Annotated in this window: 66 protein-coding genes, 1 tRNA gene and 3 pseudogenes; 33 read left to right on the top strand and 37 right to left on the bottom strand. The window is 71.3% G+C overall.

The features are described 5' to 3' along the window. The first annotated feature begins 576 nt into the window (after positions 1–576). Together M8C13_RS18115 and M8C13_RS18110 are read left to right on the top strand one after the other, a co-directional pair. Complete coding sequence (locus M8C13_RS18115) at positions 577–771, top strand: hypothetical protein (protein ID WP_252481799.1); 195 nt, start codon at positions 577–579, stop codon at positions 769–771. A 2-nt stretch (positions 772–773) separates the two neighbouring features. Next, positions 774–1175, top strand: a complete 402-nt coding sequence (locus M8C13_RS18110) for a type II toxin-antitoxin system VapC family toxin (RefSeq protein ID WP_252481798.1) — start codon at positions 774–776, stop codon at positions 1173–1175. Between the two features lie 25 nt (positions 1176–1200). On the opposite strand, the gene M8C13_RS18105 is transcribed toward M8C13_RS18110, so the two are convergent. Next, positions 1201–2634, bottom strand: a complete 1434-nt coding sequence (locus M8C13_RS18105) for a helix-turn-helix domain-containing protein (RefSeq protein ID WP_252481797.1) — start codon at positions 2632–2634, stop codon at positions 1201–1203. A 294-nt stretch (positions 2635–2928) separates the two neighbouring features. Between M8C13_RS18105 and M8C13_RS18100 the strand changes: the two genes are divergently transcribed. Further along, positions 2929–3213, top strand: coding sequence for a hypothetical protein (locus M8C13_RS18100; protein ID WP_252481796.1), 285 nt, complete (start codon positions 2929–2931; stop codon positions 3211–3213). After that, positions 3210–3518 carry a hypothetical protein gene (locus M8C13_RS18095; protein ID WP_252481795.1) on the top strand — a complete coding sequence of 103 codons (309 nt, stop codon included), beginning with the start codon at positions 3210–3212 and terminating at the stop codon, positions 3516–3518. The genes M8C13_RS18100 and M8C13_RS18095 overlap by 4 nt, the downstream gene beginning before the upstream one ends. A gap of 290 nt (positions 3519–3808) precedes the next feature. On the opposite strand, the gene M8C13_RS18090 is transcribed toward M8C13_RS18095, so the two are convergent. Further along, positions 3809–4168 carry a GntR family transcriptional regulator gene (locus tag M8C13_RS18090; protein WP_252481794.1) on the bottom strand — a complete coding sequence of 120 codons (360 nt, stop codon included), beginning with the start codon at positions 4166–4168 and terminating at the stop codon, positions 3809–3811. A gap of 134 nt (positions 4169–4302) precedes the next feature. Between M8C13_RS18090 and M8C13_RS18085 the strand changes: the two genes are divergently transcribed. The 15 genes from M8C13_RS18085 to xerC all read left to right on the top strand — a co-directional run bounded on the left by M8C13_RS18085 (position 4303) and on the right by xerC (position 12427). Further along, on the top strand, positions 4303–4695 hold the full coding sequence (locus M8C13_RS18085) for a hypothetical protein (protein WP_252481793.1): 393 nt from the start codon (positions 4303–4305) through the stop codon (positions 4693–4695). Positions 4696–4901: 206 nt separating this feature from the next. Then, positions 4902–5132 (top strand): hypothetical protein, encoded by a 231-nt coding sequence (locus tag M8C13_RS18080; protein ID WP_252481792.1) that lies wholly within the window; start codon positions 4902–4904, stop codon positions 5130–5132. Then, a complete protein-coding gene (locus M8C13_RS18075) occupies positions 5129–5524 on the top strand; it encodes a hypothetical protein (protein ID WP_252481791.1) in 396 nt (131 codons plus the stop codon). The genes M8C13_RS18080 and M8C13_RS18075 overlap by 4 nt, the downstream gene beginning before the upstream one ends. 26 nt (positions 5525–5550) lie before the next feature. Continuing rightward, positions 5551–5817 (top strand): hypothetical protein, encoded by a 267-nt coding sequence (locus M8C13_RS18070; RefSeq protein ID WP_252481790.1) that lies wholly within the window; start codon positions 5551–5553, stop codon positions 5815–5817. Positions 5818–5820: 3 nt separating this feature from the next. Next, positions 5821–6003, top strand: a complete 183-nt coding sequence (locus M8C13_RS18065) for a hypothetical protein (RefSeq protein ID WP_252481789.1) — start codon at positions 5821–5823, stop codon at positions 6001–6003. Positions 6004–6092: 89 nt separating this feature from the next. Further along, the gene (locus tag M8C13_RS18060; protein WP_252481788.1) at positions 6093–6248 is read left to right on the top strand and encodes a hypothetical protein; all 156 of its coding nucleotides are present in this window, start codon (positions 6093–6095) and stop codon (positions 6246–6248) included. A 5-nt stretch (positions 6249–6253) separates the two neighbouring features. Then, on the top strand, positions 6254–7621 hold the full coding sequence (locus M8C13_RS18055) for an FtsK/SpoIIIE domain-containing protein (protein ID WP_252481787.1): 1368 nt from the start codon (positions 6254–6256) through the stop codon (positions 7619–7621). Beyond that, a complete protein-coding gene (locus M8C13_RS18050; protein ID WP_252481786.1) occupies positions 7618–7710 on the top strand; it encodes a zinc-ribbon domain-containing protein in 93 nt (30 codons plus the stop codon). Before M8C13_RS18055 ends, M8C13_RS18050 begins: the two co-directional genes overlap by 4 nt. A 51-nt stretch (positions 7711–7761) precedes the next feature. Further along, positions 7762–8235, top strand: a complete 474-nt coding sequence (locus tag M8C13_RS18045) for a hypothetical protein (RefSeq protein ID WP_252481785.1) — start codon at positions 7762–7764, stop codon at positions 8233–8235. Beyond that, on the top strand, positions 8232–8591 hold the full coding sequence (locus M8C13_RS18040; RefSeq protein ID WP_252481784.1) for a WhiB family transcriptional regulator: 360 nt from the start codon (positions 8232–8234) through the stop codon (positions 8589–8591). The genes M8C13_RS18045 and M8C13_RS18040 overlap by 4 nt, the downstream gene beginning before the upstream one ends. Beyond that, entirely contained in the window at positions 8591–8773 is a 183-nt protein-coding gene (locus M8C13_RS18035; protein WP_252481783.1) for a hypothetical protein, read from the top strand. Before M8C13_RS18040 ends, M8C13_RS18035 begins: the two co-directional genes overlap by 1 nt. Before the next feature lie 41 nt (positions 8774–8814). Continuing rightward, positions 8815–9612: a hypothetical protein gene (locus M8C13_RS18030; protein ID WP_252481782.1), complete on the top strand. Its 798-nt coding sequence runs from the start codon at positions 8815–8817 to the stop codon at positions 9610–9612. 94 nt (positions 9613–9706) lie between these two features. Beyond that, complete coding sequence (locus M8C13_RS18025; RefSeq protein WP_252481781.1) at positions 9707–11077, top strand: replication initiator; 1371 nt, start codon at positions 9707–9709, stop codon at positions 11075–11077. Continuing rightward, positions 11055–11234: an AlpA family transcriptional regulator gene (locus M8C13_RS18020; protein ID WP_252481780.1), complete on the top strand. Its 180-nt coding sequence runs from the start codon at positions 11055–11057 to the stop codon at positions 11232–11234. Before M8C13_RS18025 ends, M8C13_RS18020 begins: the two co-directional genes overlap by 23 nt. Further along, positions 11234–12427 carry a tyrosine recombinase XerC gene (gene xerC / locus M8C13_RS18015; protein WP_252481779.1) on the top strand — a complete coding sequence of 398 codons (1194 nt, stop codon included), beginning with the start codon at positions 11234–11236 and terminating at the stop codon, positions 12425–12427. The genes M8C13_RS18020 and xerC overlap by 1 nt, the downstream gene beginning before the upstream one ends. A gap of 77 nt (positions 12428–12504) precedes the next feature. On the opposite strand, the gene M8C13_RS18010 is transcribed toward xerC, so the two are convergent. Next, positions 12505–12577: transfer RNA gene (locus M8C13_RS18010), tRNA-Asn, on the bottom strand. 133 nt (positions 12578–12710) lie between these two features. On the opposite strand from M8C13_RS18010, the gene M8C13_RS18005 reads away from it, so the two are divergent. After that, positions 12711–13055: a hypothetical protein gene (locus tag M8C13_RS18005; protein WP_252481960.1), complete on the top strand. Its 345-nt coding sequence runs from the start codon at positions 12711–12713 to the stop codon at positions 13053–13055. Positions 13056–13112: 57 nt separating this feature from the next. Here the strand turns inward: M8C13_RS18005 and M8C13_RS18000 are convergent, their stop codons facing one another. The 3 genes from M8C13_RS18000 to dnaG all read right to left on the bottom strand — a co-directional run bounded on the left by M8C13_RS18000 (position 13113) and on the right by dnaG (position 16408). Then, the gene (locus tag M8C13_RS18000; RefSeq protein WP_252481778.1) at positions 13113–13874 is read right to left on the bottom strand and encodes a trans-aconitate 2-methyltransferase; all 762 of its coding nucleotides are present in this window, start codon (positions 13872–13874) and stop codon (positions 13113–13115) included. An 89-nt stretch (positions 13875–13963) separates the two neighbouring features. After that, positions 13964–14509 carry a hypothetical protein gene (locus M8C13_RS17995; RefSeq protein WP_252481777.1) on the bottom strand — a complete coding sequence of 182 codons (546 nt, stop codon included), beginning with the start codon at positions 14507–14509 and terminating at the stop codon, positions 13964–13966. Continuing rightward, positions 14510–16408, bottom strand: coding sequence for a DNA primase (gene dnaG / locus M8C13_RS17990; protein ID WP_252481776.1), 1899 nt, complete (start codon positions 16406–16408; stop codon positions 14510–14512). A gap of 34 nt (positions 16409–16442) precedes the next feature. On the opposite strand from dnaG, the gene M8C13_RS17985 reads away from it, so the two are divergent. Next, a complete protein-coding gene (locus M8C13_RS17985) occupies positions 16443–17369 on the top strand; it encodes a sigma-70 family RNA polymerase sigma factor (RefSeq protein ID WP_252481775.1) in 927 nt (308 codons plus the stop codon). Here the strand turns inward: M8C13_RS17985 and M8C13_RS17980 are convergent. The 9 genes from M8C13_RS17980 to M8C13_RS17940 form a co-directional block, all read right to left on the bottom strand. Further along, positions 17350–17949: a carboxymuconolactone decarboxylase family protein gene (locus M8C13_RS17980; protein ID WP_252481774.1), complete on the bottom strand. Its 600-nt coding sequence runs from the start codon at positions 17947–17949 to the stop codon at positions 17350–17352. The genes M8C13_RS17985 and M8C13_RS17980 overlap by 20 nt on opposite strands. 73 nt (positions 17950–18022) lie before the next feature. Next, entirely contained in the window at positions 18023–18232 is a 210-nt protein-coding gene (locus M8C13_RS17975; protein ID WP_252481773.1) for a hypothetical protein, read from the bottom strand. Positions 18233–18290: 58 nt separating this feature from the next. Further along, positions 18291–19559 (bottom strand): deoxyguanosinetriphosphate triphosphohydrolase, encoded by a 1269-nt coding sequence (locus M8C13_RS17970; protein WP_252481772.1) that lies wholly within the window; start codon positions 19557–19559, stop codon positions 18291–18293. Then, positions 19546–20226, bottom strand: coding sequence for a YdcF family protein (locus M8C13_RS17965; protein ID WP_252481771.1), 681 nt, complete (start codon positions 20224–20226; stop codon positions 19546–19548). The genes M8C13_RS17970 and M8C13_RS17965 overlap by 14 nt, the downstream gene beginning before the upstream one ends. 170 nt (positions 20227–20396) lie before the next feature. Next, a complete protein-coding gene (locus tag M8C13_RS17960) occupies positions 20397–21002 on the bottom strand; it encodes a DNA-binding response regulator (protein ID WP_252481770.1) in 606 nt (201 codons plus the stop codon). Continuing rightward, a complete protein-coding gene (locus tag M8C13_RS17955; protein ID WP_252481769.1) occupies positions 20999–22081 on the bottom strand; it encodes a sensor histidine kinase in 1083 nt (360 codons plus the stop codon). The genes M8C13_RS17960 and M8C13_RS17955 overlap by 4 nt, the downstream gene beginning before the upstream one ends. 20 nt (positions 22082–22101) lie before the next feature. Then, positions 22102–22839, bottom strand: coding sequence for an ABC transporter permease (locus M8C13_RS17950; protein WP_252481768.1), 738 nt, complete (start codon positions 22837–22839; stop codon positions 22102–22104). Beyond that, positions 22836–23768 (bottom strand): ABC transporter ATP-binding protein, encoded by a 933-nt coding sequence (locus M8C13_RS17945; RefSeq protein ID WP_252481767.1) that lies wholly within the window; start codon positions 23766–23768, stop codon positions 22836–22838. Before M8C13_RS17945 ends, M8C13_RS17950 begins: the two co-directional genes overlap by 4 nt. 68 nt (positions 23769–23836) lie before the next feature. Continuing rightward, a complete protein-coding gene (locus M8C13_RS17940) occupies positions 23837–24304 on the bottom strand; it encodes a MarR family winged helix-turn-helix transcriptional regulator (RefSeq protein ID WP_252481766.1) in 468 nt (155 codons plus the stop codon). Positions 24305–24345: 41 nt separating this feature from the next. Here M8C13_RS17940 and M8C13_RS17935 point away from each other — a divergent pair, with 41 nt between their 5' ends. The 3 genes and pseudogenes from M8C13_RS17935 to M8C13_RS17925 all read left to right on the top strand — a co-directional run. After that, positions 24346–25074 (top strand): peptidase E, encoded by a 729-nt coding sequence (locus tag M8C13_RS17935; RefSeq protein ID WP_252481765.1) that lies wholly within the window; start codon positions 24346–24348, stop codon positions 25072–25074. Between the two features lie 129 nt (positions 25075–25203). Beyond that, complete coding sequence (locus M8C13_RS17930; protein WP_252481764.1) at positions 25204–26103, top strand: hypothetical protein; 900 nt, start codon at positions 25204–25206, stop codon at positions 26101–26103. 229 nt (positions 26104–26332) lie between these two features. Further along, positions 26333–26620: pseudogene (locus M8C13_RS17925) on the top strand (siderophore-interacting protein); the annotation flags it as partial. Between the two features lie 219 nt (positions 26621–26839). Here M8C13_RS17925 and M8C13_RS17920 read toward each other — a convergent pair. The 3 genes from M8C13_RS17920 to M8C13_RS17910 form a co-directional block, all read right to left on the bottom strand. After that, entirely contained in the window at positions 26840–28246 is a 1407-nt protein-coding gene (locus M8C13_RS17920) for a glycine--tRNA ligase (protein ID WP_256509275.1), read from the bottom strand. Positions 28247–28393: 147 nt separating this feature from the next. Further along, on the bottom strand, positions 28394–29833 hold the full coding sequence (locus M8C13_RS17915) for an FAD-binding protein (RefSeq protein ID WP_252481762.1): 1440 nt from the start codon (positions 29831–29833) through the stop codon (positions 28394–28396). A 318-nt stretch (positions 29834–30151) separates the two neighbouring features. Continuing rightward, positions 30152–30385: a hypothetical protein gene (locus M8C13_RS17910; RefSeq protein WP_252481761.1), complete on the bottom strand. Its 234-nt coding sequence runs from the start codon at positions 30383–30385 to the stop codon at positions 30152–30154. A gap of 192 nt (positions 30386–30577) precedes the next feature. On the opposite strand from M8C13_RS17910, the gene M8C13_RS17905 reads away from it, so the two are divergent. Further along, positions 30578–30913 carry a hypothetical protein gene (locus tag M8C13_RS17905; protein ID WP_252481760.1) on the top strand — a complete coding sequence of 112 codons (336 nt, stop codon included), beginning with the start codon at positions 30578–30580 and terminating at the stop codon, positions 30911–30913. 340 nt (positions 30914–31253) lie between these two features. Here M8C13_RS17905 and M8C13_RS17900 read toward each other — a convergent pair whose 3' ends face one another. Next, positions 31254–31637 carry an antibiotic biosynthesis monooxygenase family protein gene (locus M8C13_RS17900; protein ID WP_252481759.1) on the bottom strand — a complete coding sequence of 128 codons (384 nt, stop codon included), beginning with the start codon at positions 31635–31637 and terminating at the stop codon, positions 31254–31256. Positions 31638–31696: 59 nt separating this feature from the next. Here M8C13_RS17900 and M8C13_RS17895 point away from each other — a divergent pair, with 59 nt between their 5' ends. The 3 genes from M8C13_RS17895 to M8C13_RS17885 all read left to right on the top strand — a co-directional run bounded on the left by M8C13_RS17895 (position 31697) and on the right by M8C13_RS17885 (position 32868). Next, positions 31697–31969, top strand: a complete 273-nt coding sequence (locus tag M8C13_RS17895; RefSeq protein ID WP_252481758.1) for a DUF6703 family protein — start codon at positions 31697–31699, stop codon at positions 31967–31969. A gap of 141 nt (positions 31970–32110) precedes the next feature. Continuing rightward, the gene (locus M8C13_RS17890) at positions 32111–32455 is read left to right on the top strand and encodes a metalloregulator ArsR/SmtB family transcription factor (protein ID WP_246493137.1); all 345 of its coding nucleotides are present in this window, start codon (positions 32111–32113) and stop codon (positions 32453–32455) included. Continuing rightward, positions 32452–32868: a Fur family transcriptional regulator gene (locus M8C13_RS17885; protein ID WP_252481757.1), complete on the top strand. Its 417-nt coding sequence runs from the start codon at positions 32452–32454 to the stop codon at positions 32866–32868. Before M8C13_RS17890 ends, M8C13_RS17885 begins: the two co-directional genes overlap by 4 nt. Before the next feature lie 121 nt (positions 32869–32989). Here M8C13_RS17885 and M8C13_RS17880 read toward each other — a convergent pair whose 3' ends face one another. Genes M8C13_RS17880 through M8C13_RS17870 form a run of 3 tightly spaced genes read right to left on the bottom strand, consistent with a single transcriptional unit; the run spans position 32990 to position 36350 of the window. Next, positions 32990–34519: an alpha/beta fold hydrolase gene (locus M8C13_RS17880; RefSeq protein ID WP_252481756.1), complete on the bottom strand. Its 1530-nt coding sequence runs from the start codon at positions 34517–34519 to the stop codon at positions 32990–32992. Between the two features lie 17 nt (positions 34520–34536). Beyond that, positions 34537–35322, bottom strand: coding sequence for a TIGR03943 family protein (locus M8C13_RS17875; RefSeq protein WP_252481755.1), 786 nt, complete (start codon positions 35320–35322; stop codon positions 34537–34539). Then, the gene (locus M8C13_RS17870; RefSeq protein ID WP_374213088.1) at positions 35322–36350 is read right to left on the bottom strand and encodes a permease; all 1029 of its coding nucleotides are present in this window, start codon (positions 36348–36350) and stop codon (positions 35322–35324) included. The genes M8C13_RS17875 and M8C13_RS17870 overlap by 1 nt, the downstream gene beginning before the upstream one ends. 165 nt (positions 36351–36515) lie before the next feature. On the opposite strand from M8C13_RS17870, the pseudogene mtnA reads away from it, so the two are divergent. The 4 genes and pseudogenes from mtnA to mtnC all read left to right on the top strand — a co-directional run. Continuing rightward, positions 36516–37496: pseudogene (gene mtnA, locus M8C13_RS17865) on the top strand (S-methyl-5-thioribose-1-phosphate isomerase); the annotation flags it as partial. A gap of 404 nt (positions 37497–37900) precedes the next feature. Further along, positions 37901–38518, top strand: coding sequence for a methylthioribulose 1-phosphate dehydratase (gene mtnB / locus M8C13_RS17860; RefSeq protein WP_252481753.1), 618 nt, complete (start codon positions 37901–37903; stop codon positions 38516–38518). Then, on the top strand, positions 38515–39093 hold the full coding sequence (locus tag M8C13_RS17855) for an acireductone dioxygenase (protein WP_252481752.1): 579 nt from the start codon (positions 38515–38517) through the stop codon (positions 39091–39093). Before mtnB ends, M8C13_RS17855 begins: the two co-directional genes overlap by 4 nt. Next, positions 39090–39782, top strand: a complete 693-nt coding sequence (gene mtnC / locus M8C13_RS17850; protein ID WP_252481751.1) for an acireductone synthase — start codon at positions 39090–39092, stop codon at positions 39780–39782. Before M8C13_RS17855 ends, mtnC begins: the two co-directional genes overlap by 4 nt. Before the next feature lie 43 nt (positions 39783–39825). On the opposite strand, the gene M8C13_RS17845 is transcribed toward mtnC, so the two are convergent. Genes M8C13_RS17845 through M8C13_RS17815 form a run of 7 tightly spaced genes read right to left on the bottom strand, consistent with a single transcriptional unit; the run spans position 39826 to position 44975 of the window. Continuing rightward, on the bottom strand, positions 39826–40248 hold the full coding sequence (locus M8C13_RS17845; RefSeq protein ID WP_308202814.1) for a YbjN domain-containing protein: 423 nt from the start codon (positions 40246–40248) through the stop codon (positions 39826–39828). Then, entirely contained in the window at positions 40245–41102 is an 858-nt protein-coding gene (locus M8C13_RS17840; RefSeq protein ID WP_252481750.1) for an isoprenyl transferase, read from the bottom strand. The genes M8C13_RS17845 and M8C13_RS17840 overlap by 4 nt, the downstream gene beginning before the upstream one ends. A 29-nt stretch (positions 41103–41131) precedes the next feature. Next, positions 41132–41893 (bottom strand): DNA repair protein RecO, encoded by a 762-nt coding sequence (gene recO / locus M8C13_RS17835; RefSeq protein ID WP_252481749.1) that lies wholly within the window; start codon positions 41891–41893, stop codon positions 41132–41134. 31 nt (positions 41894–41924) lie between these two features. Further along, positions 41925–42833: a GTPase Era gene (era, locus tag M8C13_RS17830; protein ID WP_252481748.1), complete on the bottom strand. Its 909-nt coding sequence runs from the start codon at positions 42831–42833 to the stop codon at positions 41925–41927. After that, positions 42817–43245: a hypothetical protein gene (locus tag M8C13_RS17825; RefSeq protein ID WP_252481747.1), complete on the bottom strand. Its 429-nt coding sequence runs from the start codon at positions 43243–43245 to the stop codon at positions 42817–42819. Before M8C13_RS17825 ends, era begins: the two co-directional genes overlap by 17 nt. Positions 43246–43266: 21 nt before the next feature. After that, a complete protein-coding gene (locus M8C13_RS17820) occupies positions 43267–43605 on the bottom strand; it encodes a (2Fe-2S) ferredoxin domain-containing protein (protein WP_252481746.1) in 339 nt (112 codons plus the stop codon). A gap of 11 nt (positions 43606–43616) precedes the next feature. Beyond that, complete coding sequence (locus M8C13_RS17815; protein ID WP_252481745.1) at positions 43617–44975, bottom strand: MFS transporter; 1359 nt, start codon at positions 44973–44975, stop codon at positions 43617–43619. On the opposite strand from M8C13_RS17815, the gene M8C13_RS17810 reads away from it, so the two are divergent. Beyond that, positions 44974–45948, top strand: a complete 975-nt coding sequence (locus M8C13_RS17810) for a GlxA family transcriptional regulator (protein WP_252481744.1) — start codon at positions 44974–44976, stop codon at positions 45946–45948. The genes M8C13_RS17815 and M8C13_RS17810 overlap by 2 nt on opposite strands. A 51-nt stretch (positions 45949–45999) precedes the next feature. Here M8C13_RS17810 and M8C13_RS17805 read toward each other — a convergent pair whose 3' ends face one another. The 8 genes and pseudogenes from M8C13_RS17805 to hrcA all read right to left on the bottom strand — a co-directional run bounded on the left by M8C13_RS17805 (position 46000) and on the right by hrcA (position 53523). Beyond that, positions 46000–46347, bottom strand: coding sequence for a cytidine deaminase (locus tag M8C13_RS17805; RefSeq protein ID WP_252481743.1), 348 nt, complete (start codon positions 46345–46347; stop codon positions 46000–46002). Next, on the bottom strand, positions 46340–47671 hold the full coding sequence (locus M8C13_RS17800; RefSeq protein ID WP_252481742.1) for a hemolysin family protein: 1332 nt from the start codon (positions 47669–47671) through the stop codon (positions 46340–46342). Before M8C13_RS17800 ends, M8C13_RS17805 begins: the two co-directional genes overlap by 8 nt. A 112-nt stretch (positions 47672–47783) precedes the next feature. Continuing rightward, positions 47784–48299 (bottom strand): annotated as a pseudogene (gene ybeY, locus M8C13_RS17795) (rRNA maturation RNase YbeY); the annotation flags it as partial. Next, positions 48296–49333, bottom strand: coding sequence for a PhoH family protein (locus M8C13_RS17790; protein ID WP_252481741.1), 1038 nt, complete (start codon positions 49331–49333; stop codon positions 48296–48298). The gene M8C13_RS17790 and the pseudogene ybeY, both read right to left, overlap by 4 nt. A 106-nt stretch (positions 49334–49439) precedes the next feature. Further along, a complete protein-coding gene (locus M8C13_RS17785) occupies positions 49440–50066 on the bottom strand; it encodes a TetR/AcrR family transcriptional regulator (protein WP_252481740.1) in 627 nt (208 codons plus the stop codon). A 452-nt stretch (positions 50067–50518) separates the two neighbouring features. Beyond that, complete coding sequence (locus M8C13_RS17780) at positions 50519–51286, bottom strand: 16S rRNA (uracil(1498)-N(3))-methyltransferase (RefSeq protein ID WP_252481948.1); 768 nt, start codon at positions 51284–51286, stop codon at positions 50519–50521. Beyond that, positions 51286–52452, bottom strand: coding sequence for a molecular chaperone DnaJ (dnaJ, locus tag M8C13_RS17775; protein ID WP_252481739.1), 1167 nt, complete (start codon positions 52450–52452; stop codon positions 51286–51288). The genes M8C13_RS17780 and dnaJ overlap by 1 nt, the downstream gene beginning before the upstream one ends. Positions 52453–52488: 36 nt before the next feature. Next, on the bottom strand, positions 52489–53523 hold the full coding sequence (hrcA, locus tag M8C13_RS17770; protein ID WP_252481738.1) for a heat-inducible transcriptional repressor HrcA: 1035 nt from the start codon (positions 53521–53523) through the stop codon (positions 52489–52491). Between the last annotated feature and the right edge of the window lie 61 nt (positions 53524–53584).

The raw sequence follows: 53584 nt of genomic DNA, 5'->3' as shown, positions 1-53584 counted from the left end.
CAGCCACCCGGCGCTCGTACCCCCTCGCCACCCTCGGGCACCGGGTTCTTCCCCTCCCCCAAGGAAGGGGGCTCGCGTCCTCCCGTCGACCTGGCTCGCCCCAACCACGCGGGTCAAGGGGGCACCCCGGATTAGATGGGCGCCAGGCTGGAACGGCCCCCTTGATGCGTGTGGTTGCCCTCGGGGAGGTCGACGGGAGGACGCGAACCCCGGACCACCCACCTCACCGCGGCTTCGGCGGCTCCCCGTCCTCCTGGAGACCTGCCCGTCCGGCGAGGACATCTCGTGTTCTGCGGTTCCTGTGGGGCCGTGCGGGGCCGTTCCCGTGGGTGCGGCGGCCTGCACTCCGTTACCTCGGCGGAGCGCCCGCGGGCCGGAGGTCCGCTTGGGCGCTCCGCACAACTCCGCGGAGTGCCGGCCGCCGTGCCCTCGTGTGACAGCACGGCCCCGCGCGGCCCCGCAGGGGCCGCCTTGAACAAGAAAAGAAACTCTGAACGCGACGGCACCGAGGACCCGTGTCGTGGTCCGGTGAGGCCGTTGGTGGCAGACTGAGCGGTGAGGACGGAGGTGGTGAGGATGGCCAGTGCTGAGTTCGCCTCGCATGAGGGTCTGGAAGGACCTGCCCTGCTTGAGGCACTGTTCAGGGAGAAGGACGTCCAGCCGATCCGTTCCGTCGACGACCTGGCGTGTGAGGGCATCTTCGAGACGGATGCGGAACTGGCCGAGTTCCTGACCTGGGTCCGGGCCGAGCGGAACGCGAACCTCGCCTGATCATGGACGCGGTTGTTCTCGATACTGATGTCGCATCGTTGATCTTCAAGCGTGAGCTGTCGGCCGCGACCGCCGTGGGGCTTGCTGGCTACCGGCCGTGCATCACGTTCGTGACTTTGGCCGAACTGACCAAGTGGGTCGAGCTGCGGTCGTGGGGGCCACGGCGACGTGATCAGCTGGCGCACTGGCTGAAGCCGATGGTGGTCCTTCCCGGTACCCCGCTGGTCGCGCGGAAGTGGGGCGAGATCTCGGCTGCCGCGGTGAAGCGCGGTCGGCCTCGGCCACAGAACGACACCTGGACCGCGGCGGCCTGCCTGGCCTACGAGGTGCCGTTGGCGACGCTGAACATCAAGGACTTCGCCGACTTCGTCGACCACGAAGGGCTTGAGCTGGTCGGCCGCTGAAGACCGCGACCGACCAGCAGCCGGTTCAGGCCCGGGAACTCATCGCTGGCATGAGCGCCCCGGAGACGTCCAGGAACTCCCGGACGGATGGTGATCCGCTGTGGTCCCGCATCCGCACGCGCAGGTCGGTGACCGCCTCGACGGATCGGGATGACTTCACCGTGGCGGCCAGCTTCGCGGCTGCCAGACCAGCAGACGCGGCGGCGGTCAGATCGTGATCGTCCAGAGCGGCACGGGCAAGTGCGGCTTGGGCGAGCGATCCGCGGCGAGCACGGTTCTGCCGTTCCGCCTCGGCGACGGACAGGCGGGCGAACTGGGCAGCTTCGTTGGGTCGCTTGAGGTCGCGGAACGCGTGCGCGTACTCGCCGTTGAGGTAGGCGACATCGATGAAGCGCGCCCACTCGGGTTCGTTCTCCGGGTCGATGCTCTCGAACGCCTTCTCCGACAGGTGCACGTTGAGTGCGGCGGACTTCCCGTCACCCATGGCCGCCTCGGCTCGGGCCTGGAGGGCGTAGAGGTCGGCAAGGCAGGCTGGCGAGTACCCGTTCTGCAACCCGGCGCGGCCAGCTCGGGCTAGCTGCACCCCCTGGTCTGGATGGCCGGTCAGTGTGGCCTGGTCGGAGAGACCGGCCAGCACGTGGGCGCCCAACTCTGTGTTCTTGGCGGCTTGGGCAAGTCGAAGCGACTGGATGAGATACCGCTGTGCGATGGCGTGTTCGCCGTTGTCGAAGGCCATCCAGCCCAGCAAGTAGAGCTGTTCTGCTGCGGCCTCGAACAGGGCGCGTCCGGCCTCGGTGTCCGGGTCGTTCGACCGGAGCAGCGGGACAACGTGCTCGGTCAGGTAGGCGGCGAGTTGGGCTCGGGCGTGGCCCCCGCCACGCATGACGTCCAGCTCCTGGAAGACGCCGAAGGTCCTGCGGATCGCGTCAACCTGCTCGGTGCTGATCGTGCCGGTACCGGTCCGGCTGCGGGCCGCATCGATCTCGTCCAACGTGGCCAGCAGCCAGTCACGGCTAGGTGCTACTGATGCCGCGACGGCGAACGCAGCGCTGGTGAGAAAACGCCTTCGCTCCATGTCGTGCCTCCCTAGCTCGGCTACCACGTCCACGGTAGTAGGCAGAGAGGCGGCATAGGTAAGTCCAAGCTGCGCAAGAGTTTTCTGTTGATCATCAACGGCGTCTTCGGCGACGTCGCCACTCGTCGGACCTCGGAACCAGCGCAACCGCGCAGGCATGTGCAGTGCGTCACACCATCGTTCAAGCCGCTCAAGGTCGGTCTCCGGCTGGGCACTGCGCTCGATCACGCTCAGGTGTCCCTGAGTCAGCCCCAGCCATCCGGCAACTATCGCCTGGGTCAGCACTGGCTGGTGCGCCCGCCGATACGCGTGGATGAGTTGACCAATATGCCGCGCGTGGGCCGCGTCCTGGATAGCTGGCTGGTTCCAGAACTCGGCGGGCATTGTGGGCGCGGTGCCACGCTGGATCGTGGCCGAAGTACACGGACTGCACTGCGTTCCCCGGTGATCTCGCGCAAGCAGAGCGGAACAGGTCCGGCAGCGCTTGCGAACGGTGCTCACCTGGCCCCCCGATGTCTCCCCCGTATGGCCTGATCACACCTAGTGTAGCCGCTCCATTACCGGCTGATCTGCGGGTATTGGCGGCACCAATATCCGCATCGCAAGTTGATATTGGTTGGTCGCCTTTTCGCCGTCACCGTGGTTGTTGGTGGGACCGCTGTCGATCAGGAGGACGGGATGGGGATCTACGTACTGGTGCAACCGGAGGAGGACGCTTCGGCCAGCATGGTTGAACACGCGACTGGACATCCGTCACTGGTCGCCGATGACGGCTACTCCCGCATCGCGATTCAGGTCGCTGGTCGTTCAGACGGCCTCGAACTGGCGGCCAACTTCGCCCGCCAGCTGGCTGTTGCAGCAGCGGCGTTCGCGGAGCGCTGCGACTCCCTGTCTGAGCGTGCTCTTCCGGCTGGACCGCGGCACGCAATGCGCGAAGCTTCGGATCGAGGTGACCAGCGGTGACCGGAAGCGACTTCGGCATTGGTCCGGTCCAGCCGATCCGCGTAGTTCGACTGACATCGAGCGCACAGCTATCTGCTTGGGGTGACACCGATTCCGGGCACATCATGGTCGAGATCGGCACCACTGAGGGACCGGTGCTGTTCTGCCTGACGTTGCTGGGGCTCGCCCGTTTCCGGGATGTGGTGGCCGGGCCAGAGCAAGAGCTGACTCCGGCCTCCGCCAAAGCGGTCGAGCCGACGGCAGACCAGCCCACCGGAACAGGCGAGAACTCGGCCGGCGGGGCGTGGACCCGCGAGCAGCGATAGCCACCTAGGAGGTGCGGAATGTTCGAAGTCATCTGCGCCGTGATCATCGGCGCGGCAGGCGGCATCGTGGTCGCGTGGGCCTGGGCCGCACTGTGGGACCGCCTATGAAGACCTCAGCTACGCCCGAGTTCGACCGGATTCGCGTGGTCCGCGAGAGGGGAGCCTGAGAGTTATGCAGGACAAGATGGTGCTCACCCCCGCAGAGTGGCGTGAGCTGCGCTCGCTCGCGGCGGGCCTGTCCACTCAGCTCGCAGACCTGAACAGCCGGTTGACCGAGGTAGAGCGTCAGCTCACTTCTCGTCGGACAGTCGGTCCTCGACGGCGGCGACCCTCGCACTGAGGTCCTCAACCGCCACCTTCAGCGAGCGAAACAACTCCAGAACTTCAGGACCGGACGGATCGTCGGCAACGTCAGCAGCGCCATCCAGAACGAAGGCTCCCTGCCCCTGACGAACGACGATCCGTCCTTCCTCTGTCAGCACCCCAAGGGCCTGACGGGCGGTGTTCACCGCGATGTCGTACTTGGTCATGAGCTGACTCAGCGACGGAAGCTGATCACCGGCCTTAAGCACTCCGGCCGTGATCTTCTGGCGCAGATCATCAGCAACCTGACGGTAGGCAGGCCGGGGGTCTGACCGGTCGATCGACATGCGCAAACTCTATCGCTAAAGCAGCAATAGCAGAAAGTCACCCGTTCGGACTTGACACTGTCGCAACTCTATCAGATACAGTGGGACTACCTGATAGACCCGCTGCCCTGCGGGGCTGAAACCAAGGAGCCGACATGGCGCTTCAGGACCTGCCTGTGAACTTCGGCGGTCACCGCCTGATGATCACCGAGTCCCCCACCGTGAAGCTGAAGGAGCTGGACAACGGCGTCATGACCCCCGTGGTCGACCGCCGGACCGGGATCGAGCAGTACACCGTGGTTCTCTTCGCCAAGCCGCGCCCGGCCGAGGGCCGCCGCACCGCCAAGGGCGAAGAGATCAAGGTCAACCTTCCCGGCGACCCCGGCCCCGGGTTCGAGGAAGGCTCCTATGTGGAACTGGTCAACGCGGTGGTCAACACCTACGAGATGCGCAACGAGAATGGCGTGATCACTGCCTCGGGCCTGTGGTTCAAGGCCGATGGCCTCAAGCCGGTCGTGCGGACCGAATCGGTCCCCACCGCAGCCTGATCCACCCCCGTCACACATCACCTGCTGATTCCTGCTTTCTAAGCCGAGTACGTGGGCTGCCTGTTCTTTGTGAATTACATAGTGAGTCGAGCCATGCCTAAATCCGGTGCAATTCGCACACCGGAAATGTAGGTGATCCCCGGTTTCGCGCCCATGCCTAACCGGGGTTCGCCTAGGTTTCCGCACCCCAGAAAGGGAGCACGATCATGACCGGAATCTCGTGGCCCGCATCCGAGTCTGAACGATACGTCACCGCACTGGCATACACGTTCGGCGTCCTGTCGGCGGGCATGTCGATACTGGCCCACGACTGGCCGCATGTCTCCGATCCCATCATCAGAAAGCGGTTCGAGGACAACCTGGCCAAGTACAACACGATCGCGTCCATGTCACCGGGTGAGCTTCGGGAATGGGTAGCAGAACGAGCGGCGTCATGACTGAGGTCGATCTGTTCGGCAATCCCGTTGCCCCGCAACAGAAATCGGCACCTGAGTCCCGGGTCGCGGTCAACGATCTCGGGGCGGTGGTGGCGGTGCTGTCACGCGCGATCAGCGATCGGGGATACGCCGTCGTCGGCCGCAACCGCCGCGTTCACCGCATGGTCGGGCAGATCACCACCCGGCCCGCCACCCGGTGGGAGGCCGACACCGTAACCCAGCTGCTGGCCCGGGGCCTGGTCGGCCTCGGCACCGATCGGCCGCTGAGCTGCGGTGCGGTCACCAGCCAGGGCGCGCCCGTGCTCGTGCCCTCGGCCACCCGGCGGCGGCTGGCCAGCTGGGAGGCCACGCTGCGCCGAAACCCCGCAATCAGCACCCGCTATCCCGCATAACCCACAACCAGGAATGGTGACCATCAATGCAAGTTGCCGCAATCAACGCTCGCGCCCGACAGCGCTACGGCGAGTTCGTCCAGGCACTCGATTTCGCGTTCGAGCAGCTGATCGAACTGAAGAAGATGATTGACAAGATGCGCCCCCGGGTCCGAACGCAGGGCGCATGGCGTAACGCGACCCCGGATGAACTGAAGGGCATGTACAAGAAGGCGTGCGCGGAACTGGAGGAACTGAAGGCACACGCCATGACATACGAATCCGAACTGATCTCCCGCGACTGGAGAGTATAGCCGATGTCCCATCAGCTTGACGTCCGCCTCGCCAACGTGGACAAGGCCATGAAACAGCTCCGTACCGCGATCACCGGGATTCCGGTGCGCCGGGCGCAGTTCAAGAAGTTTCACGACGCGTTCGCCCGGTCGGTGGCCACCTTGACGGTGTCCACCTCCTACGCCCGAAACCAGCTCCCCCGATAGCGAACCAGTTTTCCCCTACGGCGGCCGACCATCACTGAATTTCCGTGGTGGTCGGCCGCTTTCCATCCCCATCCAGAGAGGTGTTCGTCATGTTCAGTGAGCGGACGGCCGTGTCGGCCGGTTGCTGGCTGCTGTTCGCGGTGCTGTCCGCATCGCTGCTTGCCCCCACCCTCGCCCCGCTGCTGGGCCTGGGCTTCCTGCTGCTGCTCTGCGCGGGGGCCTCCCGCGCCCGGAAGGTCAGGTGATCTGGATGACCCGCAAGACCGACAAGACCAAACGCACCACCGGCGCGGAGTTCAAGGCCGCCCTGTGGCTGGCCCGCCACCCCGGCGCACTCGCGGCACCGGGTGCGGTTGCGGCCTCCTGCGCCCACTTCGGCTACACCCCCACCGGGATCGCCGCGGCCTCGGTGGGCGTGGGCCTGGCGGGGTGGTACCGGGCGCACCCCGGTTCCTTCGACGCCTACGCCGCTCCGGTGCTGCGGGCCTGGCGGCGGCGCTGGCTCGGTGAGTTCGTCGGCCGCCGCTGGCGGGACCTGATGGACGCCTGCGGGCTGTACAAGGAGCACCGCCGCACCGGCGCCACCCTCTACCCCCGGGTGGTACGCCTGCGCTGCTACAGCCCCTCCATTGACACCGCCTACGTGCGGCTGGTCAAGGGCCAGGCCGTCAGTGACTTCACGGCCAAGCTGGAGCATCTGGCCGAGTCGCTGAAGGTGGTGCGGGTCGCCCTGGAGCACGTCAAGCCGGGCTTGCTGGCGCTGATCATCCAGCGCAACGAGCCCTTCACCTACCCGATCCCGGCCCCGGACATGCCCCGGGACTCCTCCGAGGTCGACCCGCGGGCGCTGTATGTCGGTGAGGACGAGTTCGGGGAGGACTTCTACCAGCAGGTCGACGGCACGCACTCCCTCAACGGCGGTGCGACCGGCGCGGGCAAGAACAGCATCGCCGCAGCGAAGCTGCGCTCCATGGCCCCGATGATCCGGGACGGCCTGGTCCGCCTGTGGGTCTGCGATCCCAAGCAACTGGAGTTCGCGTGGCTGCGCATGCTGGTCGGCCCTGGCCGCTACGCCGACAACCCTGAGGACTGCGCCGAACTGCTGGAAGCCTTCGTCCAGGACATGAAGAAGACCCAGGCCCGGATGCAACGCGCCAAGGTGCGCAAGGTGCCGATCTCCAAGGAGTTCCCGCTCAACTACCTCATCGTCGATGAGATCGGCACCCTGATGGCCTACGACCCGGCACGCGCCCGGGAGATCACCGGCTACCTGGCGCAGATCACCTCCATGGGCCGCGCCACCCACCACTCCGTGGACGCCTACGTCCAGGAACCGTCCAAGGACGTCGTAGAGATCCGGGACCTGTTCCCCAACCGGACCTGTCTGCGCGTGACCTCGGCGACCCACCCGGACATGCTGCTGGGCTCGGACGCTCGTGCCCGCGGAGCGATCGCCGACCAGATCCCGGCCGTGCCCGAAACAGCCGGTATCGGCTTCTACATCCACGAGCGCACCCGCACCCCGATCCGGGTCCGCTTCGCCTACACCAGCGATGCCGAACTGGACGAGCTCGTGGACTTCATCCGCTCGGGCACCCAACTGCGGGCGGTGTCATGAACTCCACCGGCCTGTGCCCCTACTGCGGCAACCCGCTGCCCGACGGCGCGGCGATCTGCCCCAGCTGCACCGCGCGCCTGAACCCGTAACACCTCAGGCACCCACCCCATCCCGCATGCCCTTCTCCTGGGAGGTTTCCCATGTCTGTCACCACATCCAGCCCCAACGTCAGCCTGGACCGGCTGCTACGGCAAGTCCGGTCCTTGCTGCGCACCCACCGGCTTCCCCGGCCCACCCACCTGTTCCTGTCCACCCGGTCCCGCTCGGCCTCGCTGGCCTTCGCCACCGGCACCCCCGCGGCTCGCCTGGAGGCGGTGCTGCTGTGGTCGCTGCACCTGGAAGGGATCACCATCAGCTGGGGGCACCAGATCGCCGGAGAGCTGACGGTGTCGGCCTCGGGCCGGACCTCCTCCGGCATCACCGTCCAGGCCGGTACCACGGCAGGTGTGGCCGAGGTCGGTGGTCGGCTGCGCAACCGCACCGTGGCCGAGGTCGCCGGCACTTTTCGGCTGGCGGTCGGGACTACCGACACCCTCACCTGTGAGGAGCTGGCCAGGGTGGTCACCGCAGCTCGCACCGCCACCGGCCGTGCGCTGGAAGGGGCGGCGGCATGAACACCGACGCCCCGCCCAGCGGCTACCACTTCGGCTACAAGACCCTCATGCTCGCCCTGTTCCCCGGCGGGCGCCCGCCGCAGTGGCGTGACCAGGCGGCCTGTCGCGGGACCGATCCGGAGACCTTCACCTTGGTCCAGCACATGGGCAGGGCCAAGGAGCTGTGCTCGATCTGTCCGGTGCTGGCGGCCTGCCGTGCCGATCAGCTGGCCTGGGAACAGGGCCGCGCCCCCTCCCGTGACCGGCCCATCGGCGTGGTCGGCGGGATGACCGGACCGGAACGGCGGGCCGTGCACTACCCGCCCGCGCCCTCACCGGCCGCCCCGGCGGTCCTGAGCGGGATGGGGGTGGCGTGATGCGCCCGCTGCTGGTGCTGCCGCTGAGCCTGCGCGCTCTGGGCTGGCTGGCCCTGGCCCTGCTGGTCCTCATCGCCTCGGTCGCGGGGATGTACTTCGCCTTCGGCCCGACCACTGCCGTGGTGATGGGGCTGCTGGTCTCCTTCGTCCTCTACGCGGTCGCCAAGGCCGTCCGATGCTGACTCGCACCGTCCACACCGGACCGCCCGGGAGGTGAATCCCTTTGTCTGCCAACGAAATCGACCCCTCGGGCATTACCCGGCGGGTCCGGCGGCTGCAAGACCAGCTGGCCGAGTCCCGCCAGCTGCACGGGCTCAGCAGTGACCCGCTGCTCAACGCGGTCAAGGTCGAGCGGCTTCGGGTGTCCATCACCCGCTGCATGTGGTTCTTCCTCACCCTCGGGCTGGGGTTCACCACCGTTGGGGTGCATGACTTCCTGGCCGGAGCGCTCACCATGGCAGACCCGCTGTGGTGGGGCGCGTGGCTGGCCGAACCCGGCCTCGCGGGCATCCTGATCACGCTGTTGCGCTGGGAGGCCGAGATGCTGGCCCGTGGGGTCGCGGTGGCTGCCAAGGCGGTCTCCCGGCTCAAGCGGCTCTTGCTGACCGCGACGTTGGTCATGAACGTGTGGTCAGTGCTGTTCCCGGCCAAGGGCACGGTCAACCACGGGATGTTGGTGCTGCACATCGTCATCCCGGCCGTGGTCTACCTGGTCGCCGAAGTCATGCCGGTCATCCAGCAGACCTGTGCCACGGCCCGGTCCTTGGTCTCTCCCAGCCCATCGCAGGCTCCGGAGGCCGAGACGACCACGCAACCGCCCGCCGCGCGGGACCAGCTCGTCCCGGCGCTGCGGCTGCCGCAGCACATGATGGATGCGCTTTCGGCCAAGCAGGCCGAGGCCGAAGCCGCGGGGCGGGCCTTGACGGCCCAGGACATCCAGGATGGCCTACGGGTCTCCGAGGACTACGCCGCCCGCATCCTCTCCGTGCTCACCCCGGCCGGTCATCCGGCCGCAGCCTGATCCATCCATCCGTCCCGCAGGGCTCGACACCGGTTGTCGTGCCCTTCGTGGGAGAGCCGGTGTCGTGCTCTGCCCTGTCCTAGGGAGCACCGCCGTGCACCAGGCACCAACCCTTGACGAACGCATTACCGCCCGCGTCCGGGCCACCGACTGGCAGCAGTGGCGCAGCAAGGTCATCTCCACCGGCGGCTGTGCCCACCCGATCCACCTCTCCGGCCGCTGGAACGTCACCCACAACACCACCGGCGCGACCCTCGCCGAACGCTCCGGGCACATCCTCATCCCCTGCGGCACCCGCCGTGCCGCGCTGTGCCAGCCCTGCGCGGACCGCTACGCCGCCGACGCCTTCCACCTGGTGCGCGCCGGGCTCACCGGAGATACCAGCAAGGACATCCCGGCCACGGTCACCGAGCGCCCCCGGGTGTTCGCGACCCTGACCGCCCCCTCCTTCGGCGCGGTCCACACCGCCCGCCCGGCGCGCTCGGGCAAGACCCTCCGCTGTTCCTGCGGCGGGTTCCACCACCCCGATGACCCCCGCCTCGGCACGGCGGTCGACCCGGCCGCCTACGACTACGAGGCGGCGGTGCTGTGGAACAACCACGCCGGGAAGCTGTGGCACCGCTTCACCATCGCGTTGCGGCGCAAGCTCGCCACGAATGCCGGCATCCCGGTCTCCCGCTTCGGTGAGCACGCCCGGCTCTCCTACGCCAAGGTCGCCGAGTACCAGCGGCGCGGCCTGGTCCACTTCCACGCGGTCATCCGCCTGGACGGCCCCAACGGGCCAACCGACCCGGCCCCGGCGTGGGCCAGCGCCGACCTGCTCACCACCGCGATCCACGCGGCGGCGGCCTCGGTCCGGGTCGAGACCTGCCGTCCCTGCGGGCGGGTGCTCCCGCTGGTCTGGGGCGCACAGCTGGACACCCGCACGATCCAGGCGGCCTCGGCCGGTGACTTCGAGGACGGCGACGGGCTGATCAGCGAAGCCCGGCTCGCCGGATACATCGCCAAGTACGCCACCAAGTCCACCGGTGCCACCGACACCGTAGACCGGCAGATCCACTCCGAACTGGCCATTGCCAACCTGACCGGCATCTCCCCGCACCACCGGCGGATGATCGAAACCGCCTGGGAGCTGGGCGGCCACCAGGTCTACGACGGGCTGAACCTGCGGCGCTGGGCACACATGCTCGGCTTCCGCGGCCACTTCCTCACCAAGTCCCGCCGGTACTCCACGACGTTCAAGGAGATCCGCGGCACTCAGCGGCACTACCGCCGCACCGAGGCCCTGACCCAGCTCGGCGTCACCGAGGACCAGGTGACCGTGGTCAATCACTGGAACTTCCTCGCGGTCGGCCACCGGACCGACGCCGAACGCGAACTCGCGGCAGGAATCGCCGAACGGATCAAGACCAACCGCCAGACGCACAGGAAGGAGCAGGGCCATGGGCAAGCTGTGGAGCGTTGAGGACCTCTCCGAGTTCCTGGGCATCCCGGTCAATACCCTCTACCAGTGGCGCACCAAGAAGTACGGGCCGCCCGGACGCCGTATCGGCAAGTACGTGAAGTACGACCCGGACGAAGTCCGCGCCTGGTTCCACGCCCAGCCTAAGGCGGTGGCGTAATGGCGCGCCCGTCGCTGGAGCCTGGCACGTTCGGCCAGATCAGGGTGTACAAGGTCGGTGCGCGTCGCTTCCGTGCGCGGACCCTCTACCGCGACTTCGACGGCGCGACGCGTGATGTCGAACGCACCGCCGAGAGCAAGACCGCGGCTGAGATCAAGCTGAAGGCGGCGCTGCGTGACCGGCGCGCAGTGACTGCCGCTGGCGAGATCACGGCTGACAGCCTGGTGACCGAACTCGGCGAGGCGTACCTCGCGGAGATGGAACGGGCAGTGGAGAAGGGTAAGCGGTCGCCCCGAACCCTCGATGAGTACCGGTCGCGGTACAAGCGCCACATCAAGCCGGGTATGGGGCTACTGCGGATCAGGGAGTGCGGCGTTCCTCGCCTGGACAAGCTGGTCCAGGCCGTAGAGGACAAGCACGGCAGTGCGGCCGCAAAGATCACACGGACTGTCCTGAGTGGAATGTTCGGCCTGGCCGTGCGTCACGGCGCGCTCAGCGCCAACCCGGTCCGGGACGTCGGCCGGATCGAGAGCGAGACGGAGCCGCCTCGGGCGCTGACCCTGGTTCAGGCGGTGGACGTCCGGGCCAAGATCCACGCTCATCCGAAGGCACAGGACTGGGACCTTGTCGACTTCACAGACCTCATGCTCGCCACCGGCTTGCGCATCGGGGAGGCGTCCGCGATCACCTGGGAGGCACTGAACCTGGAAGCCCGGACGGTTGAAGTGCGCGGGACGGTGATCCGGGTCAAGGGTGTGGGGCTGATCATCAAGTGGAAGCCCAAGACCAGAAGCGGCTACCGGACGCTGGAGCTGCCGGAGTGGATGGTGGCGACCCTCAAGCGTCGGAAGGAGCACGCGATGCCGAACGAGTGGGGCGTGGTCTTCACCTCGCCGCTGGGCGGGCTGCGTGACCCGTCCAACACCCAAGCCGATCTGCGGGTGCTCTTCGCCGACGCCGGGTATCCGTGGGTGACCAGTCACGTGTACCGGAAGACGGTAGCGACCATGATGGACGCGGCGGGGATCTCGGCGCGGCAGATTGCTGATCAGCTGGGGCACGCCAAGGTGTCCATGACCCAGGATCGCTACTTGGGGCGCGGCGTGGCCAAGACCGGTGCCGCTGGCGTCCTGGAACCGCTGGGCGCTCCGCCGATCGTGGCATCCACAGAGCCGATGGGGTGGGAAAACTAGTCCCCGGCGAACCTGGGGGTTAACTGGGGATCGTCCCTGGAAAGCAAACAACCCCAGGTCGATGACCTGGGGTGAAGCTCCTCCGGTTGGACTCGAACCAACAACCCTGCGATTAACAGTCGCATGCTCTGCCAGTTGAGCTACGGAGGACTGGCATGTGTCCGGCGGTGCCTGACGGGTAATACCTTAGCGCACTCCGCGGAGCGGTTTTCACCACCCCCCTCACTGGGGATCTTCGCTCCGTGACCACGGGTGTTCACGCAGGTCAAGACGAGGAGGAGCCATGATCAGGTTCGCGCTCGGGGTCGCCGTGGGGTATGTGCTTGGTACTCGCGCGGGACGGGAGCGGTACGAGGATCTGGTCCGGACGTACCACCGCATGGTGGAGCATCCGGCCGTGCAGGGTACTGCGGGGACCGTTCGGGCCAAGATCGACGAGAAGATGGGGTGGTCGGAGAAGAAGGCCGGGCGGCACGACCAGGGGACCGCGAAGGCGGGACAGGGCGACAAGCTGATCTCTGAGGTCGACCGTCAGCGGGCCAGTGGCGGCACGGCCAAGCCTGGCGAGCCCGCCAAGGCCGCCGGGGCGCCCAAGTCCACCGCGCCGACCTCGACCACCAGGGCCTAGGCACCGCGGTCAGGGCGTGCCCGGCGGGCAGGTGGCTCGCCGGGCGCCCTGTCGCGCTCATTTCTTGTGACCCACGGCGAAGATCCGGCGCATCGGGAACCAGGTGACGTCCTGGCCGTGCGCGGGGTAGGCGGCGCGCAGCCGCGGTGCCAGCTCGGCGGTGAACTGCTGCCAGCCGGACTCGTCCAGGGCCGCGCGGACCGGGCGGAGGGCGGTGCCGCTGATCCAGTTCAGCACCGGGTCGGCGCCGCGCAGCTCGTGCAGGTAGGTGGTCTCCCACACGTCCGCGGTGAACCCGGCCGCGGCCAGCACACCCGCGTACACCTCGGGCCGGGGCACCGCGTCCTCCGGGCGGAACGTGCCGGCCAGGGTGTCCCGCCAGGCCGGGCTTTCGGCGATGCCGCGCGGGATGGTGTGGCTGGGCTCGCCGAAGTTGCCGGGCACCTGGAAGGCGAACCAGGCGCCGCTGGGCAGGCGGTCCAGCCAGGCGGGCAGCAGGTCGAGGTGGTCAGGGACCCACTGCAGCACGGCGTTGCAGACCACCACGTCGGTGTCGCGGTCCGGCCGCCAGTCGCGCACGTCGCGCAGTTCCGCGTCGATCCCGGCCACCCTCGCCGCCTCGACCATCTCGGCGGAGGAGTCCAGCGCGGTGATCTTGGCCGCGGGCCAGCGGCTGGTCAGCACCGGGGTGAGGGTGCCGGGGCCGCAGCCCAGGTCGACCACGTGCCGGGGGTCGGTGGCGCCGACGCGGGCGAGCAGGTCGTAGAACGGGCGTTCGCGGTGGCCGGCGAAGGCCAGGTAGGTGGTCGGGTCCCACATGCGGCAACCTCCAGCTCGCTTAGCAAACCGTACGTACGTACTGTATAGCGCGAGCGGTGAGGGCGGTACCCCGTCGAAAGAGGCGCGGCCTAGAAGGCGTTGGCCTGGGCCTCGCGGATCTTGCGGGCCACGTCCGCGGCCAGCGTGGTCACCGCCGCCTCGTCGGTGCCGGGGTCGGCGCGCACCTGCAGCACCACGCCGTCGCGGCCGGGCACCTTGCGCTGCACGAACCACGCCCCGCCGCCGGGCAGCTCGTGCCGGTGGGTGGAGCGGATGGAGCCGGTGACCCTGGCGTGCACCACGTCGGGCAGCCGGTGGGCCTGCGCCAGCGGGTAGCGGCGCGGCGGCTGGTCGGTCAGCAGCACCGCCTCCCCCGCGGTGTCGTGTTCGCGCGCCTCGGTCACCGTGAGCACGTCGTTGCCCCAGACCGCCTTGCTGACCAGGTGCCAGGGGATCCGGCGCTGCCCGTCCTCCTCGGCCACCACCAGCGCGTGCGAGGTCGCGACCAGGTGGCCGCCGCCGGTGAGCTCGGCGAAGGCCAGGACGTGCTCCTCACCGGTCAGCGGCACGTCCAGGCCCTCGGGCAGCCGCACGCCGCCGGTGATCTTGTCGGTGAAGCGTCCCCACCAGCTCATCTACACGCCGCCCATCGCCTGTTCGCGGAGTCCCTTGTGGTACTGCTCCATGGCCACCAGGTCGCCGAAGAGCGCGCGGTACTCGTCGGCGTCGGTGACCGGGGAGATGCGTTGCAGCCTGGACTTGATGTCGGCGATCTGCCTGGCCACCAGGTTGGCCTGCATGTTGGCGATCAGCCCCAGCACGTAGCGGTCCTCGGCCGACCTGGTGCGCAGCGACTCCACCGCCAGCTCGGTCACCAGCGAGCGCACCACCGAGTGCTTGCACTTCTGCACGATCGCGTCCACGAACGAGGCGCCGGAGAGCCCGCAGGAGGTGCCGCCGGCGGCCAGGATCGACCGGTGCAGCTCCAGGTAGGCGGGGTGGGTGAAGGCCTCTTCGGAGATCGAGTCGTAGGCGGGGCCCGCGATGCCGGGCAGCTGGATCGCCGCCTTGAGCACCTCGCGCTGCGAGCGCAGCTGCGGGTCCTGCGGGGACGGCCTGCTCGGCCCGTCCACCTCCACCGCCAGCGCGGCCTGGTTCGGGTCCACCGGGCGGCGGCGCGGGGTCTTCTCCGGGGCGGCCTTGCCGCCGGAGATCTCCCTGATCCGGCGCAGCACCCCCGGGGTGTCGTCCCAGCCGACCCAGCCGGCCAGCTGCCGCCCGTACTCGTCGCGGAGGGACTCCTCCTTGATCTGGGCGACCAGCGGCACCGTGCGGCGCAGCGCCTCGACCCGGCCCTCGGCGGTGTCCAGGTTGTGCTCGGCGAGCAGGGTGCGGATGGCGAAGGCGAACAGCGGCTGCCGCCGGGCCACCAGGTCCCGCACGGCCACATCGCCCTTGTCCTGGCGGAGCTCGCAGGGGTCCATGCCGTCGGGGGCGATCGCGATGAAGGTCTGGGCGGCGAACTTCTGCTCGTCGTCGAAGGCCTTCAGCGCGGCCTTCTGCCCGGCCGCGTCGCCGTCGAAGGTGAAGATGACCTCGCCGCGGAAGGCGTCGTCGTCCATCAGCAGCCGCCGCAGCACCGAGATGTGGTCGGCGCCGAAGGCGGTGCCGCAGGAGGCGACCGCGGTGGGCACCTCGGCCAGGTGCATGGCCATCACGTCGGTGTAGCCCTCCACCACGACCACCTGGCGCCTGCGGGCGATCTCCCGCTTGGCCAGGTCGATGCCGAAGAGCACGTGCGACTTCTTGAAGATCGGCGTCTCGCTGGTGTTGACGTACTTGGCCTCGATCGGGTCGTCCGGGAAGATCCGGCGCGCGCCGAAACCGACCACCTCGCCGCCGAGGTCCTTCAGCGGCCAGAGCAGCCTGCGGTGGAACCGGTCGATCGGCCCCTGCCGCCCCTCCTTGGCCAGCCCGCACTTGTACAGCTCGTCCAGCTCGAAGCCGCGGCCGATGAGGTGGCGGGTCAGCTTGTCCCAGCCGGCGGGGGCGAACCCGCAGCCGAACCGGTCCGCGGCGGCCTGGTCGAACCCGCGCTCGGTGAGGAACTCGCGCGCCTTGACCGCCTCCGGGGTCTGCAGCTGCTCGACGTAGAACTGGGCGGCGGCCTTGTGCGCCTCCAGCATCCGGGTCTTGGTGCCGCGGTCGCGCTGCACGGTCGCGCCGCCGCCGGTGTAGGTGAGCCGGTAGCCGATGCTGTCGGCCAGCCGCTCCACCGCCTCCACGAAGCCGATGTGCTCGTACTGCTGGACGAACTGGATCACGTCGCCGCCGACGCCGCAGCCGAAGCAGTGGAAGGTGCCCTTGCTGGGCCGCACGTTGAACGACGCGGTCTTCTCGTCGTGGAAGGGACACAGCCCCTTCAACGTGCCGCCGCCGGCTCGGCCAAGGTTGACGTACTCGCCGACCACGATGTCGATCCGGCACCGATCACGGACCTCGGCTATGTCGCTGTCCCGGATTCGTCCTGCCACAGGGGCAAGTCTAGGAGTAGTCCAGGATGGGCGTGTGACCGTCAGCGACGAGACCCTGGCCACGGTGTTCAGCGAGCACCGGGGGCACCTCATCGGGGTCGCCTACCGCATCACCGGGACCAGGGCCGACGCCGAGGACGCGGTGCAGGACGCCTGGCTGCGGCTGGCCGGGCTGACCGCGGCCGCGCGGGCGGAGATCCGTGACCTGCGGGCCTGGCTGACCACGGTGGTGGGCCGGATCTGCCTCGATCGGCTCAAGGCGGCCAGCGCGCAGCGTGAGCGCTACGTCGGTTCCTGGCTGCCGGAGCCGGTGGTGAGCCCGCTGGCCACCCAGCCGAGTGAGGATCCGCTGGACGTCGCGGTGCGCGAGGACGGCGTGCGGATGGCGGCCATGGTGGTGCTGCACGAGCTGAGCCCCGAGCAGCGGGTGGCGTTCGTGCTGCACGACGCGTTCGGGGTGCCGTTCCCGGAGATCGCGACCGCGCTGGGGGTGACCCCGGCGGCGGCCCGGCAGCTGGCCTCCCGCGCGCGGCGCGCGGTCACCGAGGCCGACACCCCGCCGCGGGTTGAGCTGGCCGAGCAGAAGGCCGTGCTTGAGCGGTTCACCTCGGCGCTGGCCAGCGGGGACATGAACGCGCTGCTGGCGGTGCTGCACCCGGACGTGGTGGTCATCGGCGACTCCGGCGGCCAGGCGCGCACCGCGCGGCGGCCGGTGGTCGGCGCGGACAAGGTGGCCCGCTTCGCCCTCGGCCTGCTGCGGCAGTACGGGCCGGAGGCGTTGCGCACCGGGATCACCCCGGTGCTGGTCAACGGCGACCTGGGCTTCCTGGCCCAGACCGACGGCGGCGACGGGCACCGTCCGGTGGACCGCCGCGTGTCGACGCTGGCGGTCCGGGACGGACGGATCGTGGCGATCTACGACGTGGTGAACCCGGACAAGCTCACGAACGTTGCCTGGTGACGTCGGCCTCGGCCACCGGCAGCGGCACCCGGCAGGCCTCCCCGGAGGTGAAGCCCTGGTCGACGATGCCGAGCGCGTCGTTGAACCGGGCCCGCTGGTTCTCCACCGTGATCAGGTAGGTGAGCTCGACGAGTCCCTTGTCCCCCAGGCGTTCCCGGAGCTGGGCGACCTGCTCGTCGGTGACCCGCACCGGCGAGGCGGTGATCGCGTCGGCGTAGGCCAAGGCGAGTTTTTCGGTCTCGGTGAACAGCGGTGAGTCGGCGTAGGCGTGGATCTCCTTGAGCCGCTTGATGTCCAGGCCCTTGTGCCGCTGCAGCATGGTGCCGAAGTCCACGCACCAGGAGCAGCCCAGCTCGGTGGCGACCCGGTAGACGACCAGGTCGGTGAGGCTGTGCGGCAGGTGCTTGGCGGCGCGTTCGACCGCGGTCTCGGTCACCGCGGCGGCGATCATGATGCCGCGGTGGTGGGCCATGACCGCGAACGGTTCGGGCACCGCGCCGAAGCGCTTCTTCGCATAGCCGTACATGCGGCGGACCAGCCAGCTTGCCTTGTCAACGGTGAGCGCGGGAATGCGGGGCACAACGGCCTCCCTGGGTCGGTGGCGCGGACACCCCAGGGACGAGCACCCCGCTCCCACTGTGACAAACCGCTGGTCAGCGCCGTGGATCGGCCAGCTTCACGTGCTGCGCCGGAGCCGGTGGCTCGGCCGCGGCGGCGCCGCTGACCGGACCGGGCGGGCGCGGCCGCCTGGGTTCGCGCACCCCGGCGCCACCGGGGTCCTCCCGTCGCCTCGGTGGACCACCGGCCGGCACCTTGCGCCGCAACGGCCGGAACAGCACCCGCAACACCTCTCGAAGTCCCATGGCTCCGAGTAAACCAGAAATCGTCAACTTTGGTTGACGCCGTTTCGGTGGGCGCGGTTCAGCTGACCAGCCGCCGGTGCCAGCTCACCGCCTGGGCGTCGGTCAGCAGCGCGACCTGGTCGATCACCACCCGCAGCCGCTCGGCGTCGTCCTTCGCGGCCGACCAGGCCGGCCGGAACGCCGGGTCCAGGGCCTCCGGGGCGAGCCGGCACAGCGCCTCGGTGAGCTCGGTGATCACCTCCCGCTGCCGGATCTGCACGGCCAGCCGCTCCGGGTCGCTCATCACGTACCGCAGCGCGACCGCCTTGAGCAGGGCCACCTCCGCGGCCACCGGCGGCAGCACCACCAGGTCGGCGTCGTAGCGGCGCAGCGGACCGGCCCCGTGCGCCTTGCGAGTGCCGGTGACCGCGGCGGAGGCGAACCGGCCGACGAGCTCGCTGGTCAGCGCCTTCAGCGCGACCTGGTCGGCCAGGGTGCCGTCGTAGTCGTGCTGGGCCAGCGCGGCCACCGCGGGCAACCGGAGCAGCCCGTCGGCGGCGGCCTCGATCGCCTCCGCGGACTCACTGCTGAAGTGCGCGGCGGCCAGCGCGGCGATCACCCGGCGCTCGGCCGGACTGCCCAGCGCGCGCAGCGAGATCCGCCCGGCGAGCACCCCGTCCTCCACGTCGTGCACCGAGTAGGCCACGTCGTCGGCCCAGTCCATCACCTGGGCCTCCAGGCACTGCGCGTCCACCGGCGCGCCCTGCCGGAGCCAGCCGAAGACGGGCAGGTCGTCGTCGTAGACCCCGAACTTGACCGTGCCCTCCCGGCGCGGCCACGGGTACTTGGTGGCCGCGTCCAGGGCCGCCCTGGTCAGGTTGAGCCCGTACTGGCGGCCGTCCGGGCCGAGCGCCTTGGGTTCCAGGCGGGTCAGGATGCGCAGGGTCTGCGCGTTGCCCTCGAACCCGCCGCAGGGCCCGGCCAGCGCGTTGAGCGCGCGTTCGCCGTTGTGCCCGAACGGCGGGTGGCCGATGTCGTGCGCCAGCCCGGCCAGGTCGACCACGTCCGGATCGCAACCCAGCTCACCGCCGATGCCCCGGCCGATCTGGGCCACCTCCAGCGAGTGGGTCAGCCGGGTCCGCGGCACATCCCCCTCGCCCGGCCCCACCACCTGCGTCTTGCCGGCCAGGCGGCGCAGCGCCGCCGAGTGCAGCACCCTGGCCCGGTCGCGGGCGAACGGGGTGCGCGCCTCGGTCTGGGCTTCGGCGAGCGCGCCGTGCTTGTCGGGTTCGGGCAGCAGCCGCGCGGTGTCGTGCGCGGAGTAGCCGTGCGGTTCAGCCGAGACCATTGTCGACCAGGTTGGTGGAGGTGTGGGTGAGCCGGTAGAACAGCACGCCCGCGGTCTCGCGCAGGATGTAGCGCAGCTGGGTCTCCCTGGTCTGCACGATCGGCCCGCGCCGGGTCGGCGAGGCCCACGCGGTGAGCCCGGTGTCGCCTGCCATGGTGCGGGCGCGTAACGAGTGCCACGGATCGCTGACGATGACCGCGCTCTGCCAGCCGCGCTTCTCCGCCTCCCGCGCCACCGCCCGCAGACTGCCCAAGGTGTCCGCGCCCTCCTTGACCGCGACCACCTTGTCCTTGGGAATGGCCTTCTTCGCCGTGCCCGCCTTGGTCTCGTCCCCGACCAGCCAGCGCTGCCCGGCCTCGGCCTCGGTGTAGGTGTCGCCGAGCCCGCGACCGCCCACGGTCACCACGGTCTTGGCCACACCCCGCTCGTAGAGCTGCTGGGCGTGCGCGAGCCTGGCCTCCAGCACATCGGAGGGCCGCCCGCCGTACTGCGCGGCGCCGAGCACCACCGCGATGTCCGCGGCGGACCGGTCATCCTGCCGGGCGACCTGCCACACCCGGAAGGCCGTGCCGCCGACGATCAGCAAGGGCAGCAGCACGATCCCGGCCAGCACGCGCCGCAACAGCCGTGCCGTCGCTCCCCGGCCGGTCGGGGCGTGTCCTGTCATGCCCGCAATGCTGTCACGAACTCAGTCAAGATCGGCTTCCGGTGGCCACCGACTCCCGGTTTTGTCGGTGCCCGCCGGTAAAATGGAAATCGGGGGGATTCCCCGCGCGCGCGTGTTGTGCGACGGGTGGATTTCGCGGGGTGTGGCGGGGTGCGGGATACCCGGTCGGGTCAAAGCCAACCGCGGTCGTCGGCGATGCGCACGGCTTCGGCCCTGGTGCGCGCGCCGGTTTTGCCGATCGCCGAGGACAGGTGGTTGCGCACCGTGCCCTCGGACAGGTGCAGCGCCTTGGCCACGTCGGAGACGGTGCCGCCGTCCCGCGCGCAGGCCAGCACCTCCCGTTCCCGCGTGCTCAGCGGACTCGCCCCGCTGGACAGGGACTCCGCGGCCAGGCCAGGGTCGACCACGCGCAGCCCGGCGTGCACCCGCCGGACCGCGTCGACGAGCTGTTCCGGCGGCGCGTCCTTGACCACGAACCCGGCCGCGCCCGCGCTCATCGCCCTGGCCAGGTAGCCGGGCCTGCCGAAGGTGGTCAGGATCAGCACCCGGCACTCCGGCAGCGCGGCGCGGAGCTCGGCGGCCGCGGTCAGACCGTCCTTGCCGGGCATCTGCACGTCCAGCAACGCCACATCGGGCCGGTGCTCAGTGGCCGCGGCGAGCACCTCCTCACCGGAGCCGACCTGCGCGACGACCTGGATGTCGGCCTCCAGCCCGAGCAGCGCGGCCAGCGCGCCGCGGACGAGGGCCTGGTCGTCGGCGAGCAGGACCCGGATCATGCGTTCTCCTCGATCTCCGCGCGCAGCCGGAAACCACCGGCGGGCAGCGGGCCGGCGTCCAGGGTGCCGCCGACGGCGGCGAGTCGTTCCCGCAGGCCGGTGAGCCCGGTGCCCGGCCTGCCGGTCTGCACCAGCGCGCCGTCGTCCCGGATCTCCAGCCAGGACAACCCGAAACGCACCTCGCAGCGGGTGGCGCCGCTGTGCCGGAGCACGTTGGTCACGCCCTCGCGCAGCACGTAGGCCAGCACCTGCTGGTGCCGGGGCGCCACGTTGTCCACCGCGTGTGGCAGGTCGGCGGTGATCCCGGCGGCCTGCAACGCCACCCGCGCCCCGGCCAGCTCAGCCACCAGCGAAGCCTCCCGGTAGCCGGAGACGGTGGCCCTGACATCGGTGAGCGCGGCCCGGGAAAGCGCCTCCACGTCGGTCACCTCGGTGATCGCCGCCTCCTGCCGCCCGGCTTCCAGCAGCCGCCTGGCCAGTCCGGCCTTGAGAGTGATGGTGGTCAGGCTGTGCCCGAGCACGTCGTGCAGGTCGCGGGCCAGCCGGGCGCGTTCCTCGGCCACGGCCAGCAGCGCGGCCTGCTGCTGCTCGCGGTAGAGCTTGATGTTGCCGCGGATCAGCTCGGCCAGGCCGAGCACGCTGAACGTGCTCAGCAACATCGCCAGGATGATCCAGGCCAGCCAGACCGGCCCGCCGTTGAGCACCGCGTGCACCGAGACGATGCTGGGACCGATCGGCACCAGCACCGCCAGCCACACCGGCAGCAGGATCGCCGCGCTGGCCGCGGCGTAGACGAACAGGCTCAGGAACGGCACCCCGAAGGCCAGCACGATGAGCACGATCAGCACGGCCTGGCCGAGGATGAGCGCCAGCCGCTGCCACATCGGCGCCTCGAACAGCTTGGGCGGCAGCAGCAGGTAGGTGGCGCCGACGATCCCGATCCCGGCCAGTCCGGCGATCTTGAGCGCCACCGGCCGGTCCGCCTCGAACAGGTAGTAGACCGGGAACATCAGGAAGAGCAGGAAGAAACCGGCGAACAGCTCCCAGGAATGCATCCTGGGCGTGGTGTTCGTGGTCATGGCGCACACCGTAGGCGTGGTCAGCGGGCCGCGCTGAGCCGGTACCGCCTGGCCACGAACAGCCCCAGCACCAGCGTCACCCCGCCCAGCACCGCGATCGAGGTCAGACTGACCGAGCCCTGCGCGACCACCCTGATCCCGTTCTCCCGGAACCAGAAGCTGGGCAGCGCCCTGGCGATGTCGCCCACCCACGCGGGCATGATCTCCACCGGCACCATCAGCCCGCCGGCCATGGCCAGCGCCATCATCACCGCGGGCGTGACGGCCTGGGCGGACTCGGCGCTGGCCAGCTGCCCGATGGCCATGCCCAGCAGCGCGAACGGCACCGAGCCGAGCACCAGCCCGCCGATCAGCATCGCCCACTGCGCCAGGCTGAGGTCGACCTGTTTGACCAGCAACCCGACCGCGAGCACACCGAGCATCGCGGGCACCGCGACCAGCACCGCGATCAGGCCCTTGGCGAACAGGTAGCCGCTGCCGGAGAGCGGGGTCAGCCGCAACTGCCGGTGCCAGGCGATCTGCCGTTCCAGCGCGATGCGCCCACCGGTGACCAGGGCGGCGGACATGGCCGCGAAGGAGGCCATGCTGACCATGGTGGCCGCGGTGACCGGGGTGCCGTTGCCGAAGGTGGCCGCCGGGCCGCCGTAGATGCCGGAGAAGATCAGGAACATCGCGGTGGGCAACACGATGGTGAAGAACAGGAAGGCGAACTGCCGCACGATCAGCTTGACCTCGATGAGCACGTACGTCGGGTTCACTTGTCCTCCTCGCTGGTCAGCGCGAGGAAAGCGTCCTCGAGGCCGACGGTGGTGATCTCGATGTCGTGCGCGCCGGGGTAGCGGGCGAGCAGGGCCCGCAGGGTGGCGTCGGAGTCGGTGGAGGCCAGCGTGGCGTGCTCGCCGCGCAGCTCGGCGTGGGTGACGCCGGGCAGCGCGCCGAGCGTGCCGTGCGCACTCCCAGGGAGCACGGCACGCACGGTCCGGCCGGCCGCGGTGGCCCTGATCTGGGCGACGGTGCCGTCCGCGACGACCGTTCCGGCGCGCATCAGCACCACGCGGTCGGCGTAGCTCTCGGCTTCCTCCAGGTAGTGGGTGGCGAAGACGACGGTCTTGCCGGTGCTGGTCAGCTCGCGGATGTTCTGCCAGAAGTGGCGGCGGGTCTCCACGTCCATGGCGGCGGTGGGCTCGTCCAGGATCAGCAGGTCGGGGTCGCTGACCAGGGCGATGGCGAAGCGGACGCGTTGCCGCTGACCACCGGAGAGCTTCTTGCAGCGCCGCTTGGCCAGCTCGGCGACGCCCGCCTTGGCCAGGGCGGCCGCGGCGGCCTGGGGCCTGCGGTGCAGGGCGGCGACCATGCGGACGAGCTCGCCGACGGTGGCGTCGTCGATGAGCGCGCCGCCCTGCAGCATGGCGCCGATGACGCCGTTGCGGACCGCCTCGTCGGGGCGGTGGCCGAAGACGTGCACCTCGCCGGCGTCGGGGCGGGTGAGGCCGAGGACGAGGTCGATGGTGGTGGACTTGCCCGCGCCGTTGGGGCCGAGCAGGGCGAGCACCTCGCCGGGGGCCACGGTCAGGTCGACGCTATCCACGGCGCGCACCGGCCCGAAGTGTTTGCGCAGGCCACGGAGGTGGATCGCGGCGCCTGCCACGATCTCGCGCGCCGCGCCGGTCAGGGTTGCTGTGGGCATGCCCCTACGGTGCCGCCCGCGCGCGGCCGGGACGCAGGCCGCTCGTCACGGCCCCGCCATGACATTTGTCAGGGGTGGTCCTCGCGGCGGACGCGTTCGCGCACCGCGGACATGACCCGTTCCAGCACGGCCCGCTCCTCCGCGGTCATCAGGTCGATGAGGTAGTCGCGCACGGTGTCGACGTGCCCGGGAGCGATCTTGTCCAGCAGCCGCTGCCCGGCCTCGGTGAGCACCGCGACCACACCGCGCTCGTCGGTGGCACAGGACTCGCGGCGCACCAGCCCGGCCCGTTCCAGGCGGCTGACCTGGTAGGTGAGGCCGCTCTTGGACACCACCGTGCGACCGGCCAGCTCGGTCATCCGCATGCGCTGGCCGGGCGTGGCGGAGAGGGTGGTGAGCACGTCGTACTGGGCGTGGGAGAGCCCGCCGTCGGTCTGGAGCTGGTGTTCCAGCCTGCGCTCCAACAGGTGGGTGGCCTCCACGAAGGTGATCCAGGTCCGCAGCTCGGCCTCGGACAGCCAACGGGGCTCGCTCATGTTCGGACCCTAACCGGCGCGGAAAATGGCACGATCGGGCTATGCCTGCCGAACAACCGACGATCCTGGCCACCTCGGGTGGTCTGCGCCGTGGTCACCGCACCGATCTCGAGTTCGCGCCGCTGCTGACGCACGCGGTGGAGCTGGCCGGGGTGTCGGGACGGCGGCCGAAGCTGTGCCACATCGGCACCGCGCTTGGCGACCAGCGGGGTTTCAACGCGAACTTCGCCGAGGCCGGTGAGCTGGCCGGGGTCGAGGTGGTGCACCTGAACCTGTTCCCGATGCCGCCGACGGCGGACCTGCTGGACTACGTGCTCTCCTGTGACGTGGTGTGGGTGGGCGGCGGTTCGGTGGCGAACCTGCTGGCGGTGTGGCGGGTGCACGGGCTGGACTCAGTGCTGCGGGAGGCGTGGCGGCGCGGGGTGGTGCTGACCGGGGTGAGCGCGGGCTCGCTGTGCTGGCACGTGGGCGGGCCGACCGACTCCTTCGGGCCTGAGCTGCGGATCGTCACCGACGGGCTGGGTTTCCTGCCCTACGGCAACGGGGTGCACTTCGACTCCGAGGCGGCGCGACGGCCCGCGGTGCTGGGCGCGGTGGCCAGTGGGCTGATCCCGGACACCTACTGCACCGACGACGGCACGGGTCTGCTCTACCACGGCACGGAGCTGGTCGAGGTGCTCTCGGAACGGCCGCACGCCGGGGTCTACCTGGTGCAACGCGAGGACGAGGGCAAAGCGGTGGAACACGCCCTGGACGTCCGCCGCCTCTGATACCACACCCCGGCACCCCCGCTGCCCGAGAACCCCGTCAAGATCGCGACCTGTCCACAACCACGCACCTGTCCACAGCCCGCTCCGGCGCCGCTGGCCCCGCCCCCGGCGCCGGACCACGCTGGCCTCATGACCGCGACCCACGTGCCGGTCCGCCTGGACGGACTGGCCGCGATGTTCCCGCACCAGGTGGCCAAGACCACCGAGCTGTTCCGGCTCGGCCTGCCCGGCAGACTGGTGCACTCCTGGCGCGAGCCGCTGCCCGGCGTCGTCCTGCTCACCGGCACCCGCCCGACCCGCGCGGGTTTCCTGCGCGCGGCGCTGCGCTATGCCGAGCCGGACGCGCTGCTCACCGGCTACGACGCGCTGCAGCTGCACGGCATCCCGATCCCCGGCCTGGACGGCACCGTCCACCTGGTGGTGCCCTACGCCAACCGGACCCGCCCGGCCAAACCGCTGCGGATGGAACGGCTTCGGCAGCTGCCGAAGTGGACGGTGTCCCGGGGTTTCCCGGTGACCTCGGTGGCACGGGCCACCCTGGACGCCGCTCGCTGGACCCGGTGCCCGACCGAGCTGGGCACGCTGCTCAACCTGGCCTGCGCACACGGCGGCGTGACGGCCGCGGAGCTGTGGGCCGAGCTGGACGACTCACCGCAGCGCGGCCGGCCCGCGGTGCGCGCCGCCCTGGAGAAGCTGGACGTCAAGGTGGTCGACATCCGCCAGGCCCGCGCCCGCCGCGTGATCGCCCTCGGCGCGCTGCCACCGCCGACCTGGCACCGGCGCATCACCCTGGACGGCCGCCAGCTGCTGGGCATGGCCGATGCCTGGTGGGATGACTTGGCGCTGGCCTGGCGCTGGCTGGACAACCCACGCCCGGAAGGCCCGGACCCGTTGACCGCCGCGGGCGTGCACGTGGTGCGCACACCGGTGGAGCGGTTGGTGGCCGAACCCGAGCTGGTCGCCGAGGAACTCTGCGCGGCACACGCGCTGGCCCGCCTCACCTCCCGCCCCGACGTGATCGCGAGCTGAGCACGTGCCGTGCGAGTCCGCAACGCCACCCCGAACCGCCGAAAGGAGAACCGGGCCCATGCCCCCGATACCAATGTCCACAATGGACTCGACCGTCCGCGGCCCGGCGCCCGTGATCAACGCTGACGTCCGCACCGCCGCGGTGACGCGGTCGGAACTCGGCCTGGCCCGCCCCTGCCCGCACCGCGCTGATCCGGCCCGCCCGCACGGCGGATCTCCCCTCCGCACCATGCTGCGCGGGCCGCGGCCCGCGCCGACCTCCCGCGAGTACACCGTGCGCCGCTACGACCCGGCCACCGGCGAGCTCGACCTGGACATCGCCCTGCACGAGGGCGTCCTCGGCGCGGACTGGGCCCGCACGGCCCAGCCCGGCGAGCCGGTGCACGTGGCCGGTCCGCCCGGCGGCCGGATCGTGCCGCACACCTTCGACCGCTACCTGCTCGCCGGGGACCTCACCGCGCTGCCCGCGATCGTCCGCCGGCTGGAGGAGCTGCCGCGCACCGCGAAGAGCTGGGCGCCAAGGCAGCGCCCCGCGACGCCTGTCCCCAGCCCCCAGCCAGCTACCCGCGACCAGCCCACCACCGCGGCCCGGCAGGCCCCTTTCCGCACCGTGCTCCCCCACCCGGAGGACAGCCGATACTCCCGGCTCAACGCGGTGACCGCGGCCACAACGAAGCCGGGGCCGCCACAGGCAGCCCCGGCCAGTTGTTCAGCCGTTCCTCTCGCGGTGCCGGGGTCAGCAGCCCACGAGCCGCGCGGCCAGGTAGGACTCGATCTGGTCGATGGAGATCCGCTCCTGGCTCATGGTGTCGCGTTCCCGCACGGTGACCGCGTGGTCGGTGAGGGTGTCGAAGTCGACGGTCACGCAGAACGGGGTGCCGATCTCGTCCTGGCGGCGGTAGCGGCGGCCGATGGCGCCCGCGTCGTCGAAGTCGATGTTCCAGTTCCGGCGCAGCGCCGCGGCCAGGTCACGGGCCTTGGGCGAGAGGTCGGCGTTGCGGGACAGCGGCAGCACCGCGGCCTTGACCGGGGCGAGCCTGCGGTCCAGCTTGAGCACGACCCGCTTGTCCACGCCGCCCTTGGCGTTGGGCGCCTCGTCCTCGTGGTAGGCCTCCAGCAGGAAGGCCATCATCGGGCGGCCGACACCGGCGGCAGGCTCGATCACGAACGGCCGGTAGCGGGAGTTGGTGGCCTGGTCGAAGTAGGACAGGTCCACGCCCGAGTGGTTGCTGTGCGTGCTGAGGTCGAAGTCGGTGCGGTTGGCGATGCCTTCCAGCTCGCCCCACTCCTGACCGGCGAACTGGAAGCGGTACTCGATGTCCACGGTCCGCTTGGAGTAGTGCGACAGCTTCTCCTGCGGGTGCTCGTAGATCCGCAGGTTGTCCTTGGCCAGGCCCAGTTCGGTGTACCAGCGGGAGCGCTCGTCGATCCAGTACTGGTGCCATTCCTCGTCGGTGCCGGGCTCGACGAAGAACTCCATCTCCATCTGCTCGAACTCACGCGTCCGGAAGATGAAGTTGCCGGGCGTGATCTCGTTGCGGAAGGACTTGCCGATCTGGCCGATGCCGAACGGCGGCTTCCGCCGGGAGGTGGTCTGCACATTGAGGAAGTTGACGAAGATGCCCTGCGCCGTCTCCGGCCGCAGGTAGTGCAGGCCGTCCTCGGACTCCACCGGGCCGAGGTAGGTCTTGAGCATCATGTTGAACTCGCGCGGCTCGGTGTACTGGCCGCGGGTGCCGCAGTTCGGGCAGGGGACGTCGCTGATGTCGTCCTCGGTGGTGGGCTTGCCGGTGCGCTCGGCGTACTCCTCGGCGAGCTGGTCGGCCCGGAACCGCTTGTGGCAGGAGGTGCACTCGACCAGCGGGTCGTGGAAGGCGTTGACGTGCCCGGAGGCCTTCCAGACGTCACGGGGCAGGATCACCGAGGAGTCCAGGCCCACGACGTCCTCGCGGCCCTGCACCATGAACTTCCACCACTGGCGCTTGATGTTGTCCTTCAGCTCCACGCCGAGGGGTCCGTAGTCCCACGCCGACCTGGTACCGCCGTAGATCTCCCCACAGGGGTAGACGAAGCCTCGGCGCTTGCAGAGGTTGACGACGGTATCAATCCGATCGGCCGACACGGACACTCCAGAGCAGGTCATAGGCATTCAGCGGGAGGCTGCAAGGGTAGCGACCGCCCCCACCCCCGCCACAACCGCGTTCCTTCACCGGCCGGCAGAGCACGCCGCCGCCCTCGCTCAGCCGTGCCCCCGGGGGCGAGAAGTCCGCCCGTGACAGCGAAGTCCGGGTCAGCGCCCCAGCTCGGCCCGGATCGCCGCGGGCAGTCCGGTGCCCGGGTTGAGGTGCAGGTGCGGGCTGTACCTGGCGACCGTCTCGGCGAACTCCCGCCAGTGCGCGCCGAGCCGCACCGGGTGCGGCCAGGCCCCGTCCCAGCAGCCCCAGATCGGGTAGGCCACTCCCCCGTCGGCGCGGGCCTGCTCGTGCGCGGCCCGCCTGCTGCCCCGCACGGTGGCGGTCCAGGCCGGGTCGGTGCCGGGCCTGCCCCGGTCGCGGAGGGTGTCGACCAGCACGATCCGGTCGCTGTCCCCGGCCGGCACGGCGAACGCGGGCCGGGTGAAGGCGGCCCTGCGGTGCGGGAAGGCGAGCACGAACTGCGGAATGTCGGTGGCCCAGTCGGCCGCGGTGAACGCGGCGACCCTGCGGGTCAGGTAGTGCTCGGCGTGCGGGCCGGGCAGGAGCACGTCGTCCCAGAGCTTGGTGGTCTCGTCCCAGGAGAGTGAGGTGCGGAAGCTGTCGAACATCTCGGTGATCATCCGGCTGCGTTCGGGATAGGTCACCAGCTGCGTCAGGCGGTGCTCGGGTTCGGGTTCGACCGGCAGCAGCCGCGGCTCGCGGCGGTCGGTGTGCTGGTAGGCGTGCACCTGGAAGGTCGCCTCCGGCCTGCCGCCGGTGCCGGGCCGCTGGACCCACAGGTAGACCTCGTCGGCGGCCTCGCGGTCCATGAGGTCGTCCATGGCGGCGAAGGCGGTCGCGGGGTCGGCGTAGTCCAGCAGGTCCAGCTGCACGCGGGGCTGGGCCGGGGCCAGCTCGATCCAGGCCTCGGTGATCACGCCCACGGCGCCGAGTCCGGCCAGCGCGGCCTCGAACAGCTCGCGGTGCTCGGTGGCCGAGGCGAGCAGGATCTCGCCGCGGCCGGTGACCACCCGGATGCGGCGTACCCGGTCGGCCAGGGTGCCCTCGCGCCACCAGGCGGAGATGCCGCCGACGGCGAGCACACCGCCGACGGTCAGCCCGTGGTAGTCGGGCAGGCCCGAGGCCGGGCGGCGGTCCGCGGCGAAGGCGGCGGCGTCCAGCTCGGCGAGCGTGGCCCCGGCGCCGGTCTGGATGAGGCCCTCGGCGTCGACCGCGCCGACCCGGGCGAGGCCGCCGGTGAGGGTGAGCACCACGCCGTCGGTCAGGGTGTGCCCGGACAGGCAGTGGCCCGCACCGCGGACCGCGACCGGAATGCTCCGCGGACCGGTGTGCCGCAACAGTTCCGCCACGTCCTCGGCGGAGTTGGCGCGGTACACCGCGGCCGGGCGGCGGTGGTCGAGGTTGCCCGAGTCGGTGGCCACGGCCTCGCGCGCGGCCGGGTCGACGACGAGCTGGCCGGACCAGCGCGCGGCGCGCTGCGCCAGCTCGGCCAGCCAGGCAGGGGCCGCGGGCGGGTCGGATAGGACCGCCGTCACGGATTGGTCCACGCTCATGGCGTCTCGGCTTTCCGGCCGGTGGCTGCCGGCTCAGTCGGGGTGTGCCAGTGGCGACGCGGGTCCGGCCACCACGATGCGATTCTCGCGGCAGCCGCCGGCACCCGGCGGCGACGGTCGTGCCCACGGCGGCTGCCGTGAGCACGACCGCACCGATCACGAGTCGCCTGCGGGAAGGCCGCGACTTCTCCCCGTCGGCAGGCTCGGTGTCCGTGGCCGGCGCCGGGGTGGCCGCCTGCGCTTCGGTGGGGTGGGTCGGGGACGAGCCCGGCGCGGGATCCGTCCCCGACCACGTCTGGGTCAGTCCTCGCGGGCGCCGGTGGCGCGGGAGCCTCTGGCGAGGACCGGAGTGGCGAACGGCCGCGCGACAGCGATGGCGAGCGGGCCGGTGGCGAGCGCGGCGACGGTGCTGCGCGCTGGGTCGGAGCTGAGCACTGGGTCGATGCTGAGCGCCGCGGCAGTGGCTGGCACGGCGGTGGCCGTGGCGTGGCGGGCGACCGGGCGGGTCCCTGGTCTGGGCGGTCGAACGAGCATGCGGGCTCTCCCCGTGAGAATCACCCATCAGAGGTGTGGTCAGCACTGTGCCAGAGGTGTTCAGGGCTGAGGAAGGGCTTGTGAAGAAAGGAGCAAGTTCACCCTTTCAGGGCAGAGATGACCATTGGGCGAGCAATGCACAGGTGCGCATATGAGTATGCGGTGGTTCGACGATCCAGTGGGAGGCAGACCATGACCAGCACCATTGAGCACCGTCCGGCCGAAACGCACCGCCACACCCACGGCCCCGGCTGCGGGCACGACGCGGTGGTGCACGGCGACCACGTGGACTACCTGCACGACGGGCACGTGCACCGGGAACACCAGACCGCGGACGGGGTGCACTACGACGAGTGCGCCAAGTGCGAGTGCGCGAACTGCGCCGACTCCTGCGCGCTGTGCCAGTGCGCCGACTGCTCCTGCGCGACCTGCAACCACGCCCGCTGCGACTGCGCGGGGTGTTCGGACGCGTGCGCCAACTGCACCTGCGCGGACTGCACCTGCGCCACCTGCGACCACGCGGCCTGACAGCAGCCCGGCTGGTCCAGCCTCGCGACCGGTTCAGCCCTGCGGCCAAACCAGCCCCGCGGCCAAACCAGCCCCGCAGCTGACCCAGCAGCGCGACGAGGCCAGCCTCGAAGCCGGGCCAGCAGCGCGACCGGGCGGCGGCGCGGCCAGGCCAGCCTCACGACTGGACCAGTCCCGCGACTGGACCAGTCCCGCGACCGGGCCAGCCCCGCGACCGGGCCAGCCCCGCGACTGTGCCAGCCTCGCCACCCAACCAGCCCCGCGGCCGCCCCGTCGGCACCACCGGAAAGCGCTGGTGCCGACGGGGCGCGCGCGTGACCGCCGCGCGGCCCCAGGCTCGCTAGTGGCGGGGAGTGGCCGGGCCGCCTGCTTCGCCGAGGCGGACCGTGCCCGCGTCCTTGGCCACCAGGCTGTCGTGGCGGTTGGCGGTGCCGTTGGTGGCGTCCCACAACTCCTCGTAGGCGGCGGGTTCGTCCGCGAGGGCCTGGGACAGCAGTGGGATGACGTGTTCGCGGACCTCGAAGGGGGACAAGGCTTTGCGGTAGGCGGGGACCGAGTCGAACTCGGCCAGCAGGACCCAGCGGTCGGCTTCGTCGGTGGACCTGGCCAGGCGGCCGCGGCGGCAGTGCGGGCCCTTGGTGAGCAGTTCCAGGGCGTGTTTGGCCCTGGCCAGGAAGTCCTCGACCTCGGCCTCGGGCACGGCGAACCGGCAGACGAGCAGCACGGATGAGGACCCTAGATGCCGCGCGCCGGGCGCTGCCCGGCTGGGTGTAGGAAGGGACGGTGCGCGAGTCTGGGTCTCAGCCGAGCCGGGTGCCCGGTGACGGGCCGCTGAAGTCGGTGCCGCCCGTGGTGGCGTTCCTGGTGGTGGCGGCCGTGTTCGCCGCGGGGGTCGTCGTCGGTGGGTCGGTGGGGGCGGTGCTGGTCGGGGGGCTGGCGTTGTTCGTGCTGGCCATGGTGGTCAGCACCTGGTCGCGGTTGTCCGCCCCGGAGCGGGTGGTGCGGATCGTGGTGCTGGGCATCCTGGTGGGTGTGCTCTTCTCGCTGTTCCGTTAGGTCCATCGAGGTGTGTCGAACTGATCGGTAACCGAGTTGCCTAGGATGACGGGTAGCCTCGGTCGTTCACGGGCACGCAGTTGCCTGCCCCGGCGCCGGGTGGTGAGAGGAGCGCACATCGTGAACAGGGAGATCGCGCCGCTGGCCGATGACCACGTGCACTCTCCCGACCGTGCGCCGGTGCCACCCGCCCCGCAACGCTCGGGGGACGTGCTGGCCATGGCCGGTGACCTGCTGCGGGCGCTGGCCGCGCCGGTGCGGATCGCCATCGTGCTCCAGCTGCGGGCCTCGGAGCGCTGTGTGCACGAGCTGGTGGACGCGCTGGGGGTGGCCCAGCCGCTGATCAGCCAGCACCTGCGGGTGCTCAAGTCGGCCGGCGTGGTGCGCGGGGAGCGGCACGGCCGGGAGGTCGTGTACCGGCTGGTGGACGAGCACCTGTCGCACATCGTGGTCGACGCGGTCGCGCACGTGGAGGAGGGCCAGTGACAGTGAGCGAACGACCGGCCTCGGTGCCCGGACTGCGTTCGACCAAGCAGCGCGCCGCGGTCTCGAAGCTGCTGGACCAGGTGGATGAGTTCCGCTCCGCCCAGGAGATCCACGAGGAGTTGCGGCGGCGCGGCGAGGGCATCGGGCTGACCACGGTCTACCGCACCCTGCAGAGCCTGGCCGAGGTCGGCGAGCTGGACGTGCTGCGCACCGACTCCGGTGAGGCGATCTACCGGCGCTGCTCCCAGCACCACCATCACCACCTGGTGTGCCGCCGTTGCGGCCGCACCGTGGAGGTGGAGGGGCCGGATGTGGAGAAGTGGACCGAGCGGGTGGCGGCTGAGCACGGGTTCTCCGAGGTCAGCCACACCGTGGAGATCTTCGGCACCTGCGCCGACTGCACCGCGGCCTGAGCGGGAGCGCAGGGGCCAGCGCAGCCGGGCCAGCGCGACCGGACCGGGTCAGCGCGGCCGGAGAAGAAATCAGCGGCTCGGTTGTGCCGGGGCGCGAGCACCCCGGCACAACCGGCGTGAGCTACGCGGGCGGGTCGTCCTGGCAGCGGGCGCCGCGGGCCGGGAGTTCCTTGTCCACCAGGTAGTCCGCGGTCGCCTGGCGGGCGCAGACACTGTTGCTCAGGCCGCTGTGGCCCTCGCCGACGAAGGTCAGCAGCCGGGCGTTGTCCAGCGTCTTGGCCAGCACCACCGAGTCCTGGTACGGGGTGTCCGGGTCGCCGGTGGTGCCGATGACCAGGATCGGGGCCGAGCCCTTCGCCGACCAGGGACCCGCGTAGCGGCTGGCCTGCTTGGCTGACCACTGCTGACAGGCGGCGGCGTGCGAGTGGTCGTAGCCGGGGCTGCCGTAGGCGGCGACCGGGCCCAGGTGCGGGGTGAGCGCGGCGGCGACGGCCAGGCGGGCGCGCAGCTGGACCTTGCTCTTCGGGTAGACCCGGTCGGCGCATTCCACCGCGGTGTTGGCGGCGAAGAACGGGGCGTTCGTGCTGATCGGGCGGAGCAGGCGGCCAGTGCGGGACTGGGCCTCGGTCAGCTGGGCGGCCAGGGCCGGCCAGCTGGGGCGGCCGCCGTTGAGCGCGAAGATCATCCGGTAGGCCAGGCTGGCGCCGTTGGCGATGACCTTGCCGTCGGCGTCCTTGACCGGCTCGCGGTCCAGGTCGGCGACCAGCTGGTCGAAGGCCTTGCCCGGATTGCCCGTGCCGAAGGGGCACTTCTCGCTGGTGGCGCACCAGCTCAGGAAGCGCTCGAAGGCGGCCTCGGTGGCCAGGAACTGGCCGAGGTCGTAGCGGTACGGGTCGTTGGCGTAGGCCTCCGGGTCGTAGCCGCCGTCCAGGGCCAGCACCCGGAAGTTCTTCGGGAACAGGTTGGCGTAGACGGTGCCGATGTAGGTGCCGAAGGAGACGCCGTAGTAGTTGAGCTTGGCGTCACCCAGCGCGGCGCGCAGCACGTCGATGTCGCGGGCCACGTACTCGGTGCCCACGTACGGCAGCAGCGCCCCGCTGCGCGCCTGGCAGCCCGCGTTGAACTCGGCGGCGAAACGCTGGCCGCGCTCGAAGTCGCCGCGACCGCGGGTGGCGGGCATCTCGGCGAAGGCCGCGCGGGTCTGCTCGGCGTCCAGGCAGGCCAGCGCGGAGCTCTGGCCCACGCCGCGCGGGTCGAAGCCGACCACGTCGAAGCGCTCGGCCACCTCGGCGGGCAGCTCGGTCACCACCGACCTGGCGAAGCCCACGCCGGAGCCGCCCGGCCCGCCGGGGTTGACCAGCAGCGACCCGATCCGCTGGTCCGGCTTGCCAGCCGGGCGGCGGGACAGGGCGAGGGCCAGGGTGCCCTTGGCCAGGTCGCGGTAGTCCAGCGGCACCTGGGCGGTGGCGCACTGGAAGCCGTCGCCGGTGCCGCAGTCCCGCCAGTCCAGGCTGGGCACGGTCACGCCGGGCACGCCGCCGGGCAGCGCGGTGGCGGCCGTGGCGGGAGTGGCCGTGGCGGCGGGGGCGGCCACGGCGGTCAGGGTAAGCACGGCGGCGATCGCCACCGCGCGGCGCGGGTTCACCCGCATGCAGGGGTCCTCTCAGGTCAGGATTCGTACTGTTCGGCGGGGGCGGGGATCGGCTTGATCTCGCTCACGTCGAACGTCGGGGTGTAGGCGTTGGCCTCGGTGGCCGTGCCCGGCTGCACCCGGCCGGTCAGCTCCAGCCAGGAGTCGGCCGGGATCTCCTTCAGCTCCGGCACCCGGGGGCCGTCCAGCCGGACCTTCATCGGCTGGGCGTCGGCCGCGCAGCAGCCGATCACCATGCGCACCAGGTAGTTCACGCCCTTGTCCCGGTACATGAAGCCGGTCAGCCGGACGTCGCGGCCATTGAGCGTGCCCGAGTCGTCCCAGACCACCCTGGTGAGGAAGTCGGTCATCTTCATCGGGATCACCTGGCCGCCGGGCAGGGCCTCGAAGTTGGCGCTGCCGTTGCGCTTGCTGGGTTCGGTGATGGTCCGGGAGTCGTTCGGGTTCACCGAGGCCGCGCCCAGCGCGGGCGGGGCGATCAGGAAGATGGTCAGCACCGGCAGCAGCAGGAACCAGGGGCTGCGGGACTTGCCGTGCTCGTGCTCGTGGTCGTGGTCGTGACCGGGCTGGGCGGCGGCCGCCTCGGCGCAGACCGGGGCGGGCAGCGGCTTGGAGTTGTTCCGCATCCGGATGATGTCCTGGGCGATGGCGGTGAAGGCCAGGCCGAGCATGACCACCGCGGCGGCGATCAGGAACGGCAGGAACGAGGGCTTGACGTAGCGCAGGTACTGGCCGTTGAGCGCGATCTTGAGCAGCGCGCCGCCGAGCAGCACCAGCAGGACGTTCTGCGTCTCACGTCGCATCAGCGCACCTCACCGAAGACGAGCAGGAAGGCGCCGACCCCGCACAGGATCGCCACCAGGAAGGTCAGCGGCGCGAACCGCAGCACGAACTTGCGCCCGAAGGTGCCAGCCTGCAGCGCGATCAGCTTGACGTCCACCGCGGGCCCGACCACCAGGAACACCAGCCTGGGCAGCAGCGGCAGCGCGGACATGCTGGCCGCGACCAGCGCGTCGGCCTCGCTGCACAGCGCCATGACCACCGCGGCCACCGCCATCACCAGCACGCCCAGCACGATCTGGCCGGACAGCGAGCTGAAGAAGTCGCTCGCGGTCACCTTGAGCACCGCGGCGATGATGCCGCCGATCACCAGGAACCCGCCTGCCTCGACCAGGTCGTGCCGGGCGGTCTCGGCGAAGACGCCCCAGCGGGAGACCCCGGCCGGGCGCTCGTAGCGGCGCAGCGCGCGCTCGGCGATCCACTCGGTCTTGCCGAAGCGCACCCACAGCCAGCCCATCACCACCGCGGTGGCCAGCGATCCGGCGAAGCGGGCCACCACCATCAGCGGCTCGCCCTGGAAGGCGACCGCGGTGGAGCCGAGCACGATCGGGTTCACCGCGGGCGCGGCCAGCAGGAAGGTCAGCGCGACCGCGGGCCGCACGCCCTGCTGCATCAGCCGCCCGGACACCGGCACCGCGCTGCACTCGCAGCCCGGCAGCGCCAGCCCGGCCAGCCCGGCCACCGGCACCGCGACCGCCTGGTTGCCGGGCAGCAGCTTGCGCAGCCGCTCCGGTGAGACGAACGCGGCGATCGCGCCGCTGATCAGCACGCCGAGCACCAGGAACGGCATGGCCTGGATGCACACGGAGATGAACACCGTGGAGGCGGTGCGGATCCGCTCGTCGGTCAGCATGGAGGCGATCTGCCCCTGGAAGAGGATGGCCAGCAGCAGGACCACGCAGAGGACTTCCAGCGAGGTGATCCCCCGGCCCCGTGGCTTGTGCCCGGTGGGCTCGGCCGTCTCGGTCGCAGCGGTGCTCACGGGAGCCATGCTGCCATGCGACTGGGCGAATCGATAACGGTTCCCGAGAGCGGGCCGATCGGGCTAGTCCGCTGCTCCGGTCAGGGCCCAGGGGCTGGGACGGGCTCCCTGGGGTCTGGCGCGGGTGAATACCGTGGGGGGTCGAGCCTGACCACGGCGACGAAGGGGTGGCGCATGACCTACACACTCGGCTGGGACGACGGCGTGGTGGTGGCCATCGACCAGCGGGTGCTGCCGCATGACCTGCGGTGGTTGCGGCTGGCCACGGTCGAGGAGGTGATCGAGGCGATCGCCACGCTGGCCGTGCGCGGAGCGCCCGCGATCGGCCTGGCCGGGGCGTTCGGCGTGGCGCTGTCCGCGCACCTGCACACCGACCACGAGGTGGTCCGGGCCGACGCGGAGCGGCTGGCGCAGGCCAGGCCGACCGCGGTGAACCTGGCCTGGGGCGTGCGGCGGGCGCTGGAGCGGCTGCCCGAGGGCAAGCAGGCGGTGCTGGCCGAGGCGCTGGCCATGCTGGCCGAGGACGAGGCGACCAACCGGACCGCCGCCCGGCAGGCCGCGGACCTGGTGCTCTCGCTCACCCCGGACCGGCCGCTGCGGGTGCTCACGCACTGCAACACCGGCAGGCTGGCCACCGCGGCCTGGGGCACCGCGCTGGGCGCGATCAGCGACCTGGCCGGGCGCGGACGGGTCGAGGAGGTGCTGGTCGATGAGACCAGGCCGCTGTTGCAGGGCGCCCGGCTGACCGCGTGGGAGCTGGCCGAGCAGGGCATCCCGCACCGGCTGCTGGTCGACTCGGCCGCCGCCGCGGCCATGTCGCTGGGCCAGGTGGACGTGGTGCTGGTGGGCGCGGACCGGATCACCGCGCGCGGCGACGTGGCCAACAAGATCGGCACCTACGGGCTGGCGGTGTCCGCGGCCCGGCACCGGATCCCGTTCATCGTGGTCGCGCCGGAGTCGACCGTGGACGAGACGCTGGCGCACGGCTCGCAGATCGTGGTCGAGGAGCGGGCCGCCGAGGAGGTCACCGCCTTCGGTGGCACGCCGGTGGCCCCGGCCGGGGTCGCGGTGTTCAACCCGGCCTTCGACGTCACCCCGGCCGAGCTGGTCAGCGCGGTGGTCACCGAGCGGCGGGTGTGGCGGCCCAACCACGGCGCGGCGCTGGCCGGGCGGCTGGCCTCAGCCATCGGCGAGGGCCTCGACCTGTCCGGGGTCTACACCGACCCCGCCCTGTTCGGCGCGGCCGCCGGCGCGCTGGCCGAGGAGTTCCGCGGTTCCTTCGACGCGGTGCTCGGCCTGGCCTCCGGCGGGCTGCTGCTGGGCGCCGCGCTGGCCAGGCACGCCGAGGTGCCGCTGGTGCTGCCGGGCAACCCGGTGGCGCCCGGCACCAGGGTGCTGGTGGTGGACGAGGTGCTCGGCGACCGGCTCGGCGACGCAGCCGAGCTGGTCTGGGGCAGCGGCGGCACGGTGGCCGGGTTCGGCGTGCTGGTGGTGGAGCAGGGCACCGATCCGGAGAAGCTGGCCCCGCACAAGGTGATCGCGCTGGCCGAGGTGGCCTCGTGAGCGCGGGCGCGACCCTGGTCGCGGCCTCCCGGGAGCTGTACCAGCGGGGCTGGCTGCCCGGCACCGCGGGCAACATCTCGGTGCGGGTCTCGCCGGAGACCGCGCTCATCACCGCCAGCGGCCGGGACAAGGGCGCGCTGACCGAGTCCGACACCGTGCTGGTCTCGGTGGACACCTCGGCCGCGGTCTCCCCGGACGCGCCGAGGCCCTCGGCGGAGACCACCATCCACACCGCGATCTACCGGGCCACCAAGGCCGAGGCCGTGGTGCACACGCACTCCCCGTACGCCACCGCGGTGGCCACCCTCGAAGGCCACCGCAGCCAACTGTCCACAGTGGACATCCAAGGCTTCGAGCTGTTGAAGGGACTCGGGTTGCGCGATCCCAGCGCGACCACGGTGCCGGTGTTCCCCAACCACGCCGACGTGCCGAGGATCGCCGCCGAGGTGGAGCGCTACCTGATCGAGCACCCGGACGCGCCGCCGGTGGTGCTGATCGAACATCATGGCCTCACCACCTGGGGAGCGGACTACGCGCAGGCCCGCAACCGCATGGAGTGCGTGGAGTCGATCTGCCAGTTGCTGCTGCTGTTGAAAGGACGTGCGTTCTCATGACGCTCTTGCAGGTCATGCCGGAAGACGAGCCCACCACCGTCGAGCTGCGCACCAGGGACGCCGAGAAGATCCGCGCCACGCTGGCCGAGCTGGGCGTGGAGTACGAGAACTGGGCGACCAGGGAGCTGCCCGCCAAGGCCGGTCAGGACGCCGTGCTGGCCGCCTACGCCGAGGAGGTGGCCGGCCTCAAGGCCAAGGGCGGGTTCCGGCTGGTGGACGTGGCCGCGCTGCGCCCCGACCCCGAGGACGAGACCTACCCCGAGCGCGCGGCCAAGGCCCGCGGCACCTTCCTGGACGAGCACCGGCACAGTGAGAACGAGGTGCGCTTCTTCGTCGCCGGTCAGGGCTGCTTCTACCTGCACCTGAACCAGCGGGTGTACGCGGTGGTGTGCGAGGCCGGCGACCTGCTCTCGGTGCCGGCCGGGACCACGCACTGGTTCGACATGGGCCCGACCCCGGACTTCGTGGCGATCCGGTTCTTCGAGGAGGAGGACGGCTGGGTCGGCGACTTCACCGGCGACCCGATCGCGGCCAAGTTCCCGCGGCTGGACGAGCTGGTGGCGGAGCCCGCGTGAGCAAGCCGCAGGCGGTGGTCCTGGACATCGAGGGCACCACGAGTCCGCTGGCCGCCGTGCACGAACAGCTCTTCCCCTACGCCAGGGCCAGGGTGGCGGACTGGCTGGCCGAGCACCGGGGCGCCCCGGCGGCGACCGAGGTCCTCGACGGGGTGCGCGCCGAGCTGGGCGAACCCGGGGCGGACGAAGGCCGGGTGGTGGCGACGCTGGTCGGCTGGATCGACGCCGACGTCAAGGCCAAACCGCTCAAGCAGCTCCAGGGCCTGATCTGGCACAGCGGGTTCCTGGCCGGTGACCTGCGCGGACAGGTCTACCCGGACGTGCCGGTCGCGCTCAAGGCCTGGCACGGCGCGGGCATCGGGCTGCACGTCTACTCCTCCGGGTCGGTGGCCGCGCAGCGGGACTGGTTCGCCCACAGCGACCACGGCGACCTCTCCGGCTACCTCAGCGGCCACTTCGACCTGGCCACCGCCGGCCCCAAGCGCGAGGCGGAGTCCTACCGGCGGATCAGCGCGGCGCTGGGCGTGCCCGCGGCGGAGACGCTGTTCCTCTCCGACGTGGCCGCCGAGCTGGACGCGGCGGTCGAGGCGGGCTGGCAGGCGGTCGGCGTGCGGCGGCCCGGCGAGGCGCACGGCCCGGCGGGCGCACACCGCTGGATCGCCGAGTTCGGCGAGCTGGAGTTGAGCTGACCGGTGTTCCGCGCCCTGCGCGCAGGGCGCGGAACACCGCTGGTCACTCGGTCTGGCCCGCCGCTTCCAGCAGCTCGGCGCGCAGTTGGGAGGCGGTGGAGACCACCAGCATCAGCAGCGTGCTCAGCGGGGCCGCGCCCATGCCCTCGGCCGGGAAGGCGTAGCGCAGGGTGACGTCCATGCCGGTGCCGGTGCGGATCACGCCCAGCGTGCCGAACAGGCCCTGACCAGCGCGTTCGGCGGCCGAGGCGGCCAGCTTCTCGTCGTCGGGCAGGTCCCAGGCGACCACGCAGGTGAGGCTGAGCACGGTCAGGCCCTCCGACAGCTGCATGGCCTGCACCGCGCACGGCACCTCGCCGTGCCGGAAGGTCAGCGCGCCGTCGTCGTCGACGTGCACGTCGTGGAACATCTCCAGCGCTTCCCGTGCTGCGGTCAGCAGGGTCGCGGTGGTCAGCGCCTCGGTCACCGGGTGCCTCCGGTCACGGGCTCGATGCCGACGATCCCGGCCGGGCTGTCCGGCACCGGGTTGGGCAGGGCCCCACCGTAGCGGCGGTCACGCATCGCGTACTCCTCGCAGGCCCGCCACAGGTGTGTGCGGTCGAAGTCCGGCCACAGGATGTCCTGGAACACCATCTCGGCGTAGGCGGACTGCCAGGGCAGGAAGTTGCTGGTGCGCATCTCGCCGCTGGGGCGGATGAACAGGTCCACGTCCGGCATCTCCGGCTGGTACATGTGCCTGCTGAGCATCTTCTCGTCGACCTTGTCCGGGTTGATCTTCCCGGCGGCGGCCAGCCGGGCGATCTCGCGGGTGGCGTCGGCGATCTCGGCGCGGCCGCCGTAGTTCAGGCACATGGCCAAGTTGATCACGGAGTTGTCCTTGGTGCGCTCCTGCGCGACCTCCAGCTCCTTGATCACGCTGCGCCACAGCTTCGGCCTGCGGCCCGCCCAGCGGATGTTCACCCCGAGCTCGTCCAGCTCGTCGGTGCGGTCCCGGATCACGTCCCGGCTGAAGCCCATCAGGAACCGCACCTCATCCGGGGTGCGCTTCCAGTTCTCGGTGGAGAAGGTGTACAGCGAGAGCCATTTCACACCCAGCTCGATCGCGCCCTTGACCACCTCGACCACGACCGCCTCGCCCCGCTTGTGCCCCTCGGTGCGCGGCAGCCCGCGCTCCTTGGCCCAGCGGCCGTTGCCGTCCATCACCACGGCGATGTGCTGGGGCACCAGGTCGGCGGGGATCGCCGGCGGGCGCGCGCCGGAGGGATGCGGATCCGGTGGCCGGACGCTCTTGTCAGCGCGTCCACCCCGCCGTCGCAGCATCGTCGGCTTCCTCCTCATCGTGAGAACAACTAGGCCTGCGGCTCGGGCACCACTGCCGAGCGCTTGCGTTCCACCAACGGTAGCGAACGCAGCTGGCGCTCCAGATGCCACTGCAGGTGCGCGGCCACCAGGCCACTGCCCTCCCGCCGCGCGGAGTGGCTGGCCTGCTCGGCGACCGGCCAGTCACCGTGCAGCAGCGCCTCCAGCAGCCCCAGGGTCTCCTGGGTCGGCTTGGTCGAGCCCGGCGGGCGGCACCGGTGGCAGACCGCGCCACCGGCCTGCACGCTGAAGGACTGGTGCGGGCCGGGCTCCCCGCACCGGGCGCACTCGCTGAGCGCGGGCGCCCACCCGGCGTAGCCCATGGCCCTGAGCAGGAAGGCGTCCAGCACCAGCGGCGCCTCCCGACTGTTGTCAGCCAGGGCCCGCAAGGCGCCCACGACCAGCATATACAGCCGCAGCGCGGGCGCGTTCTCCTCGGCGGTGAGCCGGTCGGCGGTCTCCAGCACCGCGCAGGCGGCGGTGTAGCGCGGGTAGTCGCCGACGATCCCGGCACCGAAGGCGTCCAGGGTCTGCACCTGGGTGATCACATCCAGCGTGCGGCCGGTGTAGAGCTGCACGTCGACGTGGCAGAACGGCTCCACCCTGGCGCCGAAGCGGGAGGTCATTCGCCGCACGCCCTTGGCCACCGCGCGCACCTTGCCGTGCCGCCGGGACAGCAACGTGACGATGCGGTCCGCCTCGCCCAGCTTCTGCACCCGCAGCACCACGCCGGTGTCGCGGTAGAGACTCACCCGGTCATCGTCCCATGCCGGGACGACAGGCTCAGAACCCGAGGCGGCGCAGCTGCTTGGGGTCCCGCTGCCAGTCCTTGGCGATCTTGACGTGCAGGTCCAGGTAGACCTTGGTGCCGAGCAGGCTCTCGATGTGCTTGCGCGCGGTCGAGCCGACCTGCTTGAGCCGGGCCCCCTTGTGCCCGATCATGATCCCCTTCTGGCTGTCCCGCTCCAGGTAGACCACGGCGTGCACATCGATCATGTCGGTGCGGCCGGGGTGCGGCACCATCTCCTCCACGGTGACCGCGATGGAGTGCGGCAGCTCGTCCCGCACGCCCTCCAGGGCGGCCTCCCGGATCAGCTCGGCGACCAGGGTGGCCTCCGGCTCGTCGGTCAGCTCACCGTCGGGGTAGAGCTGCGGGCCGCGCGGCAGCCGGTCCACGAGCAGCTGGGTCAGCGTCTCGACCTGGAAGCCGTCCACCGCGGAGACCGGGATCAGGTCGGTGAACTCCATGATCTCCTGCAACGCGAGCAGCTGCTGGGCCACCACCTCCTGGCTCACCAGGTCGGTCTTGGTGATGACGCCGATCACCGGGGTGTTCTTGGAGATCTTCTTCAGCTCGGCCGCGATGAACTTGTCACCCGGGCCGACCGGCTGGTCGGCAGGCACGCACAGGCCGACCACGTCGACCTCCGACCAGGTCTCCCGGACCAGGTCGTTGAGCCGCTGGCCGAGCAGGGTGCGCGGCCGGTGCAGGCCGGGGGTGTCCACGATGACCAGCTGCGCGTCCGGCCGGTGCACCACGCCGCGGATGGTGTGCCGGGTGGTCTGCGGGCGGCTGGAGGTGATGGCGACCTTGGTGCCGACCAGTGCGTTGGTGAGGGTGGACTTGCCTGCGTTCGGCCTGCCGACGAAGCAGGCGAAGCCGGAGCGGTGGGTGTCACTGACGCTGGTCACCCGACCATTCTCGCAGCTCCCCGGTGAACCACTCCCTGGACTCCGGCCTGAGCAGGGCCTGCAGCACGAGCGCCGCGAAGACCAACGGGATCACCGCCTGCGGCAGCAGCTCGCCCATCATCAGCCCGCCGACGATGTTGAGCAGCGCGCCCGCCACCACCACCCACTCCACCCCCAGCGCGGTGAAGCGCACCCAGGGCTCGCGGTGGCCGAACCGCGTCACGCACACCAGCAGCAGCACCATCGCCAGCAGCGAGACCACCAGCAGCAGGGCCTGCACGCCCAGGTTCCCCCTTTCCCACGCGCGTTCGCTCTCCTGGGACAGCAGGACGAGCGCGAGCCCGCCGAGGGCCAGGTTCAGCACGGCCTGGATGATGATCACTACTCGCGCGACGCGCAGCTGTTTCGGCATGCCGCCTGTTGTAGGGCAGGACTACCGGGAGCCCTCCCGGACCGGCGGGCTGATCCGGTGCAGCTCCAGGGTCTCCGGCAGCGGCGCCCGGCCCGGCCCGCCGGCGGCCAGCCACTTGGCCAGGTCGCCGAGCACCGCCTCGCCGAGCACAAACCCGAGCCAGACCGGTTTGCCGCCGCCGGGTCGCTGCACCACGACCACGTTGGACTGCGCGCACACGTCGAGGCAGTCCGAGACGGTCACCCTGGCCCCGTGCTCCTCGGCGATCTCGCGCAGCCTGCGCAGCTGCTCGTCGTGGTCGAGCTCGGGGTGCTTGCGGGTGGTCCCGCAGCAGCAGTCACGGCACACGGTCAGGCGCACAGGCGTTCACGCTACGGGGCAACCGGCGCCGGGACCGAGCGCTTGGCGCGCAACGTGGTGATCATCATGGACGCCACCGCCGCGATCATGCACAGTCCGGCGGCCAGGTACCAGGAGGCGGTGTAGTTGCCCAGGTGCTCGCGCAGCAGGCCCGCGCCGGTGGCCGCGATGGCCGCGCCGACCTGGTGCGCGGCGAAGACCCAGCCGAAGACCACCGGTCCGTCCTGGCCGAAGTGCTCCCGGCAGAGCGCGACCGTGGGCGGCACGGTGGCCACCCAGTCCAGGCCGTAGAAGATGATGAAGACCAGCATGCTGGGCCCGGCGCTGGCGTCGAACAGGCTGGGCAGGACGAACAGCGACACCCCGCGCAGCAGGTAGTAGGCGCCGAGCAGCAGCCGGGAGTCGACCCGGTCGGTCAGCCAGCCGGAGAGCACGGTGCCGGCGATGTCGAAGACGCCGACCAGGGCGAGCAGTCCGGCCGCGGTGGTGGTGGGCATGCCGTGGTCGTGCGCGGCCGGGATGAAGTGCGTGCCGACCAGGCCGTTGGTGCTCATGCCGCAGATCGCGAAGCCGATGGCCAGGAACCAGAAGGCCTTGGTGCGCGCGGCGGTGGCCAGCACGGACAGGGCGCGCTTGGCCGCGCCGCCGGCCGGCCTTGGCGGCAGCTCGGGTGCGCCGGTGGCGCCGTAGGCGGTCAGGCCGAGCTCGGCCGGGTGGTCCCGCAGCAGCCCCAGCACCAGCGGCACCACCGCGAGCGCGCCCAGGGCGACCGCCAGCGCGGCCCAGCGCCAGCCGTACTGCTCCACCAGCAGCGCCTGCAACGGCAGGAACACCAGCTGACCGGCCGCGCTGCCCGCGGTGAGCACGCCGGTGACGACGCCGCGCTGCTTGACGAACCAGCGGGTGGTGATGGTGGCCACGAAGGCCAGTGCCATCGACCCGGTGCCCAGTCCGACCAGCACGCCCCACAGCAGCACCAGCTGCCAGGAGGCGGTCATGAACACGGTCAGCCCGCTGCCCGCGGCGACCAGCGCCAGCGCGCAGGCCACCACCCTGCGCACGCCGAAGCGCTCCATCAGGGCCGCGGCGAACGGGGAGGTCAGGCCGAAGAGCAGCAGGTTGATCGAGACGGCCAGCGAGAGGGTGCCCAGCGGCCAGCCGAACTCCTGTTGCAGGGGGTTGATCAGCACGCCGGGGGTGGCGCGGAAACCGGCGGCGCCGACCAGCGCGACGAAGGCCACGGCGGCGACCACCCAGGCCCGGTGCAGGCGGGGACGGGTGAGCTGAGTCTGGGTCACCGAGCCAGCCTCGGTGCGCGGGCCGCCGCGGACGAGTGGCCCGAAGGCCAACATGTGCAAGGATCGGGCCATGGACCGTCCGCACCGGGTCGCCGTGCTGACCTTCGACCACGCCGCCGGGGTCGACCTCGGCGTGCCGCCCCAGGTCTTCGGCACCGCCGCCCGCGGTGACCGAGGCGAGCCGCTCTACCAGGTGCGCGTGTGCACCCCGCACGGCGGGCCGGTGCGGGCCGCGGCCGGGTACCAGGTGCTGCCCGAGCACGGCCTGGAGGCCTTCGAGTGGGCGGACACGGTGGTGGCCACCGGCGTGCACGACGGCCCGATCGTGACCGACGGGGTGCTGCCGGCGGGCGTCGGCGAGGCGTTCCAGGCCGCGCTGGCGGCCGGGAAGCGGGTGCTGTCCATCTGCACCGGGTCCTTCGCGCTGGCCGCGGCCGGACTGCTGGACGGCCGGCCGGCGGCCACGCACTGGCGCTGGGTCAAGCGGTTCCGGCGGCTGTTCCCCGAGGTGGACCTGCGGCCGGAGGTGCTCTTCGTCGACGACGGCCAGCTGCTCACCTCGGCGGGCGTGGCCGCGGGCCTTGACCTGTGCCTGCACGTGGTGCGCCTGGACCACGGCAGCGGGGTGGCCAACCGCAGCGCCCGGCGCTGCGTGGTCGCGCCCTGGCGGGACGGCGGGCAGGCCCAGTTCATCGAGCGCCCGCTGCCGGTGGAGCCGGACTCGGGCACCACCGAGGTCCGCGAGTGGATGCTGGGCAACCTGGAACGCCCGCTGGACCTGCGCGAGCTGGCCGCGCGGGCGCGGATGAGCGTGCGCACCTTCACCCGCCGCTTCCGCGAGGAGACCGGCCTGAGCCCAGGGCAGTGGCTGGTCCGGCAGCGGGTGGAGCTGGCCAGGCGGCTGCTGGAGGAGACCGACCTGGCGGTGGACCGGATCGCCGCCCAGGCCGGTTTTGGCACCGCGGCCTCACTCCGGTCCCACCTGCGGGCCCAGCTCGGCACCGCGCCCAGCAGCTACCGGCGCACCTTCCGCCGCACCGGCTGAGCGGGTTTTTCAGCTCCCGCCGCCGGGCTGCTCGCCGCGGTCGTCCGCGGCTCAGTGCGTGGTGTGCACCTCGCCGTCGGCGCCCGCCACGTGCAGCGGGGCCTTCGGGGCCAGGTCGCGCAGGGCGGACCGGGACGCCTCGTCGGCCTCGGCCGCCGCCGTGACCACCGCCGCCGCCTCCAGGCCCTCCGCCCCGCTGGACACCGCGGCGGCGACCGCGGCCTGCAGGGCGGTCAGCTTCAGCGAGGGCAGGGCGACCGTGGTGGCGGCGTAGGTGCGGCCGTCGGTGTCGCGGACCGCGGCGCCCTCGGCGGCGCCGGTGCGGGCGCGGGAGGCGCGGGCCAGCACGACCAGCTTGCTGTCTTCCGGGTCGAGTGCGGCAGGGTCGAGCTCAGGCACGGGAGTCCTTTCCGTCGGCTTCGGCCGGGGCGGCCGGGGTGAGTGTGCTGACCGGGGACACCAGCACGGTGGTGATCCGCATCCGGCCGCGGTTGTCCTTGCCGCCCTCGGCACGCAGCCGCAGGCCCTCGATCTCGGCCTCCGCGCCCGGCAGCGGGACCCGGCCCAGCCGCTGGGCCAGCAGGCCGCCCACGGTCTCCACCTCGGAGTCGTCCAGCTCGACGCCGAAGTAGGCGCCAAGGTCCTCCACCGGCAGCCGGGAGACCACCCGGACCGCGGGGGTGCCGTCGCCGAGCACCTCGATCGGCGGGCGCTCGTCCGCGTCGTGCTCGTCGGTGATCTCGCCGACGATCTCCTCGATGATGTCCTCGATGGTGAGCAGCCCGGCGGTGCCGCCGTACTCGTCCACCGCGATGGCCAGGTGGTTGCGGGAGAGCTGCATCTCCTTGAGCAGCTCGGCCAGCCGCTTGGAGTCGGGCACGAAGCTGGCCGGGCGCATCAGCTCGCGCACCCCGACCGTGCGGTCGGCCTCGGCCGCGCCCTCCACCGAGGAGCGCACCAGGTCCTTGAGGTTCACCACGCCGACCACGTCGTCCACGCTCTCCCCGATCACCGGGATGCGGGAGAACCCGGTGCGCAGGCACAGCGCGAGGGCCTGCCGGACCGACTTGTCCTGCTCGATCCAGACGATCTCGGTGCGCGGCACCATGACCTCGCGGGCGATGGTGGCGCGCAGCTCGAACACCGAGTGGATCATCTCGCGCTCGCCCGCGGCCACCACGCCGCGTTCCTGGGCCAGGTCGACCAGCTCGCGCAGCTCGACCTCGGAGGAGAACGGGCCCTCCCGGAAACCGCGGCCGGGGGTGATCGCGTTACCGATCAGGATCAGCAGCCTGGCCAGCGGCCCGAGCACGGTGACCAGCGCGCGCACCGGCCCGGCGACCAGGACGCCGACGCCGTAGGGGTGCTGGCGGCCGATGGTGCGCGGGCCGACGCCGACCAGCACGTAGCTGGTCACCAGCATGCTCAGCATGGCCACCAGCGCGGCCAGCCAGGCGGTGTCGATCCAGAACAGGCAGGCGAAGGTGACCAGCACGGTGGCGGCCAGCTCGCAGCCCAGTCGCAGCAACAGCAGCAGGTTGATGTGCCGGGGCCGGTCGGCCACCACCAGCGCGAGCTGGCGGGCCCCTGCCCTGCCCTGCCGGACCAGCGCGTCCACCCTGGCCCTGGAGACCGTGCCCAGCGCCGCGTCGGCGGCGCCGAAGACCCCGGCGGCGAGCACCAGCAGGACCGCGATGACGACCAGCGTCACGGGGTCGGACATCGCCGTCGCCGCCTCAGCCCGCGGGGTCGGCGTCCGCGCGCCGCTCCGGCTCCGCGGCGGGCGCCCCGGTCGCCGGTTCCCCTGCCACCGGTGCCCCGGCCTCGGTGGCCGCGTCGTGCAGGCCGACCGCGCCGAGCACCTTGTCATCGGCGGCGCGCTGCTGCTCCTGCGCCCGCGCGGTGCGGAAGTCGGCGAGGATGCGGTTCTGCAGGGAGAACATCTCCCGCTCCTCCTCCGGCTCGGCGTGGTCGTAGCCGAGCAGGTGCAGCACGCCGTGCACGGTGAGCAGGTGCAGCTCGTCGGTGAGGCTGTGCCCCGCCTTGCGCGCCTGGTCCTTGGCGAAGGCCGGGCAGAGCACGATGTCGCCGAGCAGCGCGGGACCGACCCCGGCCGCGTCGGGGCGGCGGGCGGAGTCCAGCTCGTCCATCGGGAAGGCCATCACGTCGGTGGGGCCCGGCAGGTCCATCCACCGCTCGTGCAGGTCGGACATCACGTCCAGCTCGACCAGCAGCACGGACAGCTCGGCCAGCGGGCTCACGCCCATGCGGTCCAGCGCGAACCTCGCCGCGTCGACGATCGAGGTCTCCTCGACCCCGACCCCGGACTCGTTGGCGATCTCGATGCTCAACGCCTTGCCTTTCGGGTGTGGGCACGCTGCGCCGCGGCGCCGTTGTCCGCGTTGTCCTGCACGACCTGCCAGCGGTCGTAGGCGTCCACGATCTCCCCGACCAGCCGGTGCCGGACCACGTCCTGGCTGGTCAGGATCGAGAAGTGCACGTCGTCCACACCGTCGAGGATCTCCCGGACCACCTTCAGGCCGCTGCGCTGCCCGCCGGGCAGGTCGACCTGGGTGATGTCGCCGGTGACCACGATCTTGGAGCCGAAGCCGAGCCGGGTGAGGAACATCTTCATCTGCTCGGGCGTGGTGTTCTGCGCCTCGTCCAGGATGATGAAGGCGTCGTTGAGGGTGCGGCCGCGCATGTAGGCCAGCGGCGCCACCTCGATCGTGCCGGCCTGGGTCAGCCGCGGGATCGACTCCGGGTCGACCATGTCGTGCAGCGCGTCGTAGAGCGGCCGCAGGTACGGGTCGATCTTGTCGTAGAGGGTGCCCGGCAGGTAGCCCAGCCGCTCCCCCGCCTCGACCGCCGGCCTGGTCAGGATGATCCGGCTGACCTGCTTGGCCTGCAACGCCTGCACGGCCTTGGCCATGGCCAGGTAGGTCTTGCCGGTGCCCGCCGGGCCGATGCCGAAGACCACGGTGTTCGCGTCGATGGCGTCCACGTAGCGCTTCTGGTTCAGCGTCTTGGGCCGGATGGTCCGCCCGCGCCGGGAGATGATGTTGAGGCTGAGCACCTCGGCGGGGGACTCGGCGGTGCCGGCGTCGAGCATGGCCACCGTGCGCCGCACCGCGTCCTGCCCGACCGGCTGGCCCTTGCCCGCCAGGGTGACGAGCTCGGCGAAGACGCGTCCGGCGAAGGCGACGTCGGCCGGATCGCCGGTCAGCGTGAGTTCGTTGCCCCGCACGTGCACGTCGGCGGTGAGCAGCTCCTCCAGCAGACGCAGGTTCTCGTCGCGGGAGCCGAGCAGCGCCAGGACTGCGGAGTCGGGCAGGGAGATCTTCGACCCGGGCTGGGTCGCTTCACCAGGTGCGGTACCGGCCACGTGGCCTCGGGCCTGCTTTCTGCGGTGCTTGCGTTGATGGGTCTCTGTCGGGATTGATGCTAACGCCAGCCCCTGACGAACCCCACCGCAATAGGCCCTTGGCCGCTCAGGTGCTCAGGTCGCTGCCCGGGAACAGCTCCTGGATGTGGTCGTCCAGCAGCTGCGACATCAGCTCCGGCGACATCGCCTCCGGGGCGATCAGGCCGTGCAGGACCAGGCCGTCGGTGAGCGCGAGCAGCCGCAGCGCCTCGCGTTCGGGGTCGGCGCCCGGCCGCAGGATGCCCTCGGCCCTGGCCTCGCGCAGCCGGTCCAGCAGCCAGTAGGCGACCTCCTCATCGCCCTTGCGGCCCGCGGCGCGCAGCACCGGGTCGACCCTGGCGCGGCTGACGAAGGCCATCCAGACCTCGGCGGAGACCTTGCTGTCGGCGTCCAGCGGCAGCAGCGTGCGCATCAGGTTGCGCACCCGCCACGGCGCGGAGTGGTCCTGCGGCAGGCGGCCGTGCTCGTCGGCGGCGCGGGCCCGTTCGGTGAACTTCTCCGCGGCCAGGTCCATCGCGAAGTGCAGCAGCGCGTCCTGGGTCGGGAAGTAGTGCCGCAGCGCGCCTGCCGACCAGCCGGACTCCGCGGCCACCGCGCGCACCGAGGCGCGTTCCACGCCGTCGCGCTGGACGACCCGCCACACGGCCTGGGCCAGCTCCCGGCGGCGGGCCTCGTGGTCGACGAGTTTGGGCACTGTACTTTTCTAGCACAGGCGTGTTATAAAAATTCTCCAGCGCGATTCCACCGGCAGAGTGGATACGAACCTCGACACAGAGCCTGCCAAGCCACAACCCCGGACTTACCACAGGGTGGGTGATGGGGGTGGTTGCGTCGCGACGGAGCCTGGGGGTCACACCCTCGCGACGCCACCGCGCCGGACCGAGGGGGGAGGTGTCCGGCGATCCTTCGGGTGCCCGTCACCCGAGGCCAGTTTCCGGCAAGTGCTCTGAGGTGGGCCGACGAAGGCTGCCCCAGAACTTTCTTGCCCGTCGGCGACAGAGCGTAGCTCCTCTCCGGCCCCTCGCGCTACACCTCGACCGAATGGATCACGCCGCTCGGCGCGCGAAAGCTGCCGTTTGGCGATCGATCGCTGGGCCGGTCGCCATTTCCCGTGGCCGAGGTAGCAGAACTGCGCGGAAGTGGTTGCTAACGAGCACTTTCGCCACTGCCGCCACCAGCTGCCCAGCGACCGGTCAGCACACCCAGCGCACCCAGCGCGACCGCCGCGGCGGTGGAGGCGCGCAGCACGGTGTGCCCCAGCCGCACTGGGACCGCTCCCGATTCAGTGAGTCGCGCGATCTCGCTCTCCGTGATCCCGCCCTCCGGGCCGACCACGATCAGCAGCTCCCCCTCGGCAGGCAGCTCGACCTCGGCCAAGCCCACCTCGGCGGCCTCGTGCAGCACCAACGTGCGCGCGCTGTCCTTGACCAGCTGGGTGAGCTGTCCGGTGCCGAGCGGCTCGCCGACCTCGGGGACCCAGGCCCGGCGGGCCTGTTTGGCCGCCTGGAGGGCCGTGGAGCGCCACCGGGCCAGTGCCTTGGCCCCGCGCGGTCCGTCCTCCCAGCGGGCCACACAGCGGGCCGCGCGCCACGGGTGCACCGCGTCCACCCCGGCCTCGGTGGCCAGCTCGACCGCCAGCTCCCCGCGATCGCCCTTGACCAGCGCCTGCACCAGGGTGACCCGGGGGCTGGGCGCGGGTTCGAGCCGGCGCGCCAGCACCTCAAGACCGAGGAAGTCCTTGCCGACCTCGGTCACCGCGCACCGGGCCAGGCCGCCGGCGCCGTCGGAGAGCACCAGGTGCTCCCCGACGCGCATCCGGCGCACCGTGGCCGCGTGTCTGCCCTCCGGTCCGTCCAGCCGCGCTGAGTCCCCGCTAGGGAGCTCGTCGACGTGGAAGACCGCGTCGCCGTGGATCAACGCTGGCCGAAGGAGTGCCGCAGCCTGGAGAACAGGCCGCCGCCGCGCCCGTTGGCGTTGGTGGCCAGCTCGGAGGCCTCCTCGCCGCGCAGCTCGGCGAGCTGGCGCAGCAGCGCGGTCTGTTCCTCGTCCAGCTTGGTCGGCACCACGACCTCGACGTGCACGTGCAGGTCGCCGCGCCCGTCCACCCGGCCGGAGGAGCGCAGCCGGGGCATGCCCTTGCCGGGCAGCAGCAGCTCGGTGTCCGGCTGGGTGCCCGGGTCCAGCGGCAGCTCCTCCACGCCGTCCAGGGTCTGCATCGGGATGGTCGCGCCCAGTGCGGCCGCGGTCATCGGCACCCGGATCGTGCAGTGCAGCTCGGTGCCCTCGCGGGTGAAGGTGTCGTGCGGCAGCTCCTCGACCTCGACGTAGAGGTCACCGGCCGGTCCGCCGCCGGGGCCGACCTCGCCCTGGCTGGCCAGCCGGACCCGCATGCCGTCGGCCACACCCGGCGGGATCTTGACGTTGATGGTGCGCCGCGAGCGCACCCTGCCCTCGCCCGCGCACTGCTGGCAGGGGTCGGGGATGACCTCGCCGAAGCCGCGGCAGACCGGGCACGGCCGGGCGGTGACCACCTGGCCGAGGAAGGAGCGCTGCACGGACTGCACCTCGCCGCGCCCGCCACAGGTGTCGCAGCGGATCGGCGAGCTGCCCTTGGCGCAACCGGCGCCCTCGCACAGGTCGCACAGGATCGCGGTGTCCACGGTCAGCTCGCGGGTGATGCCGCTGGCGCACTCCTCCAGGGTGGCCTCCAGCCGGATCAGCGCGTCCGAGCCGGGCTGGGTCCGGCTGCGCGGGCCCCGGCTGGCCGGGCCGCCGCCGAAGAAGGCGTCCATGATGTCGCCGAGGCCGAACCCGGCGAACGGGTCGCCCATGCCGCCGCGTCCGCCACCCCCGCCGCCACCGGGCGAGAGCGGGTCACCGCCGAGGTCGACGATCTTGCGCTTCTCCGGGTCGGAGAGCACCTCGTAGACCGCGGTCACCTCACGGAAACGCTGCTGGGCACTCTCCTCCGGGTTCACGTCCGGGTGCAGCTCGCGGGCGAGCTTGCGGTACGCCCGCTTGATCTCCTCTTGCGACGCGTCCGAACGCACGCCGAGAGTGCCGTAGTAGTCCCTTGCCACCGTCTCCCAGTCCTTCTTCCCTCAGCCAGCCGCCGCTCAGCGGCCGGCCAGGATGTCTCCCACATATGCGGCAACGGCGCGGACAGCCGCCATCGTTCCCGGGTAGTCCATTCTTGTCGGCCCCACCACACCCATGCCGCCGAGCACGGTGCCCGCGGAGGAGCCGTAGCCGATGGAGACCACGGAGGTGCTGCGCATCTCCTCGGCCTCGTTCTCCTCCCCGATCCGCACCGTGATCGTCGACTGGTCGTGCGCCGCCTGCAGCAGCTTGAGCACGACGACCTGCTCCTCCAAGGCTTCCAGCACGCTGCGCAGGGAGTTGGGGAAGTCGGCCACGTTGCGGGTCAGGTTCGCGGTGCCGCCGAGCAGCAGCCGCTCCTCCGGATGCTCCACCAGCGACTCGATCAGCGCGGTGCACACCCGGATCATGATGTCGCGCAGCTCGCTCGGCGCCGACTCCGGCAGCTCGGCCACCCGCGCGGAGGCATCGGCGAGCCTGCGCCCGACCAGGGTGGAGTTGAGCACGGAGCGCACCCTGGCCACGTCCTCGGTGCTGATCACATCGCCCAGGTCGACCATGCGCTGCTCGACCCGGCCGGTGTCGGTGATGGTCACCAGCATCAGCCTGGCCTGCGTGATCGGCACCACCTCGATGTGCCGGACCGAGGACCGGGTCAGCGTCGGGTACTGCACCACGGCCACCTGCCTGGTCAGCTGCGCCAGCAACCGCACGCTGCGCCGGAGCACGTCGTCCAGGTCCATCGCCCCGTCCAGGAACGCCTGGATCGCCCTGCGCTCGGCCGTGGACAGCGGCTTGACCTCGGTCAGCCGGTCCACGAAGACCCGGTAGCCCTTGTCCGTGGGCACCCGGCCGGCGCTGGTGTGCGGCTGGGTGATGTAGCCGTCCTCCTCCAGCACCGCCATGTCGTTGCGCACCGTCGCGCTGGACACCCCGAGGTTGTGCCGGTCGACCAGCGCCTTGGACCCGACCGGCTCCTGGGTGTTGACGTAGTCGGCGACGATCGCCCGCAACACCTCGAAGCGGCGGTCGTCCGGCGACCCTGTGTTCACCGCGCGTCACCTCCTTGTCCGAGTCAAGTCTAGGGCGTGTCCGCCGGGCCTCGTGCGTGAG

The sequence above is a fragment of the Crossiella sp. SN42 genome (assembly GCF_023897065.1).
Classification (GTDB): Bacteria; Actinomycetota; Actinomycetes; order Mycobacteriales; family Pseudonocardiaceae; genus Crossiella.
This window is presented reverse-complemented; position numbering and strand designations above follow the sequence as displayed.

What these genes read in the sequence shown, in the direction of transcription:
- M8C13_RS18005 (WP_252481960.1), top strand. Translation starts at nt 12,711, where the DNA reads ATGATCAGGTTCGCGCTCGGGGTCGCCGTGGGGTATGTGCTTGGTACT.
- M8C13_RS18110 (WP_252481798.1), top strand. Translation starts at nt 774, where the DNA reads ATGGACGCGGTTGTTCTCGATACTGATGTCGCATCGTTGATCTTCAAG.
- M8C13_RS17960 (WP_252481770.1), bottom strand. Translation starts at nt 21,002, where the DNA reads ATGATCCGGGTCCTGCTCGCCGACGACCAGGCCCTCGTCCGCGGCGCG.
- M8C13_RS17810 (WP_252481744.1), top strand. Translation starts at nt 44,974, where the DNA reads ATGGACCGTCCGCACCGGGTCGCCGTGCTGACCTTCGACCACGCCGCC.
- M8C13_RS17955 (WP_252481769.1), bottom strand. Translation starts at nt 22,081, where the DNA reads ATGACCACGAACACCACGCCCAGGATGCATTCCTGGGAGCTGTTCGCC.
- M8C13_RS17920 (WP_256509275.1), bottom strand. Translation starts at nt 28,246, where the DNA reads ATGACCTGCTCTGGAGTGTCCGTGTCGGCCGATCGGATTGATACCGTC.
- M8C13_RS18000 (WP_252481778.1), bottom strand. Translation starts at nt 13,874, where the DNA reads ATGTGGGACCCGACCACCTACCTGGCCTTCGCCGGCCACCGCGAACGC.
- M8C13_RS17825 (WP_252481747.1), bottom strand. Translation starts at nt 43,245, where the DNA reads ATGCCGAAACAGCTGCGCGTCGCGCGAGTAGTGATCATCATCCAGGCC.
- M8C13_RS18035 (WP_252481783.1), top strand. Translation starts at nt 8,591, where the DNA reads ATGCGCCCGCTGCTGGTGCTGCCGCTGAGCCTGCGCGCTCTGGGCTGG.
- M8C13_RS17870 (WP_374213088.1), bottom strand. Translation starts at nt 36,350, where the DNA reads ATGGCTCCCGTGAGCACCGCTGCGACCGAGACGGCCGAGCCCACCGGG.
- M8C13_RS18115 (WP_252481799.1), top strand. Translation starts at nt 577, where the DNA reads ATGGCCAGTGCTGAGTTCGCCTCGCATGAGGGTCTGGAAGGACCTGCC.
- M8C13_RS17800 (WP_252481742.1), bottom strand. Translation starts at nt 47,671, where the DNA reads ATGTCCGACCCCGTGACGCTGGTCGTCATCGCGGTCCTGCTGGTGCTC.
- M8C13_RS18040 (WP_252481784.1), top strand. Translation starts at nt 8,232, where the DNA reads ATGAACACCGACGCCCCGCCCAGCGGCTACCACTTCGGCTACAAGACC.
- M8C13_RS18020 (WP_252481780.1), top strand. Translation starts at nt 11,055, where the DNA reads ATGGGCAAGCTGTGGAGCGTTGAGGACCTCTCCGAGTTCCTGGGCATC.
- xerC (WP_252481779.1), top strand. Translation starts at nt 11,234, where the DNA reads ATGGCGCGCCCGTCGCTGGAGCCTGGCACGTTCGGCCAGATCAGGGTG.
- M8C13_RS18100 (WP_252481796.1), top strand. Translation starts at nt 2,929, where the DNA reads ATGGGGATCTACGTACTGGTGCAACCGGAGGAGGACGCTTCGGCCAGC.
- M8C13_RS18060 (WP_252481788.1), top strand. Translation starts at nt 6,093, where the DNA reads ATGTTCAGTGAGCGGACGGCCGTGTCGGCCGGTTGCTGGCTGCTGTTC.
- M8C13_RS18070 (WP_252481790.1), top strand. Translation starts at nt 5,551, where the DNA reads ATGCAAGTTGCCGCAATCAACGCTCGCGCCCGACAGCGCTACGGCGAG.
- M8C13_RS18085 (WP_252481793.1), top strand. Translation starts at nt 4,303, where the DNA reads ATGGCGCTTCAGGACCTGCCTGTGAACTTCGGCGGTCACCGCCTGATG.
- M8C13_RS17935 (WP_252481765.1), top strand. Translation starts at nt 24,346, where the DNA reads ATGCCTGCCGAACAACCGACGATCCTGGCCACCTCGGGTGGTCTGCGC.
- M8C13_RS17945 (WP_252481767.1), bottom strand. Translation starts at nt 23,768, where the DNA reads ATGCCCACAGCAACCCTGACCGGCGCGGCGCGCGAGATCGTGGCAGGC.
- M8C13_RS17855 (WP_252481752.1), top strand. Translation starts at nt 38,515, where the DNA reads ATGACGCTCTTGCAGGTCATGCCGGAAGACGAGCCCACCACCGTCGAG.
- M8C13_RS18045 (WP_252481785.1), top strand. Translation starts at nt 7,762, where the DNA reads ATGTCTGTCACCACATCCAGCCCCAACGTCAGCCTGGACCGGCTGCTA.
- M8C13_RS17940 (WP_252481766.1), bottom strand. Translation starts at nt 24,304, where the DNA reads ATGAGCGAGCCCCGTTGGCTGTCCGAGGCCGAGCTGCGGACCTGGATC.
- M8C13_RS17875 (WP_252481755.1), bottom strand. Translation starts at nt 35,322, where the DNA reads ATGCGACGTGAGACGCAGAACGTCCTGCTGGTGCTGCTCGGCGGCGCG.
- M8C13_RS18090 (WP_252481794.1), bottom strand. Translation starts at nt 4,168, where the DNA reads ATGTCGATCGACCGGTCAGACCCCCGGCCTGCCTACCGTCAGGTTGCT.
- M8C13_RS17910 (WP_252481761.1), bottom strand. Translation starts at nt 30,385, where the DNA reads ATGCTCGTTCGACCGCCCAGACCAGGGACCCGCCCGGTCGCCCGCCAC.
- M8C13_RS18050 (WP_252481786.1), top strand. Translation starts at nt 7,618, where the DNA reads ATGAACTCCACCGGCCTGTGCCCCTACTGCGGCAACCCGCTGCCCGAC.
- M8C13_RS17930 (WP_252481764.1), top strand. Translation starts at nt 25,204, where the DNA reads ATGACCGCGACCCACGTGCCGGTCCGCCTGGACGGACTGGCCGCGATG.
- M8C13_RS17815 (WP_252481745.1), bottom strand. Translation starts at nt 44,975, where the DNA reads ATGGCCCGATCCTTGCACATGTTGGCCTTCGGGCCACTCGTCCGCGGC.
- M8C13_RS17975 (WP_252481773.1), bottom strand. Translation starts at nt 18,232, where the DNA reads ATGGGACTTCGAGAGGTGTTGCGGGTGCTGTTCCGGCCGTTGCGGCGC.
- M8C13_RS18075 (WP_252481791.1), top strand. Translation starts at nt 5,129, where the DNA reads ATGACTGAGGTCGATCTGTTCGGCAATCCCGTTGCCCCGCAACAGAAA.
- M8C13_RS18105 (WP_252481797.1), bottom strand. Translation starts at nt 2,634, where the DNA reads ATGCCCGCCGAGTTCTGGAACCAGCCAGCTATCCAGGACGCGGCCCAC.
- M8C13_RS17880 (WP_252481756.1), bottom strand. Translation starts at nt 34,519, where the DNA reads ATGCGGGTGAACCCGCGCCGCGCGGTGGCGATCGCCGCCGTGCTTACC.
- M8C13_RS18065 (WP_252481789.1), top strand. Translation starts at nt 5,821, where the DNA reads ATGTCCCATCAGCTTGACGTCCGCCTCGCCAACGTGGACAAGGCCATG.
- M8C13_RS18080 (WP_252481792.1), top strand. Translation starts at nt 4,902, where the DNA reads ATGACCGGAATCTCGTGGCCCGCATCCGAGTCTGAACGATACGTCACC.
- M8C13_RS18055 (WP_252481787.1), top strand. Translation starts at nt 6,254, where the DNA reads ATGACCCGCAAGACCGACAAGACCAAACGCACCACCGGCGCGGAGTTC.
- M8C13_RS17970 (WP_252481772.1), bottom strand. Translation starts at nt 19,559, where the DNA reads ATGGTCTCGGCTGAACCGCACGGCTACTCCGCGCACGACACCGCGCGG.
- M8C13_RS17965 (WP_252481771.1), bottom strand. Translation starts at nt 20,226, where the DNA reads ATGACAGGACACGCCCCGACCGGCCGGGGAGCGACGGCACGGCTGTTG.
- M8C13_RS17905 (WP_252481760.1), top strand. Translation starts at nt 30,578, where the DNA reads ATGACCAGCACCATTGAGCACCGTCCGGCCGAAACGCACCGCCACACC.
- M8C13_RS17995 (WP_252481777.1), bottom strand. Translation starts at nt 14,509, where the DNA reads ATGAGCTGGTGGGGACGCTTCACCGACAAGATCACCGGCGGCGTGCGG.
- M8C13_RS17840 (WP_252481750.1), bottom strand. Translation starts at nt 41,102, where the DNA reads ATGCTGCGACGGCGGGGTGGACGCGCTGACAAGAGCGTCCGGCCACCG.